General features: G+C 67.2%; 51 protein-coding genes (2 of these 51 cut by a window edge). 32 read left to right on the top strand and 19 right to left on the bottom strand.

Going from position 1 to position 56,328, the window contains the following annotated elements:
- Nucleotides 1-949, bottom strand: partial view of an ABC transporter substrate-binding protein gene (locus tag BLP96_RS08575; protein WP_089685138.1) — the 5' portion only. 317 nt of this gene lie to the left of the window's left edge; only the first 949 of its 1,266 coding nucleotides appear in the window; the start codon lies at nt 947-949; the stop codon falls past the left edge of the window.
- A gap of 341 nt (nt 950-1,290) precedes the next feature.
- Between BLP96_RS08575 and BLP96_RS08570 the strand changes: the two genes are divergently transcribed.
- Nucleotides 1,291-2,793 (top strand): carbohydrate porin, encoded by a 1,503-nt coding sequence (locus BLP96_RS08570; RefSeq protein WP_089685180.1) that lies wholly within the window; start codon nt 1,291-1,293, stop codon nt 2,791-2,793.
- 105 nt (nt 2,794-2,898) lie between these two features.
- Here BLP96_RS08570 and BLP96_RS08565 read toward each other — a convergent pair whose 3' ends face one another.
- Complete coding sequence (locus BLP96_RS08565; RefSeq protein WP_089685136.1) at nt 2,899-4,086, bottom strand: MFS transporter; 1,188 nt, start codon at nt 4,084-4,086, stop codon at nt 2,899-2,901.
- Between the two features lie 122 nt (nt 4,087-4,208).
- Between BLP96_RS08565 and BLP96_RS08560 the strand changes: the two genes are divergently transcribed.
- The gene (locus BLP96_RS08560) at nt 4,209-4,550 is read left to right on the top strand and encodes a TraR/DksA family transcriptional regulator (RefSeq protein WP_089685135.1); all 342 of its coding nucleotides are present in this window, start codon (nt 4,209-4,211) and stop codon (nt 4,548-4,550) included.
- A gap of 2 nt (nt 4,551-4,552) precedes the next feature.
- Here BLP96_RS08560 and BLP96_RS08555 read toward each other — a convergent pair whose 3' ends face one another.
- From BLP96_RS08555 to BLP96_RS08545, 3 genes are read right to left on the bottom strand one after another with little or no spacing between them, the layout of a single operon-like run.
- Nucleotides 4,553-6,067 (bottom strand): PhnE/PtxC family ABC transporter permease, encoded by a 1,515-nt coding sequence (locus BLP96_RS08555; protein ID WP_176761487.1) that lies wholly within the window; start codon nt 6,065-6,067, stop codon nt 4,553-4,555.
- The gene (locus BLP96_RS08550) at nt 6,064-6,831 is read right to left on the bottom strand and encodes an ATP-binding cassette domain-containing protein (RefSeq protein ID WP_089685133.1); all 768 of its coding nucleotides are present in this window, start codon (nt 6,829-6,831) and stop codon (nt 6,064-6,066) included. The genes BLP96_RS08555 and BLP96_RS08550 overlap by 4 nt, the downstream gene beginning before the upstream one ends.
- A gap of 11 nt (nt 6,832-6,842) precedes the next feature.
- Entirely contained in the window at nt 6,843-7,700 is an 858-nt protein-coding gene (locus tag BLP96_RS08545) for a putative selenate ABC transporter substrate-binding protein (RefSeq protein ID WP_089685131.1), read from the bottom strand.
- Nucleotides 7,701-7,953: 253 nt separating this feature from the next.
- Here BLP96_RS08545 and BLP96_RS08540 point away from each other — a divergent pair, with 253 nt between their 5' ends.
- Nucleotides 7,954-9,552, top strand: a complete 1,599-nt coding sequence (locus BLP96_RS08540; protein ID WP_089685129.1) for a solute:sodium symporter family transporter — start codon at nt 7,954-7,956, stop codon at nt 9,550-9,552.
- A 94-nt stretch (nt 9,553-9,646) separates the two neighbouring features.
- Here BLP96_RS08540 and BLP96_RS08535 read toward each other — a convergent pair whose 3' ends face one another.
- Nucleotides 9,647-10,510 carry a MurR/RpiR family transcriptional regulator gene (locus tag BLP96_RS08535; protein ID WP_089685176.1) on the bottom strand — a complete coding sequence of 288 codons (864 nt, stop codon included), beginning with the start codon at nt 10,508-10,510 and terminating at the stop codon, nt 9,647-9,649.
- Between the two features lie 230 nt (nt 10,511-10,740).
- On the opposite strand from BLP96_RS08535, the gene zwf reads away from it, so the two are divergent.
- The 3 genes from zwf (at nt 10,741) to BLP96_RS08520 (ending at nt 13,684) form a co-directional block, all read left to right on the top strand.
- The gene (gene zwf / locus BLP96_RS08530; protein WP_089685127.1) at nt 10,741-12,237 is read left to right on the top strand and encodes a glucose-6-phosphate dehydrogenase; all 1,497 of its coding nucleotides are present in this window, start codon (nt 10,741-10,743) and stop codon (nt 12,235-12,237) included.
- Between the two features lie 81 nt (nt 12,238-12,318).
- Entirely contained in the window at nt 12,319-12,987 is a 669-nt protein-coding gene (gene pgl / locus BLP96_RS08525) for a 6-phosphogluconolactonase (protein ID WP_089685125.1), read from the top strand.
- A 34-nt stretch (nt 12,988-13,021) separates the two neighbouring features.
- Entirely contained in the window at nt 13,022-13,684 is a 663-nt protein-coding gene (locus BLP96_RS08520; protein ID WP_089685122.1) for a bifunctional 4-hydroxy-2-oxoglutarate aldolase/2-dehydro-3-deoxy-phosphogluconate aldolase, read from the top strand.
- Between the two features lie 191 nt (nt 13,685-13,875).
- Here the strand turns inward: BLP96_RS08520 and pgi are convergent, their stop codons facing one another.
- The 4 genes from pgi to ptsP form a co-directional block, all read right to left on the bottom strand.
- The gene (pgi, locus tag BLP96_RS08515; protein ID WP_245682203.1) at nt 13,876-15,564 is read right to left on the bottom strand and encodes a glucose-6-phosphate isomerase; all 1,689 of its coding nucleotides are present in this window, start codon (nt 15,562-15,564) and stop codon (nt 13,876-13,878) included.
- 281 nt (nt 15,565-15,845) lie between these two features.
- Entirely contained in the window at nt 15,846-17,594 is a 1,749-nt protein-coding gene (locus tag BLP96_RS08510) for a PTS fructose-like transporter subunit IIB (protein ID WP_089685120.1), read from the bottom strand.
- Nucleotides 17,591-18,565, bottom strand: coding sequence for a 1-phosphofructokinase (pfkB, locus tag BLP96_RS08505; protein WP_089685118.1), 975 nt, complete (start codon nt 18,563-18,565; stop codon nt 17,591-17,593). The genes BLP96_RS08510 and pfkB overlap by 4 nt, the downstream gene beginning before the upstream one ends.
- A complete protein-coding gene (ptsP, locus tag BLP96_RS08500; RefSeq protein ID WP_089685116.1) occupies nt 18,565-21,432 on the bottom strand; it encodes a phosphoenolpyruvate--protein phosphotransferase in 2,868 nt (955 codons plus the stop codon). Before ptsP ends, pfkB begins: the two co-directional genes overlap by 1 nt.
- A gap of 208 nt (nt 21,433-21,640) precedes the next feature.
- On the opposite strand from ptsP, the gene cra reads away from it, so the two are divergent.
- From cra to tal, 12 genes are all read left to right on the top strand, one after another.
- Entirely contained in the window at nt 21,641-22,642 is a 1,002-nt protein-coding gene (cra, locus tag BLP96_RS08495) for a catabolite repressor/activator (RefSeq protein ID WP_089685114.1), read from the top strand.
- A 77-nt stretch (nt 22,643-22,719) separates the two neighbouring features.
- Nucleotides 22,720-23,676, top strand: a complete 957-nt coding sequence (locus BLP96_RS08490) for a sugar-binding transcriptional regulator (protein WP_089685113.1) — start codon at nt 22,720-22,722, stop codon at nt 23,674-23,676.
- Nucleotides 23,677-23,820: 144 nt separating this feature from the next.
- Nucleotides 23,821-25,140 carry an ABC transporter substrate-binding protein gene (locus BLP96_RS08485; RefSeq protein WP_089685108.1) on the top strand — a complete coding sequence of 440 codons (1,320 nt, stop codon included), beginning with the start codon at nt 23,821-23,823 and terminating at the stop codon, nt 25,138-25,140.
- A 64-nt stretch (nt 25,141-25,204) separates the two neighbouring features.
- Nucleotides 25,205-26,095 (top strand): carbohydrate ABC transporter permease, encoded by an 891-nt coding sequence (locus tag BLP96_RS08480; RefSeq protein ID WP_089685105.1) that lies wholly within the window; start codon nt 25,205-25,207, stop codon nt 26,093-26,095.
- Nucleotides 26,096-26,152: 57 nt separating this feature from the next.
- Complete coding sequence (locus BLP96_RS08475; protein WP_089685174.1) at nt 26,153-27,001, top strand: carbohydrate ABC transporter permease; 849 nt, start codon at nt 26,153-26,155, stop codon at nt 26,999-27,001.
- 109 nt (nt 27,002-27,110) lie between these two features.
- A complete protein-coding gene (locus BLP96_RS08470; protein ID WP_089685102.1) occupies nt 27,111-28,259 on the top strand; it encodes an ABC transporter ATP-binding protein in 1,149 nt (382 codons plus the stop codon).
- A gap of 9 nt (nt 28,260-28,268) precedes the next feature.
- Entirely contained in the window at nt 28,269-28,943 is a 675-nt protein-coding gene (locus BLP96_RS08465) for an HAD family hydrolase (protein ID WP_089685098.1), read from the top strand.
- A gap of 44 nt (nt 28,944-28,987) precedes the next feature.
- Nucleotides 28,988-29,776 carry an L-iditol 2-dehydrogenase gene (locus tag BLP96_RS08460; protein ID WP_089685094.1) on the top strand — a complete coding sequence of 263 codons (789 nt, stop codon included), beginning with the start codon at nt 28,988-28,990 and terminating at the stop codon, nt 29,774-29,776.
- 153 nt (nt 29,777-29,929) lie between these two features.
- Entirely contained in the window at nt 29,930-30,562 is a 633-nt protein-coding gene (locus BLP96_RS08455) for a nucleoside triphosphate hydrolase (protein WP_089685091.1), read from the top strand.
- Nucleotides 30,563-30,610: 48 nt separating this feature from the next.
- Nucleotides 30,611-32,098, top strand: a complete 1,488-nt coding sequence (locus BLP96_RS08450; protein WP_089685088.1) for a mannitol dehydrogenase family protein — start codon at nt 30,611-30,613, stop codon at nt 32,096-32,098.
- Nucleotides 32,098-33,576 carry a xylulokinase gene (xylB, locus tag BLP96_RS08445; protein WP_089685084.1) on the top strand — a complete coding sequence of 493 codons (1,479 nt, stop codon included), beginning with the start codon at nt 32,098-32,100 and terminating at the stop codon, nt 33,574-33,576. The genes BLP96_RS08450 and xylB overlap by 1 nt, the downstream gene beginning before the upstream one ends.
- 21 nt (nt 33,577-33,597) lie before the next feature.
- Nucleotides 33,598-34,551 carry a transaldolase gene (tal, locus tag BLP96_RS08440; RefSeq protein ID WP_089685081.1) on the top strand — a complete coding sequence of 318 codons (954 nt, stop codon included), beginning with the start codon at nt 33,598-33,600 and terminating at the stop codon, nt 34,549-34,551.
- Between the two features lie 77 nt (nt 34,552-34,628).
- On the opposite strand, the gene mgrA is transcribed toward tal, so the two are convergent.
- The 6 genes from mgrA to BLP96_RS08410 all read right to left on the bottom strand — a co-directional run bounded on the left by mgrA (nt 34,629) and on the right by BLP96_RS08410 (nt 42,062).
- On the bottom strand, nt 34,629-35,663 hold the full coding sequence (gene mgrA / locus BLP96_RS08435) for an L-glyceraldehyde 3-phosphate reductase (protein WP_089685079.1): 1,035 nt from the start codon (nt 35,661-35,663) through the stop codon (nt 34,629-34,631).
- A gap of 16 nt (nt 35,664-35,679) precedes the next feature.
- On the bottom strand, nt 35,680-36,654 hold the full coding sequence (locus BLP96_RS08430) for a carbohydrate kinase family protein (RefSeq protein WP_089685076.1): 975 nt from the start codon (nt 36,652-36,654) through the stop codon (nt 35,680-35,682).
- Nucleotides 36,651-37,604, bottom strand: coding sequence for an aldose epimerase family protein (locus BLP96_RS08425; RefSeq protein WP_089685073.1), 954 nt, complete (start codon nt 37,602-37,604; stop codon nt 36,651-36,653). Before BLP96_RS08425 ends, BLP96_RS08430 begins: the two co-directional genes overlap by 4 nt.
- An 18-nt stretch (nt 37,605-37,622) precedes the next feature.
- Nucleotides 37,623-38,591 (bottom strand): glucokinase, encoded by a 969-nt coding sequence (gene glk / locus BLP96_RS08420; RefSeq protein WP_089685071.1) that lies wholly within the window; start codon nt 38,589-38,591, stop codon nt 37,623-37,625.
- Nucleotides 38,592-38,678: 87 nt separating this feature from the next.
- On the bottom strand, nt 38,679-40,565 hold the full coding sequence (gene edd, locus BLP96_RS08415) for a phosphogluconate dehydratase (RefSeq protein ID WP_089685068.1): 1,887 nt from the start codon (nt 40,563-40,565) through the stop codon (nt 38,679-38,681).
- 102 nt (nt 40,566-40,667) lie between these two features.
- Nucleotides 40,668-42,062, bottom strand: a complete 1,395-nt coding sequence (locus BLP96_RS08410) for a coniferyl aldehyde dehydrogenase (RefSeq protein ID WP_089685065.1) — start codon at nt 42,060-42,062, stop codon at nt 40,668-40,670.
- A gap of 107 nt (nt 42,063-42,169) precedes the next feature.
- Between BLP96_RS08410 and BLP96_RS08405 the strand changes: the two genes are divergently transcribed.
- The 12 genes from BLP96_RS08405 (at nt 42,170) to lpxL (ending at nt 52,697) form a co-directional block, all read left to right on the top strand.
- Nucleotides 42,170-43,303: a GNAT family N-acetyltransferase gene (locus BLP96_RS08405; protein ID WP_089685062.1), complete on the top strand. Its 1,134-nt coding sequence runs from the start codon at nt 42,170-42,172 to the stop codon at nt 43,301-43,303.
- Between the two features lie 56 nt (nt 43,304-43,359).
- Nucleotides 43,360-43,716, top strand: coding sequence for a cell division protein FtsB (ftsB, locus tag BLP96_RS08400; protein WP_089685059.1), 357 nt, complete (start codon nt 43,360-43,362; stop codon nt 43,714-43,716).
- On the top strand, nt 43,709-44,446 hold the full coding sequence (ispD, locus tag BLP96_RS08395) for a 2-C-methyl-D-erythritol 4-phosphate cytidylyltransferase (protein WP_089685056.1): 738 nt from the start codon (nt 43,709-43,711) through the stop codon (nt 44,444-44,446). Before ftsB ends, ispD begins: the two co-directional genes overlap by 8 nt.
- A gap of 1 nt (nt 44,447) precedes the next feature.
- Nucleotides 44,448-44,951, top strand: coding sequence for a 2-C-methyl-D-erythritol 2,4-cyclodiphosphate synthase (gene ispF, locus BLP96_RS08390; RefSeq protein ID WP_176761486.1), 504 nt, complete (start codon nt 44,448-44,450; stop codon nt 44,949-44,951).
- Complete coding sequence (truD, locus tag BLP96_RS08385; protein ID WP_089685052.1) at nt 44,948-46,051, top strand: tRNA pseudouridine(13) synthase TruD; 1,104 nt, start codon at nt 44,948-44,950, stop codon at nt 46,049-46,051. The genes ispF and truD overlap by 4 nt, the downstream gene beginning before the upstream one ends.
- A gap of 8 nt (nt 46,052-46,059) precedes the next feature.
- Nucleotides 46,060-46,806 carry a 5'/3'-nucleotidase SurE gene (gene surE / locus BLP96_RS08380; RefSeq protein WP_089685049.1) on the top strand — a complete coding sequence of 249 codons (747 nt, stop codon included), beginning with the start codon at nt 46,060-46,062 and terminating at the stop codon, nt 46,804-46,806.
- Complete coding sequence (locus tag BLP96_RS08375; RefSeq protein ID WP_089685046.1) at nt 46,793-47,473, top strand: protein-L-isoaspartate(D-aspartate) O-methyltransferase; 681 nt, start codon at nt 46,793-46,795, stop codon at nt 47,471-47,473. The genes surE and BLP96_RS08375 overlap by 14 nt, the downstream gene beginning before the upstream one ends.
- On the top strand, nt 47,470-48,459 hold the full coding sequence (locus BLP96_RS08370) for a DUF368 domain-containing protein (protein WP_089685043.1): 990 nt from the start codon (nt 47,470-47,472) through the stop codon (nt 48,457-48,459). Before BLP96_RS08375 ends, BLP96_RS08370 begins: the two co-directional genes overlap by 4 nt.
- On the top strand, nt 48,452-49,537 hold the full coding sequence (locus BLP96_RS08365) for a peptidoglycan DD-metalloendopeptidase family protein (protein WP_089685039.1): 1,086 nt from the start codon (nt 48,452-48,454) through the stop codon (nt 49,535-49,537). The genes BLP96_RS08370 and BLP96_RS08365 overlap by 8 nt, the downstream gene beginning before the upstream one ends.
- Before the next feature lie 119 nt (nt 49,538-49,656).
- A complete protein-coding gene (gene rpoS, locus BLP96_RS08360) occupies nt 49,657-50,637 on the top strand; it encodes an RNA polymerase sigma factor RpoS (RefSeq protein ID WP_089685036.1) in 981 nt (326 codons plus the stop codon).
- Nucleotides 50,634-51,755 (top strand): alanine racemase, encoded by a 1,122-nt coding sequence (alr, locus tag BLP96_RS08355; RefSeq protein WP_089685032.1) that lies wholly within the window; start codon nt 50,634-50,636, stop codon nt 51,753-51,755. The genes rpoS and alr overlap by 4 nt, the downstream gene beginning before the upstream one ends.
- A gap of 15 nt (nt 51,756-51,770) precedes the next feature.
- Entirely contained in the window at nt 51,771-52,697 is a 927-nt protein-coding gene (gene lpxL, locus BLP96_RS08350) for an LpxL/LpxP family Kdo(2)-lipid IV(A) lauroyl/palmitoleoyl acyltransferase (protein ID WP_089685029.1), read from the top strand.
- Between the two features lie 187 nt (nt 52,698-52,884).
- Here the strand turns inward: lpxL and ettA are convergent, their stop codons facing one another.
- From ettA to BLP96_RS08335, 3 genes are all read right to left on the bottom strand, one after another.
- Nucleotides 52,885-54,546, bottom strand: coding sequence for an energy-dependent translational throttle protein EttA (ettA, locus tag BLP96_RS08345; RefSeq protein WP_089685025.1), 1,662 nt, complete (start codon nt 54,544-54,546; stop codon nt 52,885-52,887).
- A gap of 107 nt (nt 54,547-54,653) precedes the next feature.
- Entirely contained in the window at nt 54,654-54,851 is a 198-nt protein-coding gene (locus tag BLP96_RS08340) for a PA3496 family putative envelope integrity protein (RefSeq protein WP_089685022.1), read from the bottom strand.
- A 227-nt stretch (nt 54,852-55,078) separates the two neighbouring features.
- Nucleotides 55,079-55,513 (bottom strand): PAS domain S-box protein, encoded by a 435-nt coding sequence (locus BLP96_RS08335; protein WP_089685020.1) that lies wholly within the window; start codon nt 55,511-55,513, stop codon nt 55,079-55,081.
- A 215-nt stretch (nt 55,514-55,728) separates the two neighbouring features.
- Between BLP96_RS08335 and BLP96_RS08330 the strand changes: the two genes are divergently transcribed.
- Both BLP96_RS08330 and BLP96_RS08325 read left to right on the top strand, forming a co-directional pair.
- Nucleotides 55,729-56,019, top strand: a complete 291-nt coding sequence (locus tag BLP96_RS08330; protein WP_089685017.1) for an Rdx family protein — start codon at nt 55,729-55,731, stop codon at nt 56,017-56,019.
- Nucleotides 56,020-56,036: 17 nt separating this feature from the next.
- A protein-coding gene (locus tag BLP96_RS08325) for a DMT family transporter (protein ID WP_422666814.1) crosses the window boundary here: on the top strand, nt 56,037-56,328 show its 5' end (the start). The gene runs 578 nt beyond the window's last position; the window shows 292 of its 870 coding nt (coding positions 1-292); it begins with the start codon at nt 56,037-56,039; the stop codon falls past the right edge of the window.

Genomic DNA, 56,328 nt, shown 5'->3' with positions numbered 1-56,328 from the left:
CGAGTTCGGGGTTCTCGCTATACTTGGAGACCGCCAGGTTCCAGCCGCCCAGAGTCGCGGCGCTCTCCCCATCCGGCCCATGGGGCAGCTTGACCACGCCGACCTTGTCGCGCACGTCGCTATCCTCGCTCTGGGCCAGCGACCAGGCGTAGGGCCAGTTGCGCATGAACACTGCGTTGCCGCTCTGGAAGATGCCGCGGGCCTCCTCCTCGGTGTAGTTGAGCACCCCCACGGGGCTGATGTCGTCGATCCAGGAGGCGGCCAGGTCAAGAGCTGCGGCGGCCCGGTCGTTGTTGATGGTCACCTTGCCGTCCTCGTCGACGAGGGTGCCCCCGCCGTGACTGGCCACCCACTCCAGGGCATTGGTGGTGAGTCCCTCGTAAGCGCGGCCCTGGAAGACGAAGCCCCACATCTTGTCGTTGCCGGCCTCGCGCTCGGCGGCCTGGATGTCGGCAGCGATCTCGGTGAGCTCCTCCCAAGTTTGGGGCGGCTTGTGGCCGTACTCTTCGAGGAGGTCTTTGCGGTAGTAGAGCACGCCGGCGTCGGTGAACCAGGGCATGGCGACCAGTCGGCCGTCGATGGTGTTGTTATCGACGATGGCCGGGAAGTGGCCTTCGGTGGCGTCCTCGCCCAGCGTTTCGCTGAGGTCGAGCAGGTGGTTGGCCAGCAGGCCCGGCCACACCACGTCGATCTGCATCACGTCGATGTCGCTGGAGTTGGCGGAGAGGATCTGCTGGTAGAGCGACAGTCGTTCGGTGGAGGAGTTGGGAGTGGAGACGATGTCCACCTCGTGGCCGGTCTCCTCCTCCCAGGCAGCTACACCCTCCTCGCAGAGCTCGAGTTCGGCGCCCACAGCGCCGCAGGAGATGGTGATGTCGGCGGCCTGACCGGCACCGGAGAGGGCAGTGCTGCCCAGAACGATAGCGGTGATCAGTGGCTTCTTGAGCATGGCGAGTTCCTCGTCGTGGCTTGTTGTTGTGGGATCTGAGGGGCAAGCGGGACTGTCCGCTCGGCACATGACTTAAACGATTAAGATCGTGGCGACAGTTAAGACTACGGACCGAGGCGCATCAACCTAGACTTTTGTCGCAATCGGCGCTTCGTTCAAGCAGACTTAAACGATTAAGACATTGGTCGAAAATACGGCTCCCCGCGTTGTCGCCTGAAGCTTAAACGATTAAGTTTTCTCTGCCGCGTCGTCCATCGGCGCATGGGCATGGGAGTTGGGCTTGCCACCTCCATCGCCCGCTTGTGAGCAACGCCTTCGACAACAACAAAGGATGCATCATCATGAACCACGTCATCTTCAAGACCCCGCTGGTCGTCGCCGTGGCCGCTGCCGGCCTCGCCCTGGCTGGCAATGCCGCCGCTCAGTCCACCGACCTCGAAGCTCGCCTGGCCGAGCTGGAAGCACGGATCGAAGCTGCCGAGCAACGAGCCGACGCCGCCGAAGAACGTGCCGAGCTGGCCGAGGCGCGGGCCGACGAACGGCTCTCCGACGAGGAGGTGGAGGAGCGCCTGGCCAAGGTGGAACGCCAGGCAAGCGGCGAGGAGGGCTTCTCCTTCAACGCCTACGCCCGCTCCGGACTGCTGATCGGTGACGACGGCAAGAGCGCCGAGGGTGGTCCCTACCTGACCCCCGCCGGCGGTAACGGTGGCGCCGTGGGCCGCCTGGGCAACGAGCCAGACACCTACGCCGAGGCGATCCTCAACTACCGCATGCGCTTCGACAACGGCGCCAAGGCCAAGTACACCACCATGCTGGCCGACGGGGTGACCACCAGCAATGACTGGACCGCTGACGAGTCGAGCCTCAATGTGCGCCAGGTCTATGCTGAATTCAGCGATCTGCCGAGCTTCACCGGCGCCTTCGAGAACGCCTCTATCTGGGCCGGCAAGCGCTTCGACCGCGACAACTTCGATATCCACTGGCTCGACAGCGACGTCATCTTCCTCTCCGGCACCGGCGCTGGTATCTACGACATGCAACTGGGCGAGGACTGGACCTCCAACCTCTCCCTTTACGGGCGCAGCTTCTCCGACTACCGGGTCGATAGTGAGAACCCCGACGACACCGGCAGTACCGACAACCTGATCCTGACCTCCAACAACTATTTCGGTGACTGGCAGTGGATGGTCAGTGGCATGTCCGCTGCCGACAACGACGAGCGCGATATCGACCCCGGCCAGACGGCCGCCGACGGCGGCTTTCATACCATGGTGGCCTACCACGGGGACAGCTTCTTCGGTCTCTCCGAGGGCAACTTCAAGGCGGCACTCATCCACGGCCAGGGACTGGGCGCCGAGGTCAAGAGCATCGGTGCCGACGGTAACCTGACCGACGACGCCACCACCTCTCGCATTGGGCTGTATGGCACCACCTACCTGGCGCCGCAATGGCGCGTGGCCCCGGCGCTTCTCGCCGAGACCAGCGAGGACCGCTATGTCGACGGCGATCAGTACGACTGGGTGACCTTCAATGTGCGCCTGGCCAACGAGCTGACCGAGAACTTCGAGATGCAGTACGAAGGCAGCTACCAGTGGATGGATCTAGATCCGCAGGGTTTCGGTGGTAACAACGCCGTTGAGGGCGACTATACCAAGTTGACCATCGCCCCGACTTTCAAGCCCGATGTGGGTGGCTTCTGGAAGCGTCCTGAGATCCGCTTGTTCGCCTCCTGGAGCGACTGGGACGACGAGCTGAACGGCTACAGCGACGACGATGCTCTGGGCAGCGACGGCTTCACCGGCAGCGAGTGGACCTTCGGCGTGCAGACCGAAGTCTGGTTCTGAGGCAGGCACCGGAGGGGCTGCCTAGCTGAGCTGTTTCGATCCTAGCCTGCGGCATGCCGTAGGCTTTTTGCTGCGCATCGGTCGTCGACATGAGCGATTCGGAACTCAGCGGCAGGGCGTGCTGGCCAGCACGCCCTGCGCCAGCCACCAGCCGACCACCAGAAAGGCCAGCATGCCGGCCAGGATCCCCTGGAACGAGCTCCCCAGGTCGAGAACGACGCCGATTACCGCCGGTGCCAACCCGGTCGAGAAGACCATGGCGGCGCTCAGGGTGGCGCGGACCGTGCCCAGGTGCTCGGCGCCCCAGATGCGCACTAGCAGGCTGGTGGCGATCGATTCCTGGGCGCCCATGGCCAGGCCGCCGCCCACCATCAGCATCCACACGCCGAGATCCCCGCCCAGCGTGAGCGCCACGCCGAGTGCCACGGCGTAGGGCAGCAGGTAGAGTCGGGCTAGACGAACCGGGCCCAGGCGGTCGACCCAGCGGCCGCCCATCAGCGCTCCGGGCAGCTTGGCCAGCCCCATGCCGGTGAGTGCCAGGGCATATACCGCCAGGCTACTGCCCAGGTCCGTCGTGAGCCGGGCCTGATAGATGAACAGCCCGGTCATGGTGATCGGCAAGGTCATCAGCAGCGGCAGCAGCTGCCAGAAGCGCCGCTCGCGGAAGGGACGCGGCCCGTCGTGGTGTTGGCCGCGCCCGGGGCGCTTGCCCGGCGCTGACGGCCAGGGACCGCGCCACATGGCGAAGCTCCACAGCGTCAGCAGTACCAGGCCGAACAGCCACCACAGCTCTCGCCAGCCGAGCCACACCAGCAGGGCGGCCATCAGCGGCGGAAGGACCGTTTCGCCGAGCATGATGCCCATGCTCACCAGCCCCAGGGCGCGCCCGCGAAGGTTGGAAAACTCGCGTCCCGCCAAGGTGTTGCCCAGGTGGGTCAGCATACCCTGACCGCACAGCCGAACCACTCCCAGGCCGATGAGTCCCAGGCCCCACCAAGGCGAGAGCGTGAGCAGCAGCACCCCGAGGGTCAGTGCACCGAGCACCAGCAGCGCGAAGCGCCGCGGCGGTACCCAATCGATGGCCGGCCCGAGGCGCAGCATGGCGAACCCCGCCACCAGCGTGACGGTGGCGTAGGCGGTGCCGAACTGACCGGCGGTCAGCCCCAGCCGTTCGCTGATCGGGGCCTGGAAGAGTCCGATGAAAAAGCTCTGGCCCAGGCTCGACGAGAACATCGCCAGGAAGGCGATGCCGAGCAATCCGCGGTGATCGCGTAGAAGCGTGCGGTAACCCATGACGCTATCCCAGTGCAGTGGCAAGATGGTCGCTGGCGGCGGCCGGTCGCAAAACCCTAGATGATAGCAGCTGAGCACCGCCGACAGGCGGCGGACTCCGCCAGCGTGGACGGGAGAACGAGATGAACCATCCGGAACTGGATACGGACGCCGTGGTGGCACGCCTGCACGACTTGCGTGAAGAGTTGCGGGCGGAGAGCGAGTCGAGCCGCTCTGCGCGAGATACCGTGATGCTCGACCAGACCTCGGTAGGGCGGTTGTCGCGCATGGATGCCTTGCAGGGGCAGGCCATGGCCAAGGCCGAGGAGGAGCGTCGCCAGCTCTCCCTGAAACGCATCACCGCGGCTCTGCAGCGCATCGAGCGCGGCGAGTACGGCGAATGCATCGAATGCGGCGAGTGGATCGGCAAGCAGCGCCTGGAGTGGGATCCGCTGGTACTCAAGTGCATCGACTGCGCTGAGTGAATCTACCGGCTACCGGGATCCTCGATGGGGGCCTCGCGCGGGCGCAGACGCCGCGACAGGGCATCCACGACGATGTTCAGCGCGGCGGTGATCAACAGCAGGAAGAACGCCACGTCGAACATCAGATAGTCGAACCCCTCTTCGATGTAGAAGCCGAGCGTGGCGACTCCCAGCATGCCCAGCACCGCGGTCTCGCGGAGGATGACCTCGGCACGGTAGTAAAGCAGCGCCAAAAGCCCCGGGTAGACCCGCGGCAGCAGCTCGTAGGCGATGCGGCCCGAGCTCGGCATGTCCGGCATGCCGGGTGCGATGGCGTCGGCGTGACGAGCGACCAGGAAGGCGATCAGCGCGCCGTTGTGTAGCGCCAACGCCAGCCAGGCGGGCAGCAGCGAGGGGCCCAAGAGCAGCAGGAATACGAACGCCAGCATCAGCTCGGGGGTGGAGCGCAGGAACACCAGCAGGCCATGCCCGGCCAGCCGCGTGGCGCGATTGCCGAAGTGGCGGCAGGCCAGGGGCCACAGCGCTAGCGCCACGCCGAGTGCGCCCACGGTGCCGAGCAACCCCAGCAGTAGGGTGTTGCCGACGGCCGGCCCCAGCTCGGGCAGGCGCACGACCCACTCCACGAGCCCGGCCCAGTCGCCGGCGAGCAGCGGCGCCGGCCAGATGTCGGTCGATACGAAGCGCCACAGCAGGGCGCCGTCCACGCTCGGCCAGGGGCCGAGCAGCCAGACCCCCACCACCAGCAACACGGGGATCAGCCGGCGATGCCCCCACCAGGGCAGGCTGGCGATCAGCAGGTAGAAGAGCCACAGCAAGGCTCCGGCTTCATGGTAGCGCCCTTCGCGAAAGGCGGTTTCGAGGTGGAAGCCGAGGGTGGGCAGGCCGACGAAACCGAGCAGCACGCTGGCGCGCAGGGCGCACTCGAAGCGGTAGCGGGTGTAAGCCGCCATGCGAGTCCAGGCCAGCGGCAGCTCGGCGTAGACGAAACGCGACAGCCGGCCGACGCCGGGGACGAGTGCCTCGCGGGGAGCGCGCGGCGTCTGCTCGAGAATCTCGGCATAGACCTTGGCGAAGATGCCGGCGTAGGGAATCGCCAGAGCAGCGAGTGCCGTCGCCGCCGACAGCCCGAACACCTGCATGAAGAGCAGCGCCCAGAACAGTTCGTGGATCGCTCGCACGAAAGCGCATCCGGCACGCACCAACCGCGAGCGGGCGAACAGCAGCGCCAGGGGGAAGCCTAGCGCCAGGCCGCCCAGCGTTCCCCACAAGGCCACGGCCAAGGTGAGGCCAAGTGCCGAGAACGGCGATTCCAGCGACTCCCAAGCCGGCCAGGCCAGCCCTTGCACCATGCGCCCGAGCTCGGCCCAAGGATCACGGGTGAGGATCGCCAGATCGGCGAGCGGCAGCAGCACCACCGCCAGCGCCACCAGGGTCAGCGAGTGGCGCGCCAGGCGCACGCCGGGCGTGGTGCCGGCCAGCCAGCCCGGGCGCCGCTCGTCGATGCTGGCTTCGCTCATGCTCTTCCTCGGCCGCAGGGTAGGGTGGCCAGGTCGAGGGGAGTGGAGGGGGGCGGAGTGCCTGGCAGGGACGAGTCGGCGTCGGGGTAGAGGGCGTCGAGATCGGCGAGGCGCAGTTCACGGGTCGCCGCGTCGATTGCCAGGTGCCCGTCGCGAAGTCCCCATACCCGGTCGAAGTGAGACAACGCCAGCTCGCGCTGATGCAGGGCGATTACCGTGGTGGCGTGGCGCGCCTCGATCAGCGCCAGCAGGCGCAGCGCCTGGTGGGGATCGACGCTGGCCAGCGGCTCATCGCCGAGGAACAGCGTTCGCCGCTGGTAGAGGGCTCGCGCGATGGCCACACGCTGACGCTGGCCGCCCGAAAGCTCGCCCACCGGACGACGCAGCAGGCCGTCGAGGCCGAGTTCCTTCGTCAGTGCGGCGATTTCGCGCCAGGGTGCCTTGAGCGGGCGCACCAGGTTCCACAGGTTGGCCAGCGCCGAGCGCTCGGCGAGCCGGCCCATGTAGACGTTGTGGTAGACGGCCAACTGGGGTACCAGGCCGTGGTGCTGAGGGCACCAGGCGGCTCGATCGTCCAATCGCGCACGCAGGGCGGCGAGCAGCGTCGACTTGCCGGCACCGCTCTGGCCGAGCAGGGCCACGCGCTCTCCCTCGTGCAGTTCGAGCGACAGGTCGTGGAGTACCGCGCGATACTGCCTGCCCCGGCCGTGCCCCACGGATTCGCCGTTCAGGGCGATCAGGGGGCGGCGTTGCTCGCTCTCCATGTCGCGACCGCTCAGCGCAGCAGGCCCAGGTCTGCCGCCACCTTCTCGATGGGCTCGTACATGGCGTTGTCGGCGGGGATGAACGTCTCGCGCGGGAAGGAGGCGAGCAGCTCGGGGTCGTCCATCTCCAGAAAGGCGGCCTGGACCTTCTCGGTGAAACCTTCGCCAAAGCGCTCCTCGGCGTCGCCGCGTAGAGTCCAGTTGTAATCGGGGTAGGGCGGCGTTTCCCAGATCACGCTGACCTTGTCGGTATCCACGCGCCCCTCTTCGACGGCGGCGTCCCACACGGTGTAGTTAACCGCGCCGAGATCGTAGGTGCCGGCCTCCACCAGGGCGATGGTGCGCGAGTGGTCGCCGGAGTAGCCGACCCGCGAGAACAGTGTCTCGGGGGCGGCGCCATCGAAGCGCTCGCGCAGGAAATGTTCGGGCATCAGCCGTCCCGAGGTGGAGGTGCGCGAGCCGAAGGTGAAGGTCATGCCCTCGATCTCATCGGAGAGTGCGTCGCTGCGTTCGAGCCCGGTGGATTCGTGGGCGATGACGTAGCTGACGAAGGCGTCGTCCTCGCTGCCCTGGGCCAGCGCCTGGGAGCCCGGTACCAGGCGGCGTGCCTGCACGCCCGAGAGACCGCCGAACCACGCCAGTTGCACCTGGTCGTTGCGAAAGGCGGTGACCGCCGCCCCGTAGGATTTCACCGGCACGTACTCCACCTCGACGCCCAACCGTTCTTCCAGGTAATCGGCGACCTGGGAGAAGCGCTCGATCAGCCGCGACTGGTCCTCGTCGGGAATGGCGGTGAAGCGAAAGGTCTCGGCCGCTGCGGCCGGGGCGACGAGCGCGAAGACGACGGCGGCGAGCGCGGTACGGTGCATGGGGCTCTCCTGAGCGATGGGTAAAGCGCCATTGTTCCGCTGCACCACCTCCATGGCAAGTGGCGTTCGCAGTGGCCGGCATGGCTTTAGAGGTTTTGCGTAAATTTACGTATTTATGAGGCGTTTATGAGACCAAGGTCGCATGTATGAATCGGTTCAGCCAACTAGAATGTCATTTATTACCTTAATTTCAAGCATGGGCCCCGGGAGTGTCGCCCGGCTGGTCCACCCAACCGACTCGAAGGAGGCTTCCATGCACGCCCTCACCCTGGCGTCCTTCCTGTTCTTCACGGGGCTGGTCGCCTTCATCACCTGGCGTCTGACGCGGCGCGACGACCACTCCAGCACCAGCGGTTACTTCCTTGCCGGGCGCACGCTGACCTTCCCGCTGATCGCCGGGTCGCTGCTGATGACCAATCTCTCCACCGAGCAGATGGTGGGCCTCAACGGTGCCGCCTTCGCGGATGGCCTCAGCGTGATGGCCTGGGAGGTGGTGGCAGTCATAGCCCTGGTGGCGTTGGCGCTCTTCTTTCTGCCGCGCTTTCTGAAAAGCGGCATCGCCACCCTGCCGCAGCTGCTGGAGATCCGCTTCGACCGGGGTACGCAGCTGATCTGCAACATCATCTTCCTGATCGCCTATGCGGTGATCCTGCTGCCGATCATCCTCTATTCGGGCGCCATGGGGCTGCAGGGCATGCTCGACCTAGAGGGCCTCACCGGCATTCAGTCGCCCACCGTGTTGCTGTGGCTGACCGTCTGGGTGGTGGGCATCATCGGCTCCATCTACGCGCTGTTCGGCGGTCTGCGCACCGTTGCCGTCTCCGACACCCTCAATGGGGTGGGTCTGCTGATCGGCGGCTTCGTGATCGTCTACTTCGGCTTGCAGGCGGTCAGCGACGGCAGCGGGGTGCTGGAAGGTTGGAACATTCTCAAGGAGAGCGACCCGGAAAAGCTCAACTCCATCGGCGGCGCCGAGCAGCAGGTGCCCTTCTTCACCCTGTTCACCGGGGTCTTCTTGATCAACGTCTTCTACTGGACCACCAACCAGCAGATCATCCAGCGCACTTTCGCTGCCAGGACCCTGGCCGAAGGGCAGAAGGGCGTGCTGCTGACCGGCTTCCTCAAGCTGCTCGGGCCGCTCTACCTGGTTCTGCCAGGCATCATCGCCTACCATCTCTACGCCGATCAGGGCGTGCGCGCCGACGAGGCCTACGGCCAGCTGGTGTTCAACGTGCTGCCGCCCTACCTGACCGGTTTCTTCGCCGCGGTGATGGTGGGTGCCATCCTGTCGTCGTTCAACTCGGCGCTCAACAGCACCACCACCATCTTCAGCCTGGGCATCTACAAGGGCGTGCTCAAGAAGGATGCCAGCGAGGAGCAGGTGGTGAAGTCGGGCAAGGTGTTCGGCTGGATCATGGCCGCGGTGACCATGACCATCGCTCCGCTGCTGGCCGGCCAGGAGAGCCTGTTCGGCTACCTGCAGAAGATGAATGCCATCTATTTCATCCCCATCCTGGCGGTGGTGGTGGTCGGCCTGCTGACCCGCTGGGTACCGCCGATGGCGGCCAAGATCGCCCTGGTAGGCGGGTGCCTGCTGATCGCCGCCGGCTACTTCGTGCCGCCCTTCGACAAGCTGCCGGTGATCATGCACGAGTTCCACTTCGTAGCTCTGGTGTTCGTGCTGCTGGTGGCGATGATGCTGCTGATCGGCAGGCTGCGTCCCCGCGAATCTGCCTGGGTGCACGAGGACGTGCAGGCGGTGGACCTGACGCCGTGGAAGGGCGCCGTGCCGGTAGGCGTGGTGCTGGTGCTGCTGGTGGTGATCATCTACGCGGTCTTCGCCGACTTCTGAACCACCGTCACGGCCCGATTCCCGTTGCGCGTGATGCCGCCTCGATGGGTTCCGGCGAGGCGGCATCGTGAGAAGGGCAGCGGAGGGACGCCTCTCAGCCGCGGGGGGTGGCCGGGTAACGCGTCTCCTTGAGGCTGTCCTTGATCTTCTTCAGGTGGGTCAGGAAGTCCTCGCCGCGGCGCAGCGTGACTCCGGTGGCCAGCACGTCGATCAGCGTCAGCTGGATCATCCGCGAGGTCATCGGCATGTAGTAGTCGGTGTCCTCGGGGGTGGGGATGTCCAGGGTTTCGGTGCACTCCCGTGCCAGCGGCGAAAGGGGAGCGGTGATGCCCAGTACCACGGCGCCGCTTTCGCGGGCCAGTCGGGCGATGTCGACCAGCTCCCGGGTGCGCCCCGTCCAGGAGATCACCACCACCACGTCGCCGGTGTGGCAGGCGGCGGCGATCATGCGCTGCATCAGCACGTCGACGTAGGAGGTGACCGGCAGATTGAAGCGGAAGAACTTGTGCTGCGCATCCTGGGCCACCGCGCCGGAGGCACCGAGGCCGAAGAAGTGGATCTGCTTGGCCTGGGTGAGATAGTCGACCATGCGCTCGATCTTGGCCGGGTCGATCTCGCGTCTTGCCTGGTCCAGGGCAGCGATGGTGGCGCCGAAGATCTTGCCGGTGTAGGCGGCCGCCGCATCGCTGGGCTCCACCGCCTGGCTGACATAAGGCGTGCCGCCGGCCAGGCTCTGGGCTAGCTTGATCTTGAAGTCCGGATAGCCCTTGGCATCGAAGCTGCGGCAGAAGCGGTTGACCGTGGGTTCGCTGACCGAGGCGGCCTGCGCCAGGCTGGCGATGCTCAGGCCCGTGGCGCGAGCCGGGTCGGCGAGAATCACATCGGCCACCTTGCGCTCGGAGCGATTGAGTTCATCGAGGCGCTGGCGTATTCGCTGGAGCAGGTCGTGATCGGCCATGGTGTCGGAGATCTCCATACGTGGGGCGGTGGGCAGTCGGTTCGTCTCGGGTTCGCCGATGATGTGGTGATTTTACGACATCATGTCCGGCATGCCACCTCATCGCCGGGAAACGATACGAAAGAGGCGTGCCAGGCGGAGATTTTTATTTGGTAAGATTACGTCTATGATTGCGCGGTGACGCTATTATGGCGTACATTTTTTGGTAAATTAACCAGATGGGAGTCGGTATGAACGCAGCCATGCGGTCAAGCGAGGAGAGCGCTTCCGCCATCGATCTGGCGCTCTTCGGCGCCTTGGGCGACCTGTCGCAGCGCAAGCTCTATCCCGCACTCTACCATCTGGATCGCGAAGGGCTGCTGGACGATGACATGCGCGTGCTGGGACTGGCGCGCCAGCCACTGGACGCCGCAGCGTTTCGCAAGGAGGTGGAGGCGGCGCTGGCGACCCACGTCAAGGCCGCCGAGCTCGAGCGTGCGACGCTGGCACGTTTCCTGGCTCGTCTCGACTATCGTCAGCTCGACTTCACCACCGAGGAGGGCTTTGCAGCGATCCGCGAGTGGCGCCAGGAGGGAGCGGAACGGCCGCTAGTGGTCTACCTGGCGGTGGGGGCGAACCTGTATGGCGATATCTGCCGGCACCTCGAAGCCAGCGGCAGCCTCGACGAGGCGAGCCGTGTGGTGGTCGAGAAGCCCATCGGCTACGACCTCGACTCCTCGGCCGAGATCAACGATGCCATCGGTGGAGTCTTTCCCGAGTCGCGCATCTACCGCATCGACCATTACCTGGGCAAGGAGACGGTACAGAACCTGATCGCACTGCGTTTCGCCAACCCGCTGTTCGGTACTCAATGGAACCAGAACCACATCTCCCACGTGGAGATCACCGTGGCCGAGAAGGTGGGCATCGAGGGGCGCTGGGGATACTTCGATGAGGCGGGCCAGCTGCGCGACATGGTTCAGAACCATCTGCTGCAGCTGGTCTGCCTGATCGCCATGGATCCGCCGGCCAATCTCGATGCCGACGCCATCCGTGACGAGAAGGTCAAGGTGCTCAAGGCGCTGAAGCCGTTCAGCGAGGCGTCTCTGGGGCGCGACGTGGTGCGTGGCCAGTACATCGCCGGCACCATCGACGGAGCCAGCGTGCCGGGCTACCTGGAGGAGGAAGGCGCCAACCGGCGCAGCGACACCGAGACCTTCGTGGCGATGAAGACCGAGGTGGCCAACTGGCGCTGGGCCGGGGTGCCGTTCTACATCCGCACCGGCAAGCGCCTGCCCGAGAAGCTCTCGCAGATCGTCATCCACTTTCGCCAGCAGCCGCATTACATCTTCGACCCCGATCAGCGCAACTTGGCCGCCAACAAGCTGGTGATCCGCCTGCAGCCCGATGAGGGCATCGCGCTCGAGGTGCTGACCAAGGACAGTGGTTTGGACAAGGGCATGCGGCTGCGTCGTGGCCCACTGCACCTGGACTTCAACAGCGCCTTTCCCAAGACGCGAATTCCCGATGCCTACGAGCGGCTGTTGCTCGAGGTGATCAAGGGACGGCAGTATCTCTTCGTGCGTCGCGACGAAGTGGAGCACGCCTGGCGCTGGTGCGACGGCCTGATCGAGGCCTGGCACGACCTGGGCGAGGCGCCGCGCCGCTATCCGGCCGGCTCCTGGGGGCCCGTCGCCTCCATTGCCATGATCACCCAGGATGGCCGCAGCTGGTACGAAGACTACTGATGAGGGAGAGAGGCCGACGCCATACTCTCGCAACCGCCATCACCGTTCAGGACGCCAACGGCCGGTACGAGGACGACTGACATGAACGCATCCCCCCGTGAGCAACTGGCCGAGCAGCTCGCCGAAGCGGCGGCCGCCGCGCTGCGTGCCGATCTGGCTTGCCATGAGCGTGCGCTGCTGGTGGTTTCCGGCGGCTCCACGCCAGTACCCTTCTTTCAGGCGCTCGCTGCCGCCGAACTGCCCTGGGAGCGTGTCGAAGTGACGCTCGCCGACGAACGCTGGGTGGCCGAGGACGCCGCCGACAGCAATGCCCGCCTGGTGCGCGAGCACCTGTTGCAGGGACCGGCGGCTGCCGCAACCTTCGTGGCGCTGACCAGCGACCATGCCACCCCCGAGGAGGGGGTGACCGAGGTGGCCGGTCGGCTCGAGCGCCTGGCCTGGCCGGCCAGTCTGGTGGTGCTGGGAATGGGCGGCGATGGCCACACCGCCTCGCTGTTTCCTGACAGTCCCGAGCTCGCGCTGGCGCTTTCCACCACCGAACCGGCGGTGGCGGTGCGCACGCCCAGCCAGCCCCAGCCGCGCATCACCTTGAGTGCCGACCGCCTGCATCAGGCGCGCCGCCACCTGTTGCACATCACCGGCGACGACAAGCGCGCCGCGCTGGCGCAGGCGCTCACGGGCGACGACACTCGCGAGTTGCCGATTCGCGCCTTTCTTTCCTGCCCATTGGCCGTCTACTGGGCCCCCTGACCGATCACCGCCGAACGCTTCTGGAGTGCTTGCCATGACCATCGACAAACAGCTGCCATCCACGCGCACCACCGAGCTCGACAGCATCTGCCTCAAGGCCGAGGTGATCCCGGTGCTGGCCATCGAGCGGGTGGAAGATGCCGTGCCCCTGGCCCGTGCCCTGGTGGACGGCGGCCTGACGGTGCTGGAGGTGACCCTGCGCACCGATTGCGCCCTGGAGGCGATCCGCCGCATCAACGAGGCGCTGCCCCAGGCCAGCGTCGGCGTGGGTACCGTGCTCACGCCGGCGCAGTACCGTCAGGCCGAACGGGTGGGGGCGGACTTCGTGGTCACGCCCGGCACCACCGAGGCGCTCTATCGTTATGGCGTGGAAAGCCCGGTACCGATGCTGCCCGGCGTGGCCACCGTCTCCGAGCTGATGGCCGGCTGGCAGTACGGCTATCGGCGCTTCAAGTTCTTTCCCGCCGAGGCCAGCGGTGGCGTCAAGGCGCTCAAGGCTTTCGCCGGCCCCATTCCCGAAGCGCGCTTCTGCCCCACCGGCGGCATCAATCTCGACAATGCCGAAGACTATCTGGCGCTGAAGAACGTCATGTGCGTGGGTGGCTCCTGGCTCACCCCCAAGTCGCTGGTTGCCGCCGAGGACTGGAACGGCATTCGCCAGCTCGCGCGCGAGGTGGCGGAGCGTTTTCACCACTGAAGGTTTTCCTTCCCATGCTCTCGTGACGGCCTGGCCGTCCTTTGCACCCGGCCTCATCGGCCGGGTTTTTTCGATGCAAGATGCATCGTCCTCCCCCGCGGTCCCGCACATCAGCGGGTTCTGTGGCAAGCCGGTCCTCCGGCGGCTCGACGCCCCGACGCAAGAGCCGCAATGCCCTCTGCCCCGGTCGCTCAGGAGCGAGAGCGTCTCTTGTGCGGCTGCTTTTTGACCGATTTGCCGCCCACGGTATCGCCCGTGTCGGCTGGATCGGCATCGCTGTCGTCGGCTGCGCTGTCGTGGAAATGACCGCGCACCAGTGCCAGCAACCCCTGGGTGGAGGCGTCGAAGTCCTGGCTTCGAGAGTCGATGCGGCTGCTGATCTCGCCGGCGATCTGCTTGCCGAGCTGAACGCCCCACTGATCGAAGGAGTTGATGTTCCAGATCACCCCCTGCACGAACACCTTGTGTTCGTAGAGCGCGATCAGCGCTCCCAGGTTCTTGGGCGTCAGCTCGTCGAGCAGCAGGGTGCTGGAAGGGCGATTGCCCGGGCAGCTGTAAGGGTCTAGCTGGCCGCCTTTCTGGCTGCCCTCCATGAAGGCGTTGGCCTGGGCCAGCATGTTGGTGAGCAAGGCGAAATGGTGATCCTCGAAGCCCGGTTCGGGCTTGAGCGAGGCGATGAAGTCGATGGGCACGTAGCGGGTGCCCTGATGGAGCAGCTGGAAGAAGGCGTGCTGGCCGTTGGAGCCGGTCTGCCCCCAGACGATCGGGCCGGTCTTGTAGTCCACCGGCTGGTTGAAGATGTCCACCGACTTGCCGTTGGACTCCATGTCCAATTGTTGCAGGAAGGAGGGCAGCTGGTGCAGAGCCTGGTCGTAAGGAACGATGGCGTGGGTCTCGGCACCGTGGAAGTTGATGTACCAGATGCCGATCAGCGCCATCAGCACCGGCATGTTGTCGCGGAACGGGGCCTTGAGGAAATGCTGGTCCATCTCGTAGGCGCCTTCGAGCAGTTCCATGAAGCCGTCGAAGCCGATGGAGAGCGCGATGGGAAGGCCGATGGAGGACCACATGGAGTAGCGCCCGCCCACCCAGGCCCAGAACTCGAAGACGTTCTCCTCGCGAATGCCGAACTCCATGGCCGCGGTCTTGTTGGTGGAGGCGGCAATGAAGTGGGCGCCCACGTCGGCGTCTTCGCCGGCGTTCTCCAGAAACCAGCGGCGTGCCGTCTTGGCGTTGAGCAGCGTCTCCTGGGTGGAGAAGGTCTTGGTGGAGACGATGAACAAGGTGGTGGCCGGGTCGAGGCGGTTGAGCACCTTCTGGATGTGGGTGCCGTCGACGTTGGAGACGAAATGGAAGCTGAGATCGGGATGACGGTACTTGAGCAGCGCCCGGCAGGCCATGTTGGGCCCCAGGTCGGAGCCGCCGATGCCGATGTTGACCACGTCGGTGATGCGCTTGCCGCTGTAGCCGGTCCATTCGCCGCTGCGAACCGCGTCCGAGAAGCGCTGGATCTGCTCTCGGGTACGCTGGATTTCCGGCATCACGTCCTTGCCGTCGACCATCAGCGGCCCTTCGCCCAGGGTGCGCAGGGCGGTGTGCAGTACCGGGCGATTTTCGGTGACGTTGATGATGTCGCCGGAGAACATCTGTGCGCGGCGTTGCACCAGCGCCGAATGTTCGGCCAGTTCGATGAGCGTGTCGAGCACGTCTTCCGAGACCTGGTGCTTGGAGTAGTCGAGGAACAGTCCGCCGACGCGCAGGCTCATCTTGTCGAAGCGTTCGGGATCGGCGGCGAAGTAGTCGCGGATGCGGTCGTTGGCGGTCTCGGCGTGCAGGCGCTCGAGCGCCTGCCAGGTAACGCTGCGGGTCAGGTGGAACATGGGGGCGCTCCAAGGTGTTGAGTCGGTAAGAGAGTGGTTGCGAACGACTGCGCTCGCCCATGCCGTGTTGGAATCATCCTCGCGCGCGAGCTCGGTCCTTTCTTCGACTGATTCCGCCTGGCCTGGTCGTCGCTCGTGACTTTTGCAAAGACTCTCCAAGATGCCGTTTATGTAATAATACTACAAGACTGGGCGTACAAGGCGAAGCCATCGAAAGCCTCGCCGGTTTCTAGTAATAAAACATCATGGGCGGCCCTCGGCCTGCCCATGACGTTGCCGGATCAAGCGTTGGCGGTGACGGCGACGGGCGCAGCACTCCGCTTGAGCGCAGCATAGCCGAGCCCGGTGACCAGCGAACCGATGACGATGGCGCCGAGGTAGAGGAATGCCGGCGTGATGGCGTTGGGAATCAGTAGCACGAAGATCCCGCCGTGGGGCGCCATCAGCTGGGCGCCGATCAGCATGGAGAGCGCGCCGGTGATCGCTCCGCCGATCATGCTCATGGGGATCACCCGCAGTGGGTCCTTGGCGGCGAAGGGGATGGCGCCCTCGGTGATGAAGCAGCAGCCCAGCACCAACGACGCCTTGCCGGCTTCGCGCTCCGGATCCGAGAACTTCGACCTGGCTACCAGGCTGGCGATGCCCATGCCGATCGCCGGCACCATGCCGGCGGCCATGATCGCCGCCATGGGGCCGTAGGTCTCGGAGGCCAGCAGGCCCACGCCGAAGGTATAGGCGGCCTTGTTGACCGGCCCGCCCAAATCGAAGCACATCATGGCACCGAGCAGGATGCCCAGCAGCACGGCGTTGGCCGAGCCCATGGTCTCGAGAAAGGCGGTCAGCGCCGAGAGGACGGCCGCCACCGGCTCGCCGATCACGTAGATCATCACCAGTCCCGTGACCAGACTCGCCACCAGCGGGATGATCAGGATCGGCTTGAGCGATTCGACGCTGGAAGGGAGCTTGACGTGCTGCGCTACCGCCTTGGCCACGTAGCCGGCCAGGAAGCCGGCGAGGATGCCGCCGATGAAGCCGGCGCCGATCTCCGAGGCGAGCATGCCGCCGATCATGCCCGGGGCGATGCCGGGGCGGTCGGCGATGGAGTAGGCGATATAGCCGGCCAACACCGGAATCATCAGCGCAAACGCCGTGCCGCCGCCGATCTGCATCAGTGCCGCGGCTAGCGTGCCCTCTTGCTCGAAGGCCTCGATGCCGAACACGAAAGAGAGCGCGATCAGCAGGCCACCGGCCACCACCATGGGCAGCATGAAGGAGACGCCGGTGAGCAGATGCTTGTAGACCCCCTTCTCCTTGACGCTCTTCTTGGCCTCGCCGCTGCCGCCGGCGCTCTCCACCGTGGCCTGCTCCAACGCCGCCTCGATGGTGGGCTTGGGTCTCTTCAAGGCGTTGCCGGTGGAGGTGCGGTAGACGCGCTTGCCGGCGAAGCGGGTGGGATCCACCTCGATGTCGCAGGCCAGGATCACCACGTCGGCGTCGCGGATCTCCTCGTCGGTGAGGGCGTCCTGGGCGCCCACCGAGCCCTGGGTTTCCACGCGGATCGCATGGCCCAGCGATTTTCCGGCCTCGCTCAGCGATTCCGCAGCCATGAAAGTATGCGCCACCCCAGTGGGACAGGCGGTGACGGCGACGATCTTGCGGCCGGCGTCCCGATGGGCGGTGGTCTGCTGGGTCAGCGGCGCCTCGCTCTCGGTTGGCGGCGCGTACTCGGTGGCCTCGCGACTAGCGCGTTCGAGGAAGGCCTGCGGGTCGGGCAGCGCCGCGTCGATGGGTGCCTGGAAGAGTCGCTTGCCGGCAAAGCGTTGCGGAGCGGGCACGTGGTCGGCGGCGATCACGATCAGGTCGGCGGCGGCGATCGCCTCGGCACTGACCGGGGTCAGCGGTTCGAGTTCGCTGTGCATCTCGACTTCCACTTGCCAGCCGAGGCGGCCGGCGGCCTGTTCGAGACGGCGGGCAGCGAGGAAGGTGGTGGCCATGCCGCTGGGGCAGGCGGTGACGAGGATGGCGTTCATGCGAAGGCTCCCCCCGCATCGACGTCGTTGAGGCGCCGTACGCGGGTCTGCTGTTGGAGTTGCGGGAAGTCGGCGGCGTGGGGGTCGCCCACGCCGACGTGACGGACGGACTCGGCGGAAAGTGCCGTGGCCAGGCGCAGAGTCTGCTCGGCGGTGTGCCCCGAGAGCACGCCGTGCAGCAGGGCGGCGACCAGGGTGTCGCCGGCGCCTACCGTGCTGACCACGGCGAGGCGCGGCGGCATGGCCTGCCAGGCGCCGCGCCGGCTGACCCACAGCACCCCTTGGTCGCCGGCGGAGATCAGCGCTTCCTCGATGCCCTCGGCGTAGAGCCGCAGTGCGGCCGAGAGTCGCGCCTCGACGCTCTCCAGGCGGCGTCCCGCCCAGGCAGCCAGTTCGTGCTCGTTGGGCTTGACCGCGGTGGGGCGAGCGGCGATGGCGGCGGTGAGCGCCTCGCCGCTGGTGTCGACCCATACCGCCAGCCCGGCACCGCGCAGGCGGGTGACCAGGCTGGCGAGGTTCTCCGCGGTCACGCCCGGTGGCAGGCTGCCGGCGATCACCACGGCATCGGGTCGGCGGCGAGGATCGGCCAGGCGCGTATCGAGGCCGTCGAGCAGACGCTGCCAGGCAGTCTCACCGATGGTCGTCCCCGGCCCGTTGATGTCGGTGACCCGACCGTCGGCCTCGGCGAGCTTGGCGTTGATGCGCGTCTCGCCGGGCACGCGCAGGAAGGCGTCCTCCACGCCCAACGCTTCGAAGGCGCGCAGGAAGGGGCCGTCGTTGTCGGCGCCGAGAAAGCCCGACACCGTGACGTCGTGCCCCAGCGCGACCAGCACGCGTGCTACGTTGACGCCCTTGCCGGCGGCATCGAGGTGGGTTTCTCGAGTGCGGTTGACCGCACCGGGCTCGAGTCGCTCGAGGCCGATCGACAGGTCCAGCGCCGGATTGAGAGTGAGAGTGAGCACGCGGGCCATCAGCGCACCTCCAGGACGTTGCGTACCGCCTCGCTGGTGGCCTGAGCCAGCGCCAGCCCGGCCTGAGTGCGTGCCTCCTCGCAGTCGAACTCGCGCAGGCGCGCCTTGACCAGCGGCACCTGGCGGGCGCTCACCGAGAGCTCGTCGATGCCCAGGCCAACCAGCACCGGCACGGCGGTGGCGTCACTGGCCAGCTCGCCGCACACCCCGACCCACTTGCCGTGGGCATGGGCGGCCTGCACGGTCATCTCGATCAGTCGCAGCACCGCCGGATGCAGCCCGTCAGCCTGGGCGGAGAGCTGAGGATGGTCGCGGTCGATGGCCAGGGTGTACTGGGTGAGGTCGTTGGTGCCCACCGAGAAGAAGTCCACCTCGGCGGCCAGGCTCGGGGCGAGCAGGGCGCAGGAAGGCACCTCGATCATCACGCCCAGTTGCAGATCGCTGGCGCGCTGCTCGGCAGGGATTTCCTCGAGGAGGCGGTCGACGATCTGCCGGGCGGTGCGAAACTCCGCCACGTCCTTGACCATCGGCAGCATGATGCGCAACGGCTTGCCGGCGGCGGCCATCAGCAGGGCGCGCAATTGGGTCTCGAGCACCTCGGGACGGGTCAGGGTCAGGCGAATGCCGCGCAGGCCGAGGAAGGGGTTGGCCTCCTGGGGTACCGGCCAGTAGGGCAGCGGCTTGTCGCCGCCGACGTCCAGGGTGCGCGCCACCAGCGGCCGGCCGTCCAGGGCATCGAGCGCCTCGCGGTACTCGGCGATCTGGGTGTCGAGATCGGGCAGCTTGGCGTGGGCCATGAACAGGAACTCGGTGCGCAGCAGCCCGATGCCTTCGGCGCCGCGCGCCACGGCATCGGCGGCGTGGGCCGTGTTGCCCAGGTTGGCGGCCACCTCGACGCGGTGGCCGTCGCGGGTGCGTGCCTCGTCGAAGCGGGCCTCCCAGGCCTCGGCTTCGCGCCGCTCGCGCTCGGCCAGGCGCTGCTGTGCAGCGTCGCGCCGCTCGGCGGAGGGGGCCGGTGTGATGCGCCCGCGCTCGCCGTCGAGGATCAATTCGGTACCGCCCTCGAGCGTCATCACCCGCGGTCCGGCGCCGACCACGGCGGGGATGCCCAGCGCTCGGGCGAGAATGGCGCTGTGGGCGGTGGCGCCGCCGCGGGCGGTGAGCAGGCCGCGTACGCGGCGGGTGTCGAGTCGCGCCACATCGGAGGGACCGATGTCGTCGGTGACCAGGATGTACGGATGGTCCGGCGGGTCGGGCAGCTTGACGTCACACAAGATGCCGAGAACGCGGCGCCCCACGTCGCGCAGGTCGGCGGCGCGTTCGGCGAGCAACGGGTCGGCGAGCCGCTCCTGGGCCTGGGCCGCGGTCTCGATGGCTTCCCACCAGCCGGCTTCGGCCGAGGCGCCTTCACCGATCGCCTCGCGGGCTGCCTGGTGCAGCTCGCCGTCCTGGAGCATCTCCTCGTGCATGGCCAGTATCTGCGCGACCTCGCCGCCGCGGGCCTCGCGGACCAGCGCCTCGAGCTGTTCGGCGCCCTCGCGGATCGCCGACTCCAGGCGCTGGGTCTGGGCGACGGGGTCGTCGGCACGCTCCGGATAGTCGAAGCGCGGCGTTTGCAGCACGAAGGCCGGAGCGATGGCCAGCCCCGGCGAGGCGGCCACGCCGGGGTGGGGCTCGTCGGCGGGCAGTGGCTCGGGCGGCGGGGCGTCGTCCTCTCGCGGAGCGACGTGTTCGCGGCTTTCGTCGAAGGGCAGCACCGCTTCGCCGAGCCCGCTCGACACGGCCTCGCACACCGCGGTCAGCGCCGCCTCGGCGTCCTCGCCCTCGGCGGAGAAGGCGAGCTGCTGGCCGCGCCGCGCACCGAGGTTGATCACTTTGGTGAGGCTGGTGGCCGAGACTGGCTGGCCGCCCGCTTCGGCGAGGCGCACGCGAACGGGCACGGCCTGTTCGCGGGCCACCTGCACCAGCTGCTTGGCGGGGCGGGCGTGCAAGCCATGGGCGTTGAGCACGCGGGCCAGCCGGGTGTGGGCCGTGGTGGACTCGCCGGAGAGACGCGCCAGCACGGTGGCGGCATCGGCGCCGCGCAGCGCTTGGCCGGCGCCGCTCTCGAGGAGAGCGAAGAGGCGCTCCAGCAGGCTCTTGTGAGCGCTGCCGTCGGCGGCCAGGCTGAACACCCCAGTGACCGCCTCATCCGCCTCTCGCAGGGTCGTTTCGGGAGTTGCCAGGGCGAGCGCCGGCGTCTCGACCCCGCGGCCGCTGGTGGCCAGCCACAACCCCTGGCCCAGGCGCACCGGGGCGTGCTCGGCCACTGCGGCGACGAAGTCGCTGCCCACGCAGCCGAGCTGGCGCAGCCGAGCGGCACCGGCCAGCGCCAGTTCGCGAACGTCGTGCGCGGGAAAGTTCAAGCACAGGGTGTCGGCGTCCAGGCGCGCCTCGACCGCGGACTTCGACAGCAGCCGTGCCACCGCAGCGGCCGACTCGGCTGCGGCCAGGCGCTGGGCGACGCTGTCGTCGTCGAGCACGTGGGTGAGCTGGCGCAGGATGTCGAGATGCTCGTCGCTCTGGGCGGCGATGGTCACCAGCACATGGACGCGCTCGCCGTCGTGCCATTGGACCCCAGCGGGGAACTGCAGTACGCGGATGCCCGTGGCACGCACGTGCTCGCGACTCTCGGCGGTACCGTGGGGAATGGCGATGGCGTTGCCGAGATAGGTGGAAGACTGTGCCTCGCGGGCGTAGAGGCCGTCGCGATAGGCGGGCGCCACCAGTTCGGCGGCTTGCAGTGCCTCGGCGGCCTGGTCCAGGGCGTCGCGCCAGTCCGAGGCCTGGCAGCCGAGCCGGATGTCTTCCGGGCGTAGGGTCAACATGGGGCTCTCCTCTATGCCGGCTCGCCATGGGTGGCATTCGGGTGCCGGCAGCGGCAGTCGTTGACGGTGGGCTGAATCGTGTCACCTGCTATGATTCAATGCTGGATCGATTCATGCATTTTGGCAAGGCGAGCCATCTTAGACTTTGGCAGGGGGCGGGGAGACCGATGAGTCGCGTAAACTGGGTTTCCTGGCAATGAGGAAGACCATGACACTCGCCGAAATCGCGCGCCTGGCCGGCGTGTCGCGTACCACCGCCAGCTACGTCATCAACGGCAAGGCCGAGGAGCGGCGCATCAGCCCCGACACCGTCGAGCGGGTGATGGCCGTGGTGCGTCAGCATCGCTACCGGGTGGATGCCCAGGCAGCGGCGCTGCGTCGGGGCTCGAGTCGAACCCTGGGGCTGATCGTTCCCGATCTGGAGAACGTCAGTTACGCGCGGCTGGCCAAGCGCCTGGAGCGCGGCGCCCGGGAGCAGGGCTATCAACTGCTGATCGTCGGTTCCGACGACCGGCCCGAAGCGGAGCGCGACCTGGCTGCGGCGCTGCGCGCCCAGCGCTGCGAGGTGTTGATCACGGCGAGCTGCCTGCCCCAGGACGATCCCTTCTATCGTGAGCTGATGGCCGACGGCCTGCCGGTGGTGGCGGTGGACCGCGGCTTCGACCCGGCCCACTTCGCCAGCGTGGTGAGCAACGACCGCGAGGCCGCCGAGCGCTTGACCCGCTCGGTGCTCGATGAACGGGTCGCGAGCGTGGCCTGGCTCGATGCCGTGCCGGCGCTCTCTATCACCGGTGAGCGGCGCGCCGGTTTCGAACGGGCGCTGGCGGGACGCTCCCTGCAGCCGGTCATCCTGTGCGCCGAGCGCTACGACCGCGCCGAAGGGGCGCGGCGGATGCGCGAGCTGCTCGACCGCCATGGATTGCCAGACGCCCTGGTCACGGCGTCCTACACGCTGCTCGACGGCGTCTTCGACGTGCTGCTCGAGGAGGGCGGCCTGCCGCAGGGGCTGCGCCTGGCCACCTTCGGCGACAGCCGCCTGCTCGACTTCCTGCCGCTGCCGATCAACTCGGCGGTGCAGGACTACGATCGCATTGCCGCCGCGACGCTCACCGCCGCCTTGGCCGCCGCGCGTGGCGACTACCGGGCCGGCGAGCAGATGGTGCCACGCACCCTGCGCTGGCGGTTGCCGGAGCGGCTGGCGGTGGAGTAGCCGGCGGCAGCCGTTGTACCGGGAGTTCAGGCTTGCGATGATTCCTGGTACTTCAGGTTGGCTTCGGGTGGCGCATCGTGGACAAGTTCGAGAGAAGGCTGGATCAGGCTGCCCGGACGGCCTGGCTGTCCTACGTCGGTGGGCGTACCCAGGACGAGATCGCTGCCCAGCTCGGTGTGTCGAGGCCGGGCGTGCAGCGCTTGCTGGCTCTCGCTCGGCAGGAAGGTCTCGTCAAGGTCCACATCGATCATCCGATCGCCAGTTGCATGGCGCTCTCCGAGGCCCTGTGCGAACGCTATGGGCTGGAATTCTGCGACGTCGTTCCCGCCGATCCGGACGATGCTTCGGCCAACAGTGCACGTTACCTGGCCGTTGCGGCGGCCGAGCGGCTTTCCCACTATCTGAACCGTACCGAGCCGCTGACGCTCTCGCTGGGCACCGGTCGTGCCGTGCGCGCCATGGTCGAGGCCCTGAGTCGCATCGATCGTCCCCAGCACCGCTTCGTTTCCCTGGTCGGCAACGTGGCCCGCGATGGCTCCTCCAACCGCTATGACGGGGTCATGGTGCTGGCGGACAAGACCGGTGGAGAGCGTTTCCTGCTGCCGGCGCCAGTGGTTGCGGATTCGCTGGAAGAGAGCGATGCCCTGTGCAGACAGCGCCTGTATCGTTCGGTGGCGGAAGTGGCGCGCCAAGCCGAGGCCGCTTTCATCGGGGTCGGGCGTATCGACCGTCAGGCGACCCTGTTCCAGGATCACTTCATCAGCGAGAAAGAGCTCGAAGAGTTGATCTCCGGTGGGGCGGTGGGCGAACTCCTGGGGTGGCCATTGAACCGGCACGGCAAGGTCATCGATTGTTCCATCACGCGTCGTGTGACCAGTCTTCCGCTGTCCATCTTCCGTGACCGACCACTGGTGGCCGTGGCCGGCGGGCGCGACAAGGGGGCGGCCCTGAGTGCGGCCCTGCGCGGGGGGTGGCTCAAGGGGCTGGTCACCGACGAGGGGGCGGCACGGCTGATCGTCGAGAGCGCGGACTGAAGGCCTGTCTCGTCCTAAAGTCTAACTTGGCGGCTTTGCTTTTTTTGGGGTCTTGTTCGATCATTTGTTCACGCTTTGATTTAAATGATCAATAGCGGCATAGCGAGTCGACAACAACACAAGACGTCTCAATAGGAGCCCATCATGAAGCTCACCCGAGCCCTGCCGCTGGCTACCCTGGCGGCAGCCGTCGCCGCCGCTTGCCAGGCCCAAGCACAGACCGAGATCACCGTCGCCACGGTCAACAACAACGACATGGTGATCATGCAGAGCCTCACCGAGGAGTTCGAGACGCAACATCCCGATATCGAACTCGACTGGGTGGTGCTGGAGGAGAACGTGCTGCGCCAGCGCTTGACCACCGATGTGGCCACCGGTGGCGGCCAGTTCGATGTCATGACCATCGGCACCTACGAGGTGCCCATCTGGGCCGAGCGCGGCTGGCTGACGCCTCTCGACGACCTGCCGGCCGACTACGCGGTCGACGATCTGCTGCAGTCCGTGCGCGACGGTCTATCGCATGACGACACCCTGCATGCGCTGCCGTTCTACGGTGAGAGTTCGATGATGTACTACCGCCAGGACCTGTTCGACGAGGCGGGGATCGAGATGCCCGAGCAGCCCAGTTGGGAGGAGGTGCGCGACTGGGCCGGTCAGCTCCACGACCCGGACAACGAAGTGGCCGGCATCTGCCTGCGCGGCAAGCCGGGCTGGGGCGAGAACATGGCCTTCGTCTCGACCCTGGTCAACACCTTCGGCGGACGCTGGTTCGACGAGGCGTGGAATCCCGAACTCGAGTCGCCGGCCTGGCAGGAGGCGATCGGTTTCTACGTCGAGCTGCTCGGCGATTATGGCCCGCCCGGGGCGAGCTCCAACGGTTTCAACGAAAACCTGGCGCTGTTCTCCCGCGGCAACTGCGCCATGTGGGTGGATGCCACCTCGGCGGCCGGCAAGCTCTACGACCCGGACGAGTCCGACGTGGCCGACCGGCTGGGCTTCGCTCCGGCCCCGGTGGCCGAGACGCCCAAGGGCTCCCACTGGCTGTGGTCCTGGGCGTTGGCGATCCCGGCCTCCTCGGAGAAGCAGGAGGCCGCCGAGACCTTCATCACCTGGGCCACCTCGCGTGAGTACGTCGAGCTGGTCGGCGAGACCGAGGGCTGGACCAGCGTGCCGCCGGGCACCCGCGAATCCACCTACGCCAACGAGAACTACCAGCAGGCGGCCCCCTTCGCCGATTTCGTGCTCGAGGCGATTCGGGATGCCGACCCGACCGACTCGACCCTGGAACCCACCCCCTACGTCGGTGTGCAGTTCGTGGGCATTCCGGAGTTCCAGTCGATCGGCACCCAGGTCGGCCAGACCATCGCCTCGGCGTTGACCGGTGACGTCAGCGTGGAGCAGGCGCTGCAGACCGCGCAGCGGGCCACCGAGCGCACCATGCAGCGCGCCGGCTACCTGGACTGACCCCCGTGCCGGCCGGGAACGCCCCGGCCGGCTGAACCCTCTCTCCATCCCAACGGGCCGGATCATGACCAAGACACGCGCTGCTGGGCGCACCGTCGGGGGACTTCGGACCCTGTCGTTGCAGGCGCCCGCCGTTACTCTGCTGTTGCTATGGATGATCGTGCCGCTGGCGATGACCGTATGGTTCTCGCTGCAGCGCTATAACCTGCTGATGCCGGAGATGACCGGCTTCGCCGGTCTGGAAAACTACCGATACCTGTTCACCGATCCGGCGCTGTGGACGGCGATGGGCAACACGCTGCTGCTGGTCGGATCGGTGCTGGCGATCACCGTGGTGGGCGGCACTCTGCTGGCGGTGCTCTTCCAGCAGGAGTTTCCCGGGCGCGGCGTGGCCCGAGTGCTGGCCATCTCGCCGTTCTTCGTGATGCCCACGGTGAGCGCCCTGGTGTGGAAGAACATGATGATGCACCCCTCCAACGGCGTGCTCTCCTGGCTGGCCGAGTCCTTCGGCCTGCCGGCCGTCGACTGGTTCTCGTCGCTGCCGCTCACCTCGATCATCATCATCGTCTCCTGGCAGTGGCTGCCCTTCGCCCTGCTGATCCTGCTGACCGCCATCCAGTCGCTGGACGACGATCAGGTCGAGGCGGCACGCATGGACGGCGCCGGGCCGGTGGCGATCTTCTTCTTCATCACCCTGCCGCACCTCAAGCGGGCGATCAGCGTGGTGATCATGATCGAGATGATCTTCCTGCTGACCATCTTCGCCGAGATCTTCGTCACCACTTCCGGAGGGCCGGGGTTGGCCACCACCAATCTGGCTTTCCTGATCTACATCCAGGCCCTGCTCGACTTCGACGTGGGCATGGCGTCCGCCGGCGGGGTGGTCGCGGTCATTCTCGCCAACATCGTCGCCATCTTCCTGGTCCGCATGGTGGCCAAGAACCTGGAAAGCTAGTGCCGGAGATCCCTGATGACCACCGCCAAGACCAAGTTTCCCGCTACCGCCGAACGCATGCCGCCCCAGGCAGCCGGGGTCTCGCCGTTGCGCTCCGCGTTTGCCCGCCGTCTGGGCCTGACGGCGCTGGGATGGGCGATCGCCTGCCTGATCTTCTTCCCGATCTTCTGGATGGTGCTGACCGGTTTCAAGACCGAGTCGGCGGCCATTGCCGATCCCAGTCTGATCTTCTCGCCGACGCTGGAGAGCTACATCGCGGTCCAGGAGCGTGCCGGCTATTTCAAGTTCGCCATGAACAGCGTGGTGGTGGCCTTCGGCTCGACGCTCGCAGCGCTGCTGATCGCCATCCCTTCGGCCTACTCCATGGCCTTTCTGCCCACCCGACGTACCAAGGGCACCCTGTTGTGGATGCTCTCCACCAAGATGCTGCCGCCGGTGGGCGTGCTGGTGCCGATCTACCTGCTGTTCCGCGATGTCGGGCTGCTCGACACCCGCACCGGCCTGACCATCGTCTACACGCTGATGAACCTGCCGATCGTGGTGTGGATGCTCTACACCTTCTTCAAGGATCTGCCCAAGGACATCCTCGAGGCGGGGCGCATGGACGGTGCCAGCACTCTGCAGGAGGTGTGTTTCCTGCTGCTGCCGCTCACCCTGCCGGGGATCGCCTCGACCGGCCTGCTGTCGGTGATCCTGAGCTGGAACGAGGCCTTCTGGAGCCTCAATCTCACCTCCTCCAAGGCGGCGCCGCTGACCGCCTACATCGCCTCTTTTTCCAGCCCCGAAGGCCTGTTCTGGGCCAAGCTCTCCGCCGCCTCGACGATGGCCATCGCGCCCATCCTGGTGTTCGGCTGGCTCACCCAGAAACAGATGGTGCGAGGCCTGACCTTCGGCGCAGTGAAATAGGCTTTCGACGATGCCGAACACTGGTCTTCGGCTGGCGCTTTCGCCGACCACAAAACAGATGGTGCGCGGCTTGGCCTTCGGCGCCGTCAAGTAATCCGGGAGTTTTCGCATGGCAACGCTACAACTCGATCGGGTCACCAAGAGTTTCGGTGACACCCACGTCATCCAGGGCGTCGACCTCGAGGTCGACGACAAGGAGTTCGTGGTCTTCGTCGGCCCGTCCGGGTGCGGCAAGTCCACCCTGCTGCGCATGATCGCCGGCCTGGAGAGCGCCACCTCCGGCGACATCCTGATCGACGGGCAGCGCATGAACGACATCGGTCCCGCCGACCGTGGCCTGGCCATGGTGTTCCAGAGCTATGCGCTCTATCCGCACATGACCGTCGAGGACAACATGGGTTTCAGCCTGCGCCTGGCTGGGGTCGACAAGCCGGCGCGCCGCGAGAAAGTGCGCGAGGCGGCGCGGATCCTGCAGCTCGAGCCGCTCCTCGACCGCAAGCCCAAGGCGCTCTCCGGCGGACAGCGGCAACGAGTGGCCATCGGCCGTGCCATCGTGCGCAATCCCGGCATCTTCCTGTTCGACGAGCCACTCTCCAACCTGGATGCGGCGCTGCGGGTGCAGATGCGCATCGAGCTGGCGCGACTCCACGAGGAGCTCGATGCCACGATGATCTATGTCACCCACGACCAGATCGAGGCCATGACCATGGCCGACAAGATCGTGGTGCTGCAGGGCGGCGTGGTGGAGCAGGTGGGTTCGCCCATGGAACTCTACCACCACCCCTGCAACCGCTTCGTGGCTGGCTTCATCGGCTCGCCGAAGATGAACTTCCTGCCGGTTCAGGTGGTGGAGGCCGACGCCGATGGAGTCGGCGTGCGCCTGCCGGGCGGTGACGTCACCCGGGTGCCGGTGGCGGGTGAGAAGCTGTCACCCGGTACGCCGCTCGAGTTGGGGATTCGTCCCGAGCACCTGGTGCTCGACGAGGCACAGGGCCCGCTTTCCGGCGAGATTCAGGTGCTCGAGCGCCTGGGCGGTCAGACCTCGCTTTACGTGCGAATGGACGACGCCATGGTCACCCTCATGGCCGACGGGGATATCGCCCATTGCGTGCACGACACGGTGCGCTTCGGCTTCGAATCGCACCGTGCCCATCTCTTCGATGCCGAGGGCCTGGCCCTGCCGAGCCTCGAGAAGCATCCGCTGGCCGGCCTGCGCCGCCAGGACAATCGCGTCGCCTCCGACGCCAACGGCGCCTGAGGGGAGCCCATGGAGACCCTGATCTTCGATTGTGACGGCGTGCTGGTGGACAGCGAAGCGATCGCCGAGGCGACCCTGGTGACACTGCTCGGCGAGTGGCTGCCGGACCTGGATGCCGACACCGTGCTCAGCCAGGCGCTGGGCATGACCACCGCCGATATCCTGTGCCACCTGGAGGGTCTTAGCGTGCATTGCCTGCCCCCGGCAGCCAGCGAGCGAGTGGACGACACCATCGAGGCGAGGCTGGCCCGGGAGCTGCAGGCGATACCAGGAGTGGCCGAGGCGATCGCCGCCATCGATCTGCCCAAGGCGGTGGTTTCCAACAGTCGACGTCGACGAGTACTGGCATCGCTGGCCACGACCGGGCTGGATGCCCGGCTCGACGGGGCGCCGATCTTCACCGCCGAGCAGGTGGCCCGACCCAAGCCGGATTCCGCCCTCTACCGGCTGGCCGCCGAGATGCTGGGGACCACGCCGATGAACTGCCTGGTGGTCGAGGACAGCGTCTCCGGGGTCACCGCTGCTCACGCTGCCGGCATGACGGTGATCGGCTTCACCGGTGCCAGCCATGTGCAGCCGGGGCAGGCGGAGCGTCTACAGGAAGCCGGTGCCTGGCGGGTCATCGAGCGCATGCAGGATCTCGAGCCACTGGTGAAAGCGTGGAACCGACGACCGCAGGCCTGAACCCAGCGCCCTTGTCACCCACCCCGCATTGCGAGATACGACTCATGAAACTGCTAGATCGGATAGCCATCGTCACCGGCGGTGCCCGCGGCATCGGCCTGGCCATCTGCCGAACCTATCTGGAGGAAGGTGCCTCGGTGGTCATCGCCGACATCGATCGCAGCGCCATCGACGAGGCCTTGGCCACGCTGGAAATCGAGGGGTGCGACGCCTCGCGTCTGATGGGCACGCGCCTGGACGTCTGCGACCGTCGGTCCATCGACGCCATGGTGGCAAGCGTGGGCGAGCGTTTCGGCGGCATCGACATCCTGGTCAACAACGCAGCCGTCTTCGACATGGCTCCGGTACTTGAGGTGACCGAGGCGAGCTACGACGCGCAGTTCGCCGTCAACGTCAAGGGCCTGTTCTTCACCCTTCAGGCCGTCGCCAAGGCCATGGTGGAGCGAGCCCAGGGCGGCAGGATCATCAACATGGCCTCCCAGGCGGGTCGCCGCGGCGAGCCGCTGGTGAGCACCTATTGCGCCACCAAGGCGGCAGTGATCAGCCTGACCCAGTCCTGCGCTCTGGACCTGATCCAGTACGGCATCCGTGTCAACGGCATCGCCCCGGGGGTGGTGGATACCCCCATGTGGGGCGAGGTGGATGCCCTCTTCGCCCGCTACGAGAAGCGGCCCTTGGGCGAGAAGAAGCGCCTGGTGGGCGAGGCGGTGCCTTACGGGCGCATGGGGCGACCGGAAGACTACGCCGGCCCGGCGGTCTTCTTGGCCAGCGACGACAGCGAGTACGTGGTCGCCCAGACCCTCAACGTCGACGGCGGCAACTGGATGAGCTGAAAAATGCCTGCGCGAGCGAATCGCTGCGCTGCGCGGTGCTGGTGCGCCAGCCCGGTCGGAATCCTCACATATACCCCATATGCTCCGGTTCCTGTGCTCCGTGCGCCTTGCGCTTCATTTCGCTCGGCGATTTTTTACCAGGCGAGAACAACGATGAATCCGAACATTCATGACATGGCGGTGCACCTGCTGGAAGCCGCCGAGAATCGGCGTCGCTTCATCGTGGCGCTGGCGGGGCCGCCCGCCGCCGGCAAGTCCTTCCTATCGGGTTGGTTGTGCCGCGAGCTCAACGCCCGCCGGGCCGGCTGCGCCGCGGTGGTGCCGATGGATGGCTACCACTATGACAACGCCGTGCTCGAGCCCCAGGGCCTGATTCCCGTCAAGGGCGCACCGCAGACCTTCGACTGCGATGGGCTCAGGCAAGACCTGGAGCGCATCCGTCGCACCGATCGCAGCGTCGCCGTACCGGTGTTCGATCGACCCCTGGACCTGGCCCGGGCCGGCGGCCGGCTGATCACCCTCGAGCATCGCATCGTCATCGTCGAGGGCAACTATTTGCTGCTCGACGAGGGCCCCTGGCCGGCCCTGCGCCCGCTGTTCGACATGACGCTGTTCCTCGATGTGCCCGACGAGCTGCTAGAGGCGCGTCTCATCCAGCGCTGGAGAGAGATGGGCCAGGACCAGGCCGGCGCTCTCGAGCGCACCCGCCACAAGGACATGCTCAATGCCCGGCTGATCAAGGCGGCCTCGGTGGCCGCCGACCTGCATTGGGCAGCGAGCGACTGAGCCGCACGCCCACACGATGTTTACACCAGGAGCGGCAGGAGACACTCAATGACCCGACTCAACAACGCCAATCTGGGGCGGCTGCCTCCCGAGGTCGCCACGCCCGATTACGATCGCGACGCCGTCACCCCGGGCGTCTTCCACTTCGGGGTCGGCGGCTTCCATCGTGCCCACCAGGCCATGTATCTGGATGCGCTGATGAATCGCGGAGAGGCGCTCGATTGGGGCATCGTCGGCGTCGGGGTGATGCCCGGGGACCGCCGCATGCGCGAAGCCCTGGCCGCCCAGGACCACCTCTACACCCTGGTGATCAAGCATCCCGACGGCCGCCGCGAGCCGCGAGTCATCGGCAGCCTGGTGGATTACCTCTTCGCCCCCGACGATCCGGCAGCGGTGGTGGAGCGCCTCGCCGATCCGGCGATCCGCATCGTCTCGCTGACCGTCACCGAGGGCGGCTACAACTTCCATCCGGTCTCCGGCGAGTTCGACCTGGCCAACCCCGACATCCGTCACGACCTGGACCATCCCGAAGCACCGAAGACGAGCTTCGGTCTGATCGTCGAGGGGCTGGCGAAGCGCCGCCAGCGCGGCATCCCGCCCTTCACGGTGATGTCCTGCGACAACATCCAGGGCAACGGCGAGGTGGCGAAGGAGACTTTCACCGCCTATGCCCGGGCCCGGGATCCGGCGCTCGCCGACTGGATCGACGCCTCGGTGGCCTTTCCCAACGCCATGGTGGACCGCATCACCCCGGTGACCGCCGAGTCTGACATCGCCGAGTTGAGCGAACGCTTCGCCGTCGAGGACGCCTGGCCGGTGGTCTGCGAGCCCTTCACCCAGTGGGTGCTGGAGGATCGCTTCGTCGCCGGCCGCCCGCCGCTGGAGGCGGTCGGTGTGCAGCTGGTGGACGACGTGGTGCCCTACGAGCTGATGAAGCTGCGCCTGCTCAATGCCAGCCACCAGGCGCTGGCCTACTTCGGCTATCTCGCCGGCTACCGCTACGCTCACGAGGTGTGCCGGGACCCGCTGTTCGTCGACTTCCTGCTCGATTACATGCGCTGCGAGGGGTCACCGACCCTGGCCCCGGTGCCGGGCATCGACCTGGAAGAGTACCGCCTCACCCTGATCGAGCGCTTCGCCAATCCCGAGGTGAAGGACTCCCTGGCGCGGCTCTGTGCCGAGAGTTCGGATCGCATTCCCAAGTGGCTGCTACCGGTGATTCGCGAGCAGTTGGCCCGGGGCGGCGAGATCCGGCGCAGCGCGGCGGTGGTGGCCAGCTGGGCGCGCTATGCCGAGGGCGAGGATGAGCGCGGCGAACCCATCGCGGTGGTGGATCGTCTCAAGGAAGAGCTGATGGCGATCGCCGCCGAGAATCGCACTCGGCCGACGGCGTTCATCGAGAACCGCGAGCTGTTCGGCGACCTGGGCGAGGACCCGCGCTTTCGCGAGGCCTATCTGTCGGCCCTGAACGCGCTTCACGAAGGCGGCAGCCGTGCCACACTGGAGTCACTGATGACGACACGAGGAGAGGCCTGATGTACGTCGGGGTGGATTGCGGCACCCAGAGCACCAAGGTGGTTCTGGTCGATGTCGACGATGCCCGGGTGCTCGGTGAGGCGAGCCGGCCGCACCGCCTGGACGAAGGAGAGGGCGGTCGCCGCGAGCAGGATCCCGGGGAGTGGATCGCAGCGCTGCGCGGCGCCTTCGAAGCGATGCTGGCGACGACCGGCATCGACCCCCGGGCGATTCGCGCCATCGGCGTATCCGGCCAGCAGCACGGCCTGGTGGCCCTGGACGAATCCGGCCAGCCGGTGCACCCGGCCAAGCTGTGGTGCGACACCGAAACCGCCGCCTGGAACGCCGAGCTGATCCAGCGCCTGGGTGGCGAGGCGGGCTGCCTCGACCGGCTCGGCCTGGTGCTGCAGACGGGATACACCGCCTCCAAGATCGCCTGGCTGCGCGATGCCCGGCCCGAGGCCTACGAGCGCATCGAAAGCCTGCTGCTGCCCCACGACTACCTCAACTTCTGGCTCACCGGCGAGCGGGTGGCCGAGGCGGGAGACGCCTCCGGCACCGGCTACTTCGACACCCGTGCCCAACGTTGGCGCCACGACGTCCTGGCCGAGATCGCCCCGGAGCTCGACCCCGAACGGGTGCTGCCGCGTCTGATCGAATCCCACGAACCGGCCGGCATCGTTCGCCCCGAGCTGGCCCGCGAACTGGGGTTGAGCGACGGCGTGCTGGTTTCCAGTGGGGGAGGCGACAACATGCTTGGCGCCATCGGCACCGGCAACATCCGTCCGGGCCTGGTGACCCTGAGTCTCGGTACTTCGGGCACCATCTGCGCCCACTCCCCCGAGCCGGTGGTGGCCGACAGCGCCATGGTGGCCAACTTCTGCGCCAGCCACGGCGGCTGGTTGCCGCTGGTCTGCACCATGAACGTCACCTCGGCGACCACGCGCATCCGCGAACTGTTCGGCCTCGACCTGGAGAGCTTCGGCGAGCGGGTGGCCGCCGCGCCCATCGGCGCCGAGGGCGTGACACTGTTGCCCTTCTTCAACGGCGAGCGGGTGCCCATGCTGCCCGAGGCCAATGCCAGCCTCGACGGCCTGACCAGCGTCAACACCACCCCGGCCAACCTGTGCCGGGCGGTGGTGGAGGGCGCCACCCTGGGCCTGCGTTACGGCCTGGATCAGTTCGGCCATCTCGCCGAGGGGGTGCACGAGATCCGCCTGATAGGCGGCGGCTCGCGCAGTCCGGTGTGGCGGCAGATGGTCGCCGACGTCACTGGCAGCCGGGTGATCTGTCCCGAGATCGCCGACGCCGCGGCCCTGGGCGCCGCCCTGCAGGCCGCCTGGTGCCACCGTGGCGGAGAACTGGCCGACCTCTGCGCTCGGCTGGTGCACCTCGACGAAGCCTCGCGGGCCGAGCCCGAGCCGGCCAGCGTCGCCGCCTACCGCGAGATCTACGCCCGCTATCGCCATCGACTGGCCGAACGCCACGGAATTCACTGAAACCTCATCGGGAGGAACCGCATGACCACACGACTCGATGCTCTGAAGACTCTCTCCCTGGTGGTCGCCGATACCGGCGACCTGGATGCCATCGAGCGCTACTGGCCACATGACGCTACCACCAATCCATCGCTGCTGCTCAAGGCCTTCGACATGTCGGGCTATCAGGCGCTGATCGACGAGGAGCTCGCCGCCGTCGAGGCCGAGATCGCCGATCCGCAGGCGAGGGTCGAGCACGCCGTCGACCGCCTCGCCGTGGCCAAGGGGGTGGAGATCGCCAGGCGCATCCCCGGCAGGGTCTCCACCGAGGTGGCCGCGCGGCTCTCCTTCGATACCCAGGCCAGCATCCGCAAGGCTCACGAGCTGATCGAGCTCTACGAGCGGCGAGGCCTGGGCCGCGACCGCGTGCTGATCAAGCTCGCTTCTACCTGGGAGGGGATCCGTGCCGCGGAGCGCCTGGAAAAGGAAGGCATCCAGTGCAATCTGACCCTGCTGTTCAGCGAGGCCCAGGCCCAGGCGTGCTTCGATGCCGGGGTCTTCCTGGTGTCGCCCTTCGTCGGCCGGGTCACCGACTGGTACAAGAAGGAAACCGGTCACGACTATGCCCCCGAGGATGATCCGGGCGTACGCTTCGTGCGGCGAGTCTGCGAGCGGGTCGGCCGGGGCGGCTACGATACCGTGGTGATGGGGGCGAGCTTCCGCACCGTCGGTCAGGTGCTGGCGCTGGCCGGCTGCCCGCGGCTGACTCTCTCACCGGCACTGCTCGAGCAACTGGCCACCGAGGAGGGTGAGGTCGCCCGGGCCGTGGATATCCCCGCTGCCGGCGAGCGTCCTGCGCCGCTCGACGAGCCCGCCTTCCGCTGGGGCCACAACCAGGACGCCATGGCCAACGACAAGCTGGCCGAGGGCATTCGGCGCTTCGACGAGGACCAGCGCACCCTGGAAGCACGAATCGCCGAGCGGCTGGGCGCCTGAGTCATCGGGTTTCGCCCCCTCTGCGACCAGCGAGACGCGCTGGGATCGCGAACCGTATCGCCAGCGGGTCCCGGCGTTCAGCGATGAGAGGACTTCTCCCACAGATTGACACCGGCGTCGGTCACGGCGTGACGGTCGATCTCGGCGAGCTCTTCGGAACTGAAGGCGAGATTGTCGAGGGCTGCCACGTTGTCCTCGAGCTGAGCGACCCGGCTGGCGCCGATCAGCACCGAGGTCACGCGAGCGTCGCGTAACAGCCAGGCGAGCGCCATCTGGGCCAGGGTCTGACCGCGGCGCTCGGCGATGGCGTTGAGGGCGCGAACCCGCGCCAGGTTTTCCTCGCTCAGGTGTTCGGGCCGTAGCGACCCTCCGCCGGGCTGGTTGATGCGAGCCGCGTCGGGAACGCCATCGAGGTACTTGTCGGTGAGCAGGCCCTGGGCCAGGGGCGTGAAGGCGATGCAGCCCATGCCCTCGGCATCCAGGGTATCGAGCAACGCCTCCTCCACCCAACGGTTGAAGAGGTTGTAGGCGGGCTGGTGTATCAGGCAGCGCACGCCCTGCTCGCGCAACAGTGCGACGATCTCGCGGGTACGCTCGGCCGAGTAGGACGAGATGCCGACGTAGAGCGCCTTTCCCTGGGCCACGGCGCTGGCCAGGGCCCCGGCAGTCTCTTCCGGTGGCGTGTCCGGGTCCACGCAGTGGGAATAGAAGATGTCCACGTAGTCGAGCCCCAGGCGGGTCAGGCTCTGATCGAGGCTGGCCAGCAGCGACTTGCGCGAGCCGCCCTGGCCGTGGGGGCCCGGCCACATGGGGTAGCCGGCCTTGGTCGAGATGATCAACTCATCGCGGTAGGGGCGGAAGTCCTCCTCGAGCAGACGCCCGAAATTGCGTTCGGCACTGCCCGGCGGTGGGCCGTAGTTGTTGGCCAGGTCGAAGTGGATGATCCCCAGGTCGAAGGCGCGGCGCAGCAGTCGTCGCTGGTTGTCGAGCGAGTCGACGTCGCCGAAGTAATGCCATAGCCCCAGCGACAGGGCAGGCAACTGCAGACCGCTGTATCCACAGCGGCGGTAGTGCATGGCTTCGTAGCGCGAGGGGTCGGCCAGGTAGGGCATGCGTGAACCTCCGGAATCAGTGGCGCAGGTGGGCCAGGTCGTTGCTGTCGGGCAGCGCAGCGTAGGCACCGGGCCGAGCCACGGCATGGGCGCCGCAGCGACAAGCGGTGTCCACGGCGCGCGTCAGGAAGGCGCCGTCGCGGTGCCAGTCGTCATCGATGCCCGATTTGCCGAAACGACTGGCGAGTTCGCTCAGCAGCCCGCCGATGAAGGCGTCGCCGCCGGCGGTGGTGTCCACGGCGTCCACTTGCGGTGGCGTTACCCGATCGTCGAGGCGTGCGGTGTGGAGCCTGACCTCGCCTGGGCCGTCAGTGATCACCGCTGCCTTGACGCCGGCGGCCAGGCGTTCGGCCAGCCAGGCGTTGCGGGGATGGTCGGCACGCAGATAGTCGAGCTCATCGGCTGAGAGCTTGAGCAGGTCGGCAGCGTCCAGCAGCCGGGTGACCAGACCGATGTTGGCGGCACCGCTCTCCCATAGGTTATGGCGCAGGTTGGCATCGACGCTGATCAGGCAGCCGGCGCGGCGTGCCATCTCGGCCATGGCCAGGGTGGTATCGGCGATCTCGGGCTCGGTGAGGCTGTTGGTGCAGAAGTGCACGATGGCGGGTTCGGCGAAGACCCCGGCGGGCAGATGCTCCAGGCGGTAGAGAAGGTCGGCCGCCGGCGGGCGGTAGAAGTCGAAGGTGCGCTCGCCGGTGGCGTCGCGGGAGACGAATGCCAGGGCCGTGCGAGCCTGCCGGGTGCGCAGCACGGCGGAGACGTCGACGCCATGGGCGGCGAGCTCGCTAGCCAGGAAGTCGCCGAAATGGTCCTCGCCGAGCATGCCGAGGAAGCGACTCGGCACCCCCAGGCGTGCGCAGGCCACGGCGACGTTGGCCGGGGCGCCGCCGGCATAGGGGGTGAAGGTCTCCGGGACATCGCCGGCCGTCTCGCCGAGGCGGCTGGAGAGCATGTCGACGAGGGCCTCGCCGAAGGCGATCACGGGGATCATGGAGCGGTCTCCAGGGAGAGAGTGGTGCCCAGCAGGTGCTGGGCACCAGGTACCAGCCATACCGGGTCGAGGCGGGTGTTGGCCGATTCCACGCACAGGAACTGGCGCGCCGCGGCGGCGGAGGTATCGTCGGGCAGCGCCTCGCCCGGGTGCCAGACCACTGCCGAGTCGCTGCTCTGGCGGGCGATGCGCAGGCGCCTTCGGCCGTCGTCGAGACGGATCTCGGCGTTGCTGTGGTAGATGCGGTCGAGCCCGCCGCGCACGGCGAGCTCGCCTTGCTGCTCGCTCTCGGCGAAGCCGGCCAGCTTGTCCAGGAAGCGAGCGCCGGCGAGGCCTTCGACGCGGCAGGCGAAGGCATCGGCCACGGCGAGGTAGCTGTGCAGGGCGCCGCTGATCTTCTCCGGCGTTTCGCCGACGTGCTCGGTGATCAGCTCCACGTGCAGGCGGTTGGCGTTGGCCTGGATGACGGCCCGCGGAGCCAACTGGGAGTGGAGGCGCTCGCGGGGCGACAGGTGCAGCTCCACCCCCTCTTCGTGCTCGTCCACCGCTTCGAGACGCCACTCGGCCTGACGTGCCAGGCCATGCAGGGGGCCGGAGCGGTCAGGCGATTCATCGGCGATATTCTCGTTGGCGAACCACGGCCAGCATAGCGGGATGCCGCCACGGATCGTGCCGGGCAACGGCTGGGGCGTGGGCGTCACCCATAGCCAGCCGCCGGGTATCATGCCTTCCGGCGCGGAACGAAAGCCTTCAGCCGTCGCGGCTTGGGGCGACGCAGGAGGAGCGCCCGCGGTGGGGTTGGGTAGAAAGTGCAGCACCTGGGCGCCCTGGAGCGACACGGCCAGCTCTCCCCAGGCTTCGTTGGCCAGCCAAACCTCGCGGCCGGCCCATTCGGCACGGCGCTGTCCCTCGGTCGAGTCGATCAGCGCGGCAAGCGTATCGGGAATCATGCGATCTCCTTCGTCGAGTCACTCGACCTCTTCGTTGTGCAGTGCCTCGGCGGCACCCAGCAGCCCCGGCCAGGCGGCGGTGACCAGCTGGACGGGGATGGCCGCGGTGTAACCACTCAGTCGTCCCTTGGCGGCGAACGCCTCGCAGAAGGAGCTCCTGGGCAGCCAGTCGACCAGGCGTGGCAGGATGCCTCCGCACAGGTAGACGCCGCCACGGGCGCCCAGCATCAGAGCGGCATCGCCGCATACGTCGCCGAGGATCTTGAGAAAGCGCAGCAGGGTATCACGGGCCATGCCGTCGCCGCTTGCGGCGGCCTCGGTCACTTCGGCCGGGTCGTGGCAGCGCGGGTTGGCGCCTTTCAACGAGCAGTGGGCCAGGTAGAGGTCGTAGAGCCCCTGGCCGGAGAGGATTCGCTCCACCGAGACGCGGCCGTATCGGTTGCGAAAGTGGCGCAGCAGGTTCTGCTCGCGCTCGTCGGTCGGGGCGAAGGTGACGTGACCGCCTTCGGTGGGCAGTACGACCCAGGCGTGGCGACCGGGATAGAGACCCGCCACGCCCAGCCCGGTACCGGGTCCGATCACCAGGCGGGTCGTCTGGGCGTCGGACTCGCCGGACTGGATCGTGACCAGATCGCCGTCGGCCACGTGGGGCACGCCCAATGCCTGGGCGGTGAAGTCGTTGATCGCCTTGAAACGCGTCAGTCCCAGGTCGTGCTGCGCCTCGGCCCGGGAGAATGACCAGGCGTTGTTGGTCATGCTCACGCGGTCGCCGTGAATCGGGCAGGCAAAGGCCAGGCAGGCCTCGCGTGGGGCGGACTCCGCCGTGGCGCCCACCCGCGCCAGATAGTCGGTCACCGCCTCGACGAGACCCGGGTAATCGGCGCAGGGCAGGCTCAGGATGTCGCGGGGTTCGAAGGCACCCGGGGTCACCAACGCGAAACGGGCGTTGGTGCCCCCAATGTCGCCGATAAGAGCGGGTCGAGTCATCGTCAACTCATGTCTTCAGGCATTCGCGGATGCAGGGCTTGGTCCCCCGCTCTCGATAGTCACCACCGATCAGGACCGGGCGGGTCATCAGGCGTCCTCGTCGTGGATCTGCCCCTCCTGGCGCGCCAGGTCGTCGGCCTCGAAGCCGCCGAACACGCCGGCACCCTCTTCTCCCCGCATGGCCAGATGGCGGAACCCACTGAACAGCTCACGGCCCAGGCCGACGTGGTAGTGGTCGAGACTGGCCACGTGGAGCGCTCGGTCGGCCCACTCGCGAGGATCGACCTTGGCTTCCAGCGTGCCCGCGTTGGCGTCCAGGCGCACCACGTCGCCGTCGCGCAGCTTGGCGAGCGGCCCGCCGTCGAGCGCCTCGGGGCTGATGTGGATGGCTGTCGGTACCTTGCCGGAGGCGCCCGACATGCGCCCGTCGGTGACCAGCGCGACCTTGTGGCCGCGGTCCTGAAGCACGCCGAGGTAGGGAGTGAGCTTGTGGAGTTCGGGCATGCCGTTGGCCTTGGGGCCCTGGAAGCGCACCACGGCGATCACGTCGCGGTCGAGCTCGCCGGCCTCGAAGGCGGCCTTGAGTTCGTTCTGGTCCTCGAAGAGTTTGACCGGCGCCTCGACCAGGCGGTGCTCTTCGGCTACGGCCGAGACCTTGATCACCCCGCGGCCCAGATTGCCGTCGAGCACGGTGAGGCCGCCGGTGGGCGCGAAGGGCGCCTCGACGCCGCGCAGCACCTCGGTGTCGAGACTCGCATCGGGACCCTCGCGCCATACCAGCTTGCCGTCCTCCAGGAAGGGCTCCTGGGTGTAGGCGGTCAGGTCGGTGCCGAACACCGTGGGAATGTCGCTGTGCACCAGGCCGGCGCCGATCAGCTCGCGGAACAGGAAGGCCATTCCGCCGGCGGCCTGGAAGTGGTTGATGTCCGCCTGGCCGTTCGGATAGACCTGCATCAGGCTCGGGGTCACCGCCGAGAGATCGGTGAAGTCCTCCCAGGTCAGCGTCAGGCCGGCGGCGGCGGCCATGGCGACCAGGTGCAGCGTGTGGTTGGTGGAGCCGCCCGAGGCGAGCAGGCCGACCACGGCGTTGACGATGGCGCGCTCGTCGATCTGGCGGTAGAAGGGGCGGTAGTCGCCGCCCGGTTCGGTGTTGCGGATCGCCTGCTCGGTGGCAAAGCGGGTCAGCGCCTCGCGCATCTCGGTGCCCGGGTTGACGAAGGAGGTGCCCGGCAGGTGCAGGCCCATCATCTCCATCATCAGCTGGTTGGAGTTGGCGGTGCCGTAGAAGGTGCAGGTGCCCGGGCTGTGGTAGGATTGCGATTCTGCCTCGAGCAGATCCTCGCGGCTCGCCTTGCCTTCGGCGAACAGCTGGCGGATGCGCGCCTTCTCCTTGTTGGGCAGACCGCTGGGCATGGGGCCGGCGGGCACGAACATCGCCGGCAAGTGGCCGAAGCGAGCCGCGGCGATGAACAGTCCCGGCACGATCTTGTCGCACACGCCCAGGTAGAGGGCGGCGTCGAACATGTTGTGGGAGAGCCCCACGGCGGTGGCCATGGCGATCACGTCCCGGGAGAAGAGCGACAGCTCCATGCCTGGCTGGCCCTGGGTGACGCCGTCGCACATGGCCGGAACGCCACCGGCGAACTGGGCGGTGGAGCCCATGGCGCGGGCGGCGGCCTTGATGGTCTCCGGGAAGGTCTCCAGAGGCTGGTGGGCCGAGAGCATGTCGTTGTAGGCCGAGATGATGCCCAGGTTCGCCGAATTCATCAGCTTCAGCGAATTCTTGTCCTCGGCGCCGCAGGCGGCGAAGCCGTGGGCCAGGTTGCCGCAGGAAAGCTCGCCACGGTGGACGCCGCGCTTGTGCTGGTCGGCCATGCGCCGTTCGTAGAGGGCGCGGCGCTCGGCGGAGCGCTCGCGGATTCGCCGGGTGACGGCGTCGACGGTGGGGTTGAGGGCGGGGGTGGAGCTAGCCATGGTGCACCTCGGAGGTTCGAGTGTTTGGTAATTTTACCAAATATTGCCGCAGAAGTTTGCCCATCCTAGCGGCATGACGGGCATTTTTGTAGTTTTATGACATCACAAGCCCAGCATTCTCAGCAGCCAGTGTCGATACGGTGGATTGAGCAGCCCGACGGGATTGCGGCGAGCCTGAGCGAAGACGCTGCGCTCGTGGCTGAAGCGGCGAAAACCGGCCTCGCCGTGATAGGCGCCCATTCCGCTTTCGCCGACGCCGCCGAAGGGCAGCGCCGGCACGGCGTTGTGCCACAAGGTGTCGTTGAACACCACGCCGCCGGAGTGGGTTTCGGTCAGCAGCCGCTGGCGCACTCCAGCATCGTCGGTGAAGGCGTAGAGCGCCAGCGGTCGCGGCCGCTCGGTGATGAACGTCAGCGCCGTGTCGAGATCGTCCACGCCGATGATCGGCAGCCAGGGACCGAAGATTTCCTCGCGCATCAGCCGAAGGCCGGCCGTCGGTTCGAGCACCAGGGTGGGGGGCAGCTTGGTGCCCTCGCGCAGTTTCTGCGTCTCGCCTAGCGGGATGACCCGACAGCCGTGGTCCCGAGCCTCTTCCAGCATGGCAGCCAGTCGCTCGCGCTGCGAATCGCCGAGGATGGCACTGTAGTCGTCGCTGGCCGTCCCTTCGCGGTAGAAGCGTTCTACCGTGCGCTCCAGTGCCGTCACGAGAGCTCCGAGATGCGGCTGGTCGACCAGTACGTAGTCGGGGGCGATGCAGGTCTGGCCGGCGTTGAGCCACTTGCCGAAGGCGATACGCTCGGCCGCCTTGTCCAGGTCGGCGTCGGCGCATACCAGTGCCGGCGTCTTGCCGCCCAGTTCCAGGGTGACGGGCGTCAGATTGGCGGCGGCGCTGCGTGCTACCTTGCGTCCGGTGGCGGCGCTGCCGGTGAACAGCAGGTGATCGAAGGGGAGTGCTGAGAAGGCACGAGCGGTTGCGATGTCGCCGTCGATCACGCAGAGTTCGTCGGCGCCGAAATAGCGCTCGGCGAGAGCCGCCATCAGTCGGCTGGTGGTGGGGGTGTGCTCGCTGGGCTTGATCATCACTCGGTTGCCGGCGGCCAGAGCGTCTACCGCGGGCAGTAGCGCCAGGTTCCAGGGGTAGTTGCCGGGAGCGATGATGCCCACCACGCCCAGCGGCTGCGGAAAGACTCGGGCGCGAGCCGGCACGAGTCGCCAGGGCACGTCCACCCGGCGCGGCTTCATCCAGCGCTTGAGATGTCGGCGAGCGTGAGCCACCGCTTGGTGCAGCGTGGCGATCTCGGCCAGCCGCGTCTCGGCTTCGGCACGATGGCCGAAGTCCTGGCAGATCGCCTGGGCGATCTCCTCGCGATGGCGGTGAGTCATCTCCGCCAGGCGGTTCAGGCGGTCGCGGCGTGTGGCCAGCGTGGGGTACGGTTCGCTACGGAAGGCCAGGCGCTGTGCCGCGAAGCGCGCCTCGGGATGGCGGGCATCGGCCATTCACGTCTCCCTGTGTGACGGTGATGGTAGGAGTGGGGTGAGCCTGGGCACAATGTAGGCCGTTTGTCGGTCGCTTGTCAGCCGCACACCGTTGCGCAGGAGAGCCCATGTCCGAACTGGTCCTCAAGGAGTTGCCCGCCATCGAGGCGGTATCGGCGGCGGCGTGGAATGCCCTGGTCGGCGACGACCACCCTTTCCTGCGTCACGAGTTCCTGCACGCTCTGGAGGCGAGCGGGGCGGTTAGCGCGGCCACCGGCTGGGTGCCGCGCCACCTGACGCTGTGGCAGGGCGACGCCTTGGTCGGCGCGATGCCGCATTACCTCAAGCATCACTCCTTCGGCGAGTACGTGTTCGACTGGGCCTGGGCCGATGCCTGGGAGCGTGCCGGCGGAAACTACTACCCCAAGGGGCTCACCGCCATTCCCTTCAGCCCGGTGCCCGGGCCGCGCTTGGCCCTGGCGTCGGGCGTCGACCCCCGTATCGCCCGCGAGACGCTGGCTGCAGCATGGGAGAAGGGCGACCTCTCCAGTTGGCATCTGCTGTTCGCCGAGGATGCCGAGGTGGATGCCTGGCTCGCCGCCCGTCCCGAGCTGCTGGTGCGTTACGGGGTGCAGTTCCAGTGGCGCGATGCCGGTTACGGCGACTTCGAGGGCTTCCTGGGGAGCATGACCTCGAAGCGGCGCAAGGCGATTCGCCGCGAACGGCGGCGAATCGCCGAGCAGGGCCTCACCCTGCATCGCCTGACGGGAGAGGCGGTCGACGTACCCGCGCTCGAACATTTCTATCGCTGCTATGAGATCACCTACCTGGAACGTGGGCGCCACGGCTATCTCAATCTGGACTTCTTCCGCCGCCTGCATGCTGCCATGCCCGACTCGCTGGTGCTCGTCCAGGCGCGCCTCGACGGTCGGCCGGTGGCCGCGGCACTCTGCCTGCAGGGCGAGCGCACCCTCTATGGCCGCTACTGGGGGAGCGAAGTCGTGGCCGACTGCCTGCACTTCGAGGCGTGTTATTACCAGGGTATCGAGCATTGTCTCGAGCGCGGACTGACCACCTTCGACCCCGGCACCCAGGGCGAGCACAAGGTGACGCGCGGCTTCGCGCCGAGGCGGCTGCGTTCGCTACACCACATCGCCGATCCCGCCTTCCGCGATGCAGTGGCTCGCTTCTGCAGCGAGGAGCGTGACCACGTCGCGGCCTACTGTCGGGCCGCCGAGCGGGCGCTGCCATTCAAGGCGTGAGCGAGGCACGTGAAGCTGGCATAATGACGGCCGTTTAACCTGCCGAGGAAGGCTCGATGCTCAAGTGGTTGGCCATAGCGCTCGCGCTGCTGCTCACCGTGCTGCAGTACCGCCTGTGGCTGGGCGATGGAGGCCTTCGCGAGCTGAGTCAGATCCGTGAGCGCGTCGAGACGCTGGACGCCGAGAACGAGCCGCTGCGCGCTCGCAACGAGCGGCTCGCCGCCGAAGTGGTCGACCTCAAGACCGGGCTGGATGCCATCGAGGAGCGGGCCCGCAGCGACATCGGCATGGTGCGCCGCGACGAGCGCTTCTACTGGGTGCCGGGAGTGGCCGTGCAGACCGACGCCCTGGAGCGGCACGCCACGGCGCTGATGGAGGAGGCGCCCAGGGCGTCGGGAGCATCCGATGAGTGAGCGCCTATGGCTAGTGGTGCCGGCGGCTGGGCGCGGACGGCGCATGGGCGCCGAGCGCCCCAAGCAGTACCTCGAGCTGGCCGGCCGGCCGTTGATGGTACATACCCTGGCGCGGCTGCATGCGGCCTTTCCCGGCGCGCGGCTGGTACTGTGCCTGGATTCCGCGGACAGCGACTTCGACTCGGCCTGGGTGCCCTTCGCCGACTGGCGGCGGGTCGACGGTGGAACGCAGCGTGCCGATTCCGTGGCCAATGCCCTGGCCGCCATCGGCGCCGAGGCGCGCCAGGACGATCTGGTGCTGGTGCACGACGTGGCTCGCCCTTGCGTCAGCGTGGCGGATCTTCACCGACTGCATGCCTGTCTCGTCGACGAGCCGGTGGGCGGGCTGCTCGCCGCGCCGGTGGCTGACACCATGAAGCGCGATGATGGCACCGGCCGGGTCGCCGCCACCGAATCGCGCAGCGGTCTGTGGCACGCGCTGACTCCCCAGGGCTTTCGCTACGGCCTGCTGCGCCGTGCCCTCGCCGCGGCCTGCGAGCGGGACATGGCGGTGACCGACGAGGCGTCGGCCATCGAGGCTCTGGGCCTGTCGCCTCGCCTGGTGTGCGGGCGGCGTGACAATCTCAAGATCACACATCCCGAGGACCTGGCGCTGGCCGAACGGATTCTCGCCGCCCAGTGGGGCGAGGCGCCGACCGCCGGGGAACCGACTGCCAAGGAGACGCCCTGAGATGCTGCGCATCGGCCACGGCTTCGACGTACATCGCTTCGGCGACGGCGACCACCTGATGATCGGTGGCGTCGCCATTCCTTTCGCACGCGGCTTCGTTGCCCACTCCGATGGCGACGTGTTGCTGCATGCCGTTTGCGATGCGCTGCTCGGCGCCTGTGCGTTGGGCGATATCGGTCGTCACTTTCCCGATGCCGATCCGACGTGGGCCGGGGCCGACAGCCGTGCGCTGCTGCGCCGGGTGGTGGCGCTGGTCCGCGATGCCGGCTACCGGGTCGGCAACCTCGATGCCACCGTCATCGCTCAGGCCCCCAAGCTCGCCCCCCATGTCGCCGCCATGCAGGAGTGCCTCGCTGCAGACCTCGGTGTCGGGAAAGATGCCGTCAACGTCAAGGCCACCACCAGCGAGCGGCTGGGTTTCACCGGCCGCGGCGAAGGCATCGCCGCCGAGGCGGTGGTGCTGCTGGAGTCGCGCGTCGTCGAGGCGGCGGAGGTGCGCCGGTGAGCGAGTCGCAACCCGGACCGCCGCGCGAGGGAGCGCCGTGGCCTCCCGTCTGGCCTCGCGCGCTGGACGCCGAATTCGGCCCGCCACCCGCCGGTGAGTATCGCACCAGTCCGGAGGACTTCCTGGTCGAGGAGTGTCTCGACTTCGCTCCGGAAGGACAGGGCGAGCACCTCTGGCTGTGGGTCGAGACGCCGCGTCTCGCCACCCTCGACATGGTGCGCGAGCTGGCGCGCATCTGCGACCTGCCGGTCCGCGCCATTGGCTATTCCGGCATGAAGGATCGCTTTGCCGTGACCCGCCAATGGCTCTCGGCACACCTGCCGGGTCGAGACGCCCCGGAGGGGCTTGACGAGGCGTTGGCTGCGCGTGGCGTTCGTGTCTTGTCCCAGGCGCGCCATCCGCGCAAGCTCAAACGAGGCGTGCATCGGGCCAATCGCTTCAGCCTGGTGGTGGGTGGAGCGGCCGCCGACGATTCGCGGTTGGTCGCACGCTGGGAGCGGCTGTGCGCCCGCGGTGTGCCCAACGCTTTCGGCCCACAACGCTTCGGCGCCGGCGGACGCAACCTGGCACGCGCCGAGGCCCTGCTGGCGCGCGGCTGGCGCAAGCGCGACGATCGCCACGGCATGCTGCTTTCCACGACTCGCAGCTTCCTGTTCAACGAGCTGTTGGCGATCCGGCAAGGTGAGGGCAGCTGGGATCGGCTGGTGCCGGGCGACGTGGCGGTGCTCGATGGCACGGCGAGTCAGTTCGTCGTGGAATCGCCCGACGCCGACCTCGCCGAACGAGCGGCGCGGCTCGATCTGCATCCCGGTGGCGTGTTGTGGGGCAGCGGGGACAGTCTCGCCACGAAAGCGGCCAGGGAGTACGAAGCGTGGCTGACGGCACGTCATCCAGCCTTGTGTGCCGGTCTCGAGCGGGCCGGTGTGCGCTTGGCACGCCGCCCGCTGCGCGTGCGCCTTGGCGAACCGGCGTTGATCCGCGAGGACGGGCGGGTGCGTCTCGATTTTCGCCTGCCGCGGGGCAGCTTCGCCACGGCCGTGCTACGTGAGTTGATCGATCATCCGAGCCTGACTTTCGAGACGCCCGAGAAGGGCCAGTGAGGAGACCCATGCGCCGACTGCTGCTTTCCAACGACGATGGCGTGCACGCCCCCGGGCTGCGCGCGCTCCACGATGCCCTGACGCCTCATGCGCGGCTGCGCGTGGTGGCCCCCGACCGCGATCGCAGCGGGGCCAGCAACTCCCTGACCCTGTCACGGCCGCTGTCGCTCACCGCTCTGGAGAGCGGCTTCTACTGCGTGGACGGCACGCCGGCGGATTGCGTCTACCTGGGGGTCAACGGCGTGTGGGACGAAAGACCCGATCTGGTCATCTCGGGGATCAATCACGGCAGCAACCTGGGTGACGACGTGCTCTACTCGGGCACCGTGGCCGCGGCCATGGAGGGGCGCAATCTCGGCATGTCGGCGATCGCCATGTCGCTGGCCGGCGAGCGTCACTTCGATACCGCCGGGCGGGTCGCCGCCAGCCTGGTGGGCATCGCCGATCAGCTGTCGCTGCCGCCGCGCAGCCTGCTCAACGTCAACGTGCCGGACCTGCCGTGGGACGAACTGCGCGGGGTGCGCGTCACTCGCCTCGGTTATCGCGGCCCGGCCGAGCGGCCCATGGAAGTGTGCGACCCGCGGGGCCGGCGGCGCTACTGGATCGCCGCTGCTGGCGAGAATGCCGACGACGGGCCGGATACCGATTTTGCCGCTGTGGAGGCGGGCTTTGTCTCCATCACGCCGTTGCAGCTCGACCTGACGCGGCATTCCGCCCTCGATGACGTACGGGACTGGCTGAATGCACTCACCTGAAGGTCTCGCCGAACGCCTGCGCGGGGTCGGCATGACCTCGCAGCGCACGCGCAACCGCATGGCAGAACGCCTGGCGAAGCAGGGCATCGCCGATCCGCGGGTGCTGGAGACCCTGGCGCGGGAGCCGCGACATCTGTTCCTCGACGAGGCGCTCGCCCATCGCGCCTACGAAGATACGTCGCTGCCCATCGGTCACGGCCAGACGCTTTCGCAGCCGTGGATCGTGGCGCGCATGACCGAGCTGGTACTGCGCGAGACCCCCCGTCGGGTGCTGGAGATCGGCACCGGCTCGGGCTACCAGACGTTGATTCTGGCACGCTTGATACCGGAACTCTGGTCCGTGGAGCGAATCAATGCCCTGCATCACCGTGCCGCAGCGCGTCTGCGCCTGCTCGAGGTTCGCAACGTCCACCTGCGACTTTCCGACGGCGGGCACGGCTGGCAGGATGCGGCGCCGTTCGATGTCATCCTGCTCACCGCCTGCGCCGGCGAGCTGCCCGAGCCGCTGCTCGCTCAGCTCGATGAAGAGGGGGTGATGATCTTGCCGCTGGCCGATGCCAAAGGGGCCCAGTGGTTGACCCGGGTACGTCGCCGTGGCGAGGCGTTCGAAGTCCAGCGGCTGGAGAAAGTCCGTTTCGTGCCGCTGCTGCAAGGAGTGATTCGTTGAACCGTCAAGTCAGTGTGTTCCTCAAGGGTGCCGGAATGGGTGCCGCGGATGCCGTGCCCGGTGTCTCCGGCGGGACCATCGCCTTCGTGACCGGCATCTACGAGGAACTGATCGAGACCGTCAAGCGGTTCGGTCCGGCCGCTTTCGTCGCCTGGCGGCGGGGTGGGATCGTCGGCCTGGCCGTATACCTCAACCTGGCCTTTGCGCTGCCGCTGCTGGCGGGCATCGCTGTCAGCCTGTTCAGCGTGGCCCACCTGGTGGGCTGGCTCCTCGAGGATCACCCGCTGCTGCTCAACGGCTTCTTCTTCGGCCTGGTGGCGGCCTCGGCGCTGGTGGTGAGCCGCCACCCCGCCGACTGGAAGTTCTGGCACCTGCTGCCGCTCATCGCCGGACTCGTGCTGGCCCATGGGCTGCCGTCGCTGATGCCCTGGGTCAACCAACTGGGCAATCCGTCGCTGGTGCTGGTCGCGGGGGGCGCCATCGCCATCAGCGCTCTGCTGTTGCCGGGTGTCTCGGGCAGCTTCCTGCTGCTGACCATGGGCCTCTACGGCACCGTGATGCAGGGCATTCGCGGTTTCGATATGGAACTGCTCGGCCTGTTCGCGGTGGGCTGCGCAATCGGTCTGTTCGGCTTCTCGCGGCTGCTCTCCTGGCTGCTGCATCGTCATCACACCGCCACCCTGCAGCTGCTGGTGGGGTTCATCGTCGGTTCGCTGCCGGTGCTGTGGCCTTGGCGCGAGCTGGTGCGCTATCAGCTCGGCCCGCAGGGCCAGATGATTCCGCTCGACTACCGCTATCTCACTCCCGGCGACTATGCCGTATTGACCGGCGAATCCGGCTTGCTGTGGCCGGTGCTGGCCACCATGCTGGTGGGCGCTGCACTGGTGCTCATGCTCAGTCACTGGCAAGGAGCGGGGCCGGCCCGCCCCCGACTCGCCCCCGGTACTTCGCGACTGCCCGACAAGGAGGATGGCTCCCATGCGTAAGCTGTTTCTCGTTTCCGCCATTGCCCTGACGATGACCGGCTGTGCTGCCCAGCAGGAATCGGCTTCGCCTCAGGTTCGCGACCTTTCCGCCAGTCGCGAGAGCTCGCCGGATACCCACTACACCGTTGAAGCCGGCGATACCCTCTACGGCATTGCCTGGCGCCACGACATGGACTATCGCGACCTGGCCCGGCTCAACCAGATCGGTCCGCCCTATCGCATCCAACCGGGCCAACGGCTGCGACTGCAGCCGGAAGGGGAGGCACCGTCGGGCAGCGAATCGGCAGCGCAGGTTGAGGATGGCGCCGTGGCCACCGCCACGGCCCTGGGCGGCGGCGAGGCCGAAACTGACAATCCCGACTGGCTGCTACCCGATGAAGAGGCGATCGCCCGCAACCGTAGCTCGTCCGATCAGCCGGAGGATGATGCTCCAGCCGAGTCCGGGTCGGTCGACGACCGGGCTGCCGAGGACTCGGCAGACCCCGTGTCCGACACCGAAGCGGAACGAGAGCCAGAAGCGTCGAGCGCGGATGACGAGGAGTCCGCTGCGCAAGAGGCCGAGCCGGCCGAAGCCGAGGCGAGTTCCGAGGAAGACGAGCGCCGCACGGAGGAGGGTGAAGCATCCCAAGCGGATGCCGGCACCGAGGTTGCAGGTGCCCCCGAGCGCTCCTCGGAAGCCGCCAGCCGCACCTACACGCCGGTCGAAGAGGTGCCCTGGCAGTGGCCCGTGGAAGGCGACGTCATCGGCCGCTATGGCGAGGGCGACAGCATCACTGCCGGCATTGATATCGCCGGACAAAAGGGGCAATCTGTCAAGGCGGCCGGTCCGGGTATCGTGGTCTATGCGGGTAGCGGAGTTCGCGGTTACGGCAACCTGGTGCTCATCAAGCACAACGACCAGTACCTGAGCGCCTATGCCCACAATGACTCGCTCCAGGTGTCGGAGAACGATGTCGTCGACGCTGGCGATGTCATCGCCACCATGGGCGACAGCGACGCCGAGAGCGTCAGGCTGCATTTCGAGGTACGCAAGGATGGCCAGCCTCAGGACCCGTTGGAATACTTGCCTTCCCGGTAGACCGACCGTGTTCCCGAGGCCTTACTTGTCGATGCGGATCACATAACAACAAACAGAGGGTGCCGAAAGGATCCCCGATCGCAACGGCACCTGCTTGGCGCAACCACAGGGTAGCAACGATGAGCATGATGGAACGCGACCTTCAGGACATGGACCTCGACGACACGGCGGAGACCGATGAGCTGGACGCTGCCGTCGATGACGATACCGAAGCAGACGAGCAGGCGTTCGAGAAGGCCCTCAGCCGTGAAGACCGGCAGTATCACCATAGCCTGGATGCCACCCAGATCTACCTCAACGAAATCGGCTTCTCGCCGCTGCTGACGCCCGAGGAGGAGGTCCACTACGGCCGCCTAGCCCAGCAGGGCGACCCGGCTGGGCGTTCGCGGATGATCGAGTCCAATCTGCGGCTGGTGGTCAAGATCGCCCGCCGCTACCTCAACCGTGGCCTGACCCTGCTCGATCTGATCGAAGAGGGCAACCTGGGGCTGATCCGCGCCGTGGAGAAGTTCGACCCCGAGCGCGGCTTTCGTTTCTCGACCTACGCCACCTGGTGGATTCGTCAGACCATCGAGCGGGCGCTGATGAACCAGACGCGCACCATCCGTCTGCCCATTCATGTCGTCAAAGAGCTCAACATCTATCTGCGTGCGGCCCGCGAGCTCACCCAGAAGCTCGACCACGAGGCCACCGCCGAGGAGATCGCCGACTACCTCGACAAGCCCGTGGAGACCGTCAAGAAGATGATGGGGCTCAACGAGCGGGTGTCGTCGGTGGACTACCCCATGGGCGGCGAGAGCGACAAACCGCTGATCGAGACGCTGGCCGACGACAACGATCTGGGGCCGGAGTCGTCGCTGGTCGACGTCGACGTGCGTCAGCACGTCGACGACTGGCTGGCCGAGCTGACCGAAAAGCAGATGGAGGTGGTGGTGCGCCGCTTCGGGCTGCGCGGTCACGAGGCAGCGACGCTCGAGGAGGTCGGCGACGAGATCGGGCTGACCCGCGAGCGGGTGCGTCAAATCCAGGTCGAGGCGCTCAAGAAGCTGCGCCGGGTGCTGGAAAAACAGGGCCTGTCGATGGATTCCATCTTCGAATGAGCCGACCGCTGGTTGCCGACATCGATCTCGACGCCCTGCGTCACAACTACTGCCATGCCCGTGCCCAGGCACCGGGCAGCCATGCCCTGGCGGTGATCAAGGCCGATGCCTATGGCCATGGCAGCGTGGCCTGTGCCCGGGCGCTGGAGGCGCTGCCGGCCGCCGAGCGCCCGCCCGCCTTCGCCGTGGCCTCTCTCGAGGAGGCCGAAACCCTGCGTGAGGGCGGTATTCGTTCCCCCATTCTGCTGCTGGAAGGCATCTTCGAAGCTGCCGAGCTCGAAGCGGTCGAGGCGCTCTCGCTGTGGATGGCCGTGCACAGCGAATGGCAGCTCGAGGCGTTGCTCGCCTATCGGCCGGCGCGGCCCATCCCGGTGTGGCTCAAGGTGGATTCGGGCATGCATCGCCTGGGTTTCCCCGTCGAGGCCGTGCCGCAGGTCTGGGCGCGCTTGGCGGCGGCACCCGACCAGGCGACCGGTCTGCACCTGATGAGCCACTTCGCCACGGCCGACGCCGCCGATCCCGGCGAGTGTCGGCGCCAGCTGGTGCGCATGCAGGCGCTGGCCGAGGCGCTCTCCGCCCCCCTGTGCTTGGCCAATTCACCCGCCACTCTGGCGTGGCCCGAGGCCCACGGCGCCTGGGTGCGCCCCGGGGTGATGCTTTACGGCAGCGACCCGCTGGAAGTGCCCAATTCCGCCAGTCGTGCACTCCAGCCGGTGATGACGCTGCGTTCGCGGATCATCGCCATGCGCGAGATCTCGCCGGGCGAGGCGGTGGGTTACGGACGGCGCTGGGTGGCGGCGCGCCCCTCGCGCATCGCCACCGTCGCGTGCGGTTACGGCGACGGCTACGACCGGCATGCCGTGGACGGCACGCCGACTCTGGTGGCGGGCCAGCGTGTGCCCCTGGCCGGCAAGGTCTCCATGGACATGCTGACCGTGGACGTCACCGACGTTGCCGAGGCCGACATCGGTAGCGAGGTGGTGCTGTGGGGGCGAGCGGCGGACGGGACGGTGCTTTTCATCGACGAGGTGGCGCGTCACTGCGACACCATCAGCTACACGCTGCTCACCGGGGTGCTGCCGAGGGTGCCGAGGCGCTATCATGGCGGCTTTGACTGACGGACCTCTCTTCGCATGCAGCAGCGCAAGTCTCGCAACGGCTATCCTCGCTCCTTCGCCCATCCCCGCTATTGGCCCACCTGGTTGGCCATCGGGGCGATGCACGTCGCCGCCTGGCTGCCTTGGCAGCTCAAGCTGTGGTTGGGCAAGGCGATTGGCCTGGCTGCCTGGCGCTTCGCCAAGCGTCGCCGCCACATCACCGAGACCAACATCCGGCTGTGCTTTCCCGAGCGTGACGAGCGGCAGCAGGCACGGTTGGTCCGCGAAACCTTCATCGCCAACGGCATCGGCATCCTGGAAACGGCCACTGCCTGGTGCCGCGACCCCGAGCACCTGCGTCACCGCGCGATCTTCAAGGGACAAGAACACATGGAGCGCGCCCTGGCCCAGGGCAAGGGCGCTCTGATCATCGGCGTGCACTTCTCGACCCTGGACATCGGCGGCGCGCTGCACGCGCTGTTCTTCCGCACCGACGCCGTCTATCGGCCCCATGACAACCCGCTGTTCGATCGTTTCATGACGCGTGCGCGAGCCCGTCTCTACGACACCAACATCGACCGTCACGATCTGCGTGGCCTGGTGCGCTGCCTCAAGGCGGGACATGCCGTATGGTATTCGCCCGATCAGGATTTCGGGCGCGATGCCAGCGTCTTCGCGCCCTTCTTCGGCATCGATGCCGCCACCGTCAGGCTCACCGCCAAGATCGCGCGCATCACCGGCGCACCGGTGATGCCGCTGATGTACCATCGCAATCCCGACGACCGCACCTATACCCTCGAATACCTGCCCCCGCTGGAAGACTTCCCCAGCGATGACGAAATCGCCGATGCCGCACGGGTCAACGCCTTCATCGAACGGGCCATACGCAGGCACCCCGAGCAATACCTGTGGCTGCACCGGCGTTTCAAGACCCGACCCGAGGGCGAACCCGGCTTTTATTGACGCGAAGCGTCGATACAGGCCGGGAGCTCGAAGCTGGAAGAGCGGCGCTCCGCGCCTGGAAGACTCCGGCGTTGCCGGGAGCTGTAAGCTTTAAGCCGTAAGCCATAAGAAAACCCCACGACCGCGAGGTTCGTGGGGTTTTCACTTACCGCTTAAAGCTCATGGCTTACAGCTGGTGCGCAGCGCCTCAGGCGTCGATGCGCTTATACTTCATGCGATGCGGCGTGTCGTCGCCCACGCGCTTCTTGTGGTCCGCCTCGTACTCGGTGTAGTTGCCTTCGAAGAACTCCACGTGTGAGTCGCCCTCGAAACCGAGGATGTGGGTGGCGATGCGGTCGAGGAACCAGCGGTCGTGGGAGATCACCAGGGCGCAGCCGGGGAAGGCGAGCAGGGCTTCCTCCAGGGCGCGCAGAGTTTCCACGTCGAGGTCGTTGGAGGGCTCGTCGAGCAGCAGCACGTTGGCGCCCTGCTTGAGCGTCTGGGCCAGCTGCAGCCGGCCGCGCTCGCCGCCGGAAAGCTCGTCGAGTCGCTTCTGCTGGTCGTTGCCCTTGAAGTTGAAGCGGCCCACGTAGGCGCGAGACGACACTTCGTAGCCGTTGATGTTGAGGACGTCCTGACCGTCGGACACGGCCTGCCAGACGGTCTGCTTGTCGTCGAGGGCGTCGCGCAGCTGCTCGACGTAGGCGATGTCGACGGTATCGCCGATCACCACCTCGCCCGAATCGGGCTGCTCCTTGCCCGTGATCAGCTTGAACAGCGTCGATTTGCCGGCGCCGTTGCCGCCGACGATGCCGACGATGGCGCCCTTGGGTACGCTGAAGGTGAGGTCCTCGTAGAGCAGCTTGTCTTCGAAGGCCTTGCCGACGCCATGGAACTCGATGACCTTGTCGCCCAGGCGCGGGCCGGGCGGAATGTAGATCTCGTTGGTCTCGTTGCGCTTCTGGAAATCGCCGGACTGCATCTCCTCGAAGCGGTTGAGGCGTGCCTTGCTCTTGGCCTGGCGCCCCTTGGCGTTGGAGCGCACCCACTCCAGCTCCTGCTTGATCGCCTTCTGGCGCGAGGCCTCCTGCTTGGACTCCTGTTCGAGGCGCTTCTCCTTGGCCTCGAGCCAGTCGGAGTAGTTGCCCTCGAAGGGAATGCCCTGGCCGCGGTCGAGCTCGAGGATCCAGCCGGCGACGTTGTCGAGGAAGTAACGGTCGTGAGTGATGGCCACCACGGTGCCGGAGTAGTCGTGCAGGAAGCGTTCGAGCCAGGCGACCGACTCGGCATCCAGGTGGTTGGTCGGCTCGTCGAGCAGCAGCATGTCCGGACTCGAGAGCAGCAGGCGGCACAGCGCCACGCGGCGTCGCTCGCCGCCGGAGAGGTTGCCCACCGTGGCATCCCAGGGCGGCAGGCGCAGCGCTTCGGCGGCGACCTCCAGCTTGCGTTCAAGGTTGTGGGCGTCGGCGGCCTCGATGATGTTCTCCAGGCGTGCCTGCTCGGCGGCCAGGGCGTCGAAGTCGGCGTCCGGCTCGGCATAGGCGGCGTATACGCCGTCGAGCTTCTCCTGAGCTTCCTTGATGCCGGCCAGTGCCTCCTCGACGGTTTCGCGGACGTTCTTGGCGTCGTCGAGCTCAGGCTCCTGGGGCAGGTAGCCGACGTTGATGCCCGGCATGGGGCGCGCTTCGCCCTCGTACTCGGTGTCGACGCCGGCCATGATGCGCAGCAGGGTCGACTTGCCGGCGCCGTTGAGGCCCAGTACGCCGATCTTGGCGCCGGGGAAGAAGGAGAGCGAGATGTCCTTGAGAATCTGCTTCTTGGGGGGCACGACCTTGCCCACCCGATTCATGGTGTAGACGTATTGCGCCATGGGAACCCATCGGTTGGAGGATTTGCAGTGGCCACGATGATAGTGGCCGGGCCGCGGAAAGGCCAGCACTGCACCGGCCCGGCTACCCGCCTGCCCTGCGTTCGGCGCTATTCCTCTTCGTCGAGGGTCCAATCATCTTCGATGGCGCGGCGCAGTCGTCGTTCCTCGAGCAGGGCCTCGACTCGGCGGCGGGCGCGCAGGCTGTCGGTGCGACTCGCCGGGCGTGGGCGCTCGTAGTCGTCGTCGTTGACGGCTTCGAGGAGATCGTCGTCGATGGATTCGTTGACAAGGGACTCACGGCGCATGCGAATTCTCCCATGGCCCTGCCGAAGGGGGCGTTCGGCAACTCTTGCGTTCGCTTCGTGTCCGCAGCATCGGATCGGAAGCACCATGGGTGTCGTGGGCGACACCTGACGGCTATATAAAGCCGATCAGGCGAAAGCGCAATAGCTGAGGCGGGAATTTTCACGATGCCGGTCGTTGCTCACACGACACGGGGCCATTCGACGTCGGTGAGCCGCCCCAGAGAGTCTCAGGCGCTGCCATGCTCGCGCTTGAGGCGCTCCAGTTCCTGCTGGGCCTCGACGCGTTCGGTGACGTCTTTCTGCACGCCGATGAAGTAAGTGAGGTTGTCCTGCTCGTCGAAGACCGGAGTGATCGACAGCTCGTTGTAGAAGAGCGTGCCGTCCTTGCGATAGTTGCGCAGGACTTCGCGACAGGGCAGTCCCGCGGCGAGCGACTTGCGGATGGCGTCGAGTCCTGGCTGGTCGCGGTCTTCGTTCTGCAGGAAGCGACAATCCTGGTAGAGAATTTCGTCGGCGCTGTAGCCCGTCAACCGCTCGAAACCTTGGTTGACGTAGATCAGGATGTTCTCGTCGCCCTCCTGTTCGGCGACCACGATGCCGTCCTCCGAGGCATCGACGATGCGCTCGAGCAGTTCCGGGCTGATCAGTGAGGGGCGTTTCATGCGGTCTTCCTGTCGCGGCTGCGTGGTATCAGTGCTATATCATGGCCAGGTGGCGCGGCATTGACAATGATTGCTGCCGACTCGCATTCAGCGCGCGTGTCTTCGGCGCCTCTGGCGACGGCCGGTCGGTTGGCGGGGCTGGCCGACGGAGGGCGGCCAGGAGCGCTTCCGGCTGTTAGGATGGAGGCGTCATCGTTGCGACAGGAGCCGCCCCAGTGTCACGCATTCGGATCCATTATTGCACCCAGTGCCAATGGCTGCTGCGTAGCGCCTGGCTAGCCCAGGAGCTGCTTTCCACCTTCGGCGAGGATATCGACGGCGTCGAGCTGGTGCCGTCCCATGGTGGCCACTTCGAGATCTTCTACGACGGCGACTCGCTCTGGGAGCGCAAGCGCGACGGTGGCTTTCCCGACAGCAAGACGCTCAAGCAGGCGGTGCGCGATCGGCTCGACCCCGGCCGCGACTTGGGGCACGTCGACCGCACGAGTGGGGATTCTCGAACGTGACCCGGGATGGCAAGGCGATGCTCTTCGGGCTGGGTGCCGTGGGGCTATGGTCCACGGTGGCTACCGCCTTCAAGGTGGCGTTGGGCTACATGTCGCCGCTGGAACTGATGTGGCTCGCCTCGCTGGTCTCCTGGGCGCTGATGGGCGTGCTGGTGCTGCGCCGGGGGCTGGCCGGCGAGGCCCTCCGCCGCGGCTGGCGCACTGCTGCCTGGGCGGGGCTGATGAACCCGGTGGCCTACTATCTGGTGCTGTTCGGCGCCTATGATCGCCTGCCGGGCCAGGAGGCGATGGCACTCAACTACACCTGGG

The sequence above is a fragment of the Billgrantia gudaonensis genome, from assembly GCF_900100195.1.
In the GTDB taxonomy this organism is placed as follows: Bacteria; Pseudomonadota; Gammaproteobacteria; order Pseudomonadales; family Halomonadaceae; genus Halomonas; species Halomonas gudaonensis.
The sequence above is the reverse complement of the archived record's forward strand: the minus strand, read 5'-3'. Positions and strand labels throughout refer to the sequence as shown.

What these genes read in the sequence shown, in the direction of transcription:
- BLP96_RS08570 (WP_089685180.1), top strand. Translation starts at nt 1,291, where the DNA reads ATGAACCACGTCATCTTCAAGACCCCGCTGGTCGTCGCCGTGGCCGCT.
- BLP96_RS08410 (WP_089685065.1), bottom strand. Translation starts at nt 42,062, where the DNA reads ATGGCCGATGCCCGCCATCCCGAGGCGCGCTTCGCGGCACAGCGCCTG.
- BLP96_RS08485 (WP_089685108.1), top strand. Translation starts at nt 23,821, where the DNA reads ATGAAGCTCACCCGAGCCCTGCCGCTGGCTACCCTGGCGGCAGCCGTC.
- BLP96_RS08425 (WP_089685073.1), bottom strand. Translation starts at nt 37,604, where the DNA reads ATGATTCCCGATACGCTTGCCGCGCTGATCGACTCGACCGAGGGACAG.
- mgrA (WP_089685079.1), bottom strand. Translation starts at nt 35,663, where the DNA reads ATGCCCTACCTGGCCGACCCCTCGCGCTACGAAGCCATGCACTACCGC.
- alr (WP_089685032.1), top strand. Translation starts at nt 50,634, where the DNA reads ATGAGCCGACCGCTGGTTGCCGACATCGATCTCGACGCCCTGCGTCAC.
- BLP96_RS08555 (WP_176761487.1), bottom strand. Translation starts at nt 6,067, where the DNA reads ATGAGCGAAGCCAGCATCGACGAGCGGCGCCCGGGCTGGCTGGCCGGC.
- lpxL (WP_089685029.1), top strand. Translation starts at nt 51,771, where the DNA reads ATGCAGCAGCGCAAGTCTCGCAACGGCTATCCTCGCTCCTTCGCCCAT.
- cra (WP_089685114.1), top strand. Translation starts at nt 21,641, where the DNA reads ATGACACTCGCCGAAATCGCGCGCCTGGCCGGCGTGTCGCGTACCACC.
- BLP96_RS08560 (WP_089685135.1), top strand. Translation starts at nt 4,209, where the DNA reads ATGAACCATCCGGAACTGGATACGGACGCCGTGGTGGCACGCCTGCAC.
- BLP96_RS08430 (WP_089685076.1), bottom strand. Translation starts at nt 36,654, where the DNA reads ATGATCCCCGTGATCGCCTTCGGCGAGGCCCTCGTCGACATGCTCTCC.
- BLP96_RS08565 (WP_089685136.1), bottom strand. Translation starts at nt 4,086, where the DNA reads ATGGGTTACCGCACGCTTCTACGCGATCACCGCGGATTGCTCGGCATC.
- pgl (WP_089685125.1), top strand. Translation starts at nt 12,319, where the DNA reads ATGAACGCATCCCCCCGTGAGCAACTGGCCGAGCAGCTCGCCGAAGCG.
- BLP96_RS08545 (WP_089685131.1), bottom strand. Translation starts at nt 7,700, where the DNA reads ATGCACCGTACCGCGCTCGCCGCCGTCGTCTTCGCGCTCGTCGCCCCG.
- BLP96_RS08335 (WP_089685020.1), bottom strand. Translation starts at nt 55,513, where the DNA reads ATGAAACGCCCCTCACTGATCAGCCCGGAACTGCTCGAGCGCATCGTC.
- tal (WP_089685081.1), top strand. Translation starts at nt 33,598, where the DNA reads ATGACCACACGACTCGATGCTCTGAAGACTCTCTCCCTGGTGGTCGCC.
- zwf (WP_089685127.1), top strand. Translation starts at nt 10,741, where the DNA reads ATGAACGCAGCCATGCGGTCAAGCGAGGAGAGCGCTTCCGCCATCGAT.
- BLP96_RS08450 (WP_089685088.1), top strand. Translation starts at nt 30,611, where the DNA reads ATGACCCGACTCAACAACGCCAATCTGGGGCGGCTGCCTCCCGAGGTC.
- BLP96_RS08455 (WP_089685091.1), top strand. Translation starts at nt 29,930, where the DNA reads ATGAATCCGAACATTCATGACATGGCGGTGCACCTGCTGGAAGCCGCC.
- glk (WP_089685071.1), bottom strand. Translation starts at nt 38,591, where the DNA reads ATGACTCGACCCGCTCTTATCGGCGACATTGGGGGCACCAACGCCCGT.
- BLP96_RS08475 (WP_089685174.1), top strand. Translation starts at nt 26,153, where the DNA reads ATGCCGCCCCAGGCAGCCGGGGTCTCGCCGTTGCGCTCCGCGTTTGCC.
- BLP96_RS08375 (WP_089685046.1), top strand. Translation starts at nt 46,793, where the DNA reads ATGCACTCACCTGAAGGTCTCGCCGAACGCCTGCGCGGGGTCGGCATG.
- BLP96_RS08365 (WP_089685039.1), top strand. Translation starts at nt 48,452, where the DNA reads ATGCGTAAGCTGTTTCTCGTTTCCGCCATTGCCCTGACGATGACCGGC.
- edd (WP_089685068.1), bottom strand. Translation starts at nt 40,565, where the DNA reads ATGGCTAGCTCCACCCCCGCCCTCAACCCCACCGTCGACGCCGTCACC.
- pgi (WP_245682203.1), bottom strand. Translation starts at nt 15,564, where the DNA reads ATGTTCCACCTGACCCGCAGCGTTACCTGGCAGGCGCTCGAGCGCCTG.
- BLP96_RS08480 (WP_089685105.1), top strand. Translation starts at nt 25,205, where the DNA reads ATGACCAAGACACGCGCTGCTGGGCGCACCGTCGGGGGACTTCGGACC.
- surE (WP_089685049.1), top strand. Translation starts at nt 46,060, where the DNA reads ATGCGCCGACTGCTGCTTTCCAACGACGATGGCGTGCACGCCCCCGGG.
- ettA (WP_089685025.1), bottom strand. Translation starts at nt 54,546, where the DNA reads ATGGCGCAATACGTCTACACCATGAATCGGGTGGGCAAGGTCGTGCCC.
- rpoS (WP_089685036.1), top strand. Translation starts at nt 49,657, where the DNA reads ATGAGCATGATGGAACGCGACCTTCAGGACATGGACCTCGACGACACG.
- BLP96_RS08465 (WP_089685098.1), top strand. Translation starts at nt 28,269, where the DNA reads ATGGAGACCCTGATCTTCGATTGTGACGGCGTGCTGGTGGACAGCGAA.
- BLP96_RS08470 (WP_089685102.1), top strand. Translation starts at nt 27,111, where the DNA reads ATGGCAACGCTACAACTCGATCGGGTCACCAAGAGTTTCGGTGACACC.
- ispF (WP_176761486.1), top strand. Translation starts at nt 44,448, where the DNA reads ATGCTGCGCATCGGCCACGGCTTCGACGTACATCGCTTCGGCGACGGC.
- BLP96_RS08540 (WP_089685129.1), top strand. Translation starts at nt 7,954, where the DNA reads ATGCACGCCCTCACCCTGGCGTCCTTCCTGTTCTTCACGGGGCTGGTC.
- ftsB (WP_089685059.1), top strand. Translation starts at nt 43,360, where the DNA reads ATGCTCAAGTGGTTGGCCATAGCGCTCGCGCTGCTGCTCACCGTGCTG.
- xylB (WP_089685084.1), top strand. Translation starts at nt 32,098, where the DNA reads ATGTACGTCGGGGTGGATTGCGGCACCCAGAGCACCAAGGTGGTTCTG.
- BLP96_RS08510 (WP_089685120.1), bottom strand. Translation starts at nt 17,594, where the DNA reads ATGAACGCCATCCTCGTCACCGCCTGCCCCAGCGGCATGGCCACCACC.
- BLP96_RS08550 (WP_089685133.1), bottom strand. Translation starts at nt 6,831, where the DNA reads ATGGAGAGCGAGCAACGCCGCCCCCTGATCGCCCTGAACGGCGAATCC.
- BLP96_RS08535 (WP_089685176.1), bottom strand. Translation starts at nt 10,510, where the DNA reads ATGGCCGATCACGACCTGCTCCAGCGAATACGCCAGCGCCTCGATGAA.
- ptsP (WP_089685116.1), bottom strand. Translation starts at nt 21,432, where the DNA reads ATGTTGACCCTACGCCCGGAAGACATCCGGCTCGGCTGCCAGGCCTCG.
- BLP96_RS08340 (WP_089685022.1), bottom strand. Translation starts at nt 54,851, where the DNA reads ATGCGCCGTGAGTCCCTTGTCAACGAATCCATCGACGACGATCTCCTC.
- BLP96_RS08460 (WP_089685094.1), top strand. Translation starts at nt 28,988, where the DNA reads ATGAAACTGCTAGATCGGATAGCCATCGTCACCGGCGGTGCCCGCGGC.
- ispD (WP_089685056.1), top strand. Translation starts at nt 43,709, where the DNA reads ATGAGTGAGCGCCTATGGCTAGTGGTGCCGGCGGCTGGGCGCGGACGG.
- BLP96_RS08520 (WP_089685122.1), top strand. Translation starts at nt 13,022, where the DNA reads ATGACCATCGACAAACAGCTGCCATCCACGCGCACCACCGAGCTCGAC.
- pfkB (WP_089685118.1), bottom strand. Translation starts at nt 18,565, where the DNA reads ATGGCCCGCGTGCTCACTCTCACTCTCAATCCGGCGCTGGACCTGTCG.
- BLP96_RS08405 (WP_089685062.1), top strand. Translation starts at nt 42,170, where the DNA reads ATGTCCGAACTGGTCCTCAAGGAGTTGCCCGCCATCGAGGCGGTATCG.